At 60.1% G+C, this 57,671-nt stretch carries 51 protein-coding genes and 2 pseudogenes (2 of these 53 running past the window's edge); 27 read left to right on the forward strand and 26 right to left on the reverse strand.

Features of this window, described 5'->3' with window-relative positions:
* Positions 1-26, forward strand: the 3' end of a protein-coding gene (locus tag ACM6IT_RS14425; protein WP_007975526.1) for a class 1 fructose-bisphosphatase. The gene continues 985 nt to the left of window position 1, outside the view; only the last 26 of its 1,011 coding nucleotides appear in the window; the start codon falls outside the window, past its left edge; it ends in the stop codon at positions 24-26.
* 3 nt (positions 27-29) lie between these two features.
* A complete protein-coding gene (locus tag ACM6IT_RS14430; protein WP_056725774.1) occupies positions 30-632 on the forward strand; it encodes a DUF924 family protein in 603 nt (200 codons plus the stop codon).
* A 63-nt stretch (positions 633-695) separates the two neighbouring features.
* Here the strand turns inward: ACM6IT_RS14430 and ACM6IT_RS14435 are convergent, their stop codons facing one another.
* Both ACM6IT_RS14435 and ACM6IT_RS14440 read right to left on the reverse strand, forming a co-directional pair.
* Complete coding sequence (locus tag ACM6IT_RS14435; protein ID WP_414914295.1) at positions 696-1,460, reverse strand: methyl-accepting chemotaxis protein; 765 nt, start codon at positions 1,458-1,460, stop codon at positions 696-698.
* 93 nt (positions 1,461-1,553) lie between these two features.
* Positions 1,554-2,588, reverse strand: a pseudogene (locus ACM6IT_RS14440) (cache domain-containing protein); the annotation flags it as partial.
* Positions 2,589-2,869: 281 nt separating this feature from the next.
* On the opposite strand from ACM6IT_RS14440, the gene ACM6IT_RS14445 reads away from it, so the two are divergent.
* Entirely contained in the window at positions 2,870-3,124 is a 255-nt protein-coding gene (locus ACM6IT_RS14445) for a hypothetical protein (protein WP_056725770.1), read from the forward strand.
* Positions 3,125-3,154: 30 nt separating this feature from the next.
* Positions 3,155-3,724, forward strand: coding sequence for a lipocalin family protein (locus ACM6IT_RS14450; protein WP_056725768.1), 570 nt, complete (start codon positions 3,155-3,157; stop codon positions 3,722-3,724).
* Between the two features lie 117 nt (positions 3,725-3,841).
* Here the strand turns inward: ACM6IT_RS14450 and ACM6IT_RS14455 are convergent, their stop codons facing one another.
* Positions 3,842-5,206 carry a formimidoylglutamate deiminase gene (locus ACM6IT_RS14455; RefSeq protein ID WP_414914158.1) on the reverse strand — a complete coding sequence of 455 codons (1,365 nt, stop codon included), beginning with the start codon at positions 5,204-5,206 and terminating at the stop codon, positions 3,842-3,844.
* 146 nt (positions 5,207-5,352) lie between these two features.
* Here ACM6IT_RS14455 and hutC point away from each other — a divergent pair, with 146 nt between their 5' ends.
* The 17 genes from hutC to mdoH all read left to right on the forward strand — a co-directional run bounded on the left by hutC (position 5,353) and on the right by mdoH (position 26,938).
* Positions 5,353-6,063: a histidine utilization repressor gene (gene hutC, locus ACM6IT_RS14460; RefSeq protein ID WP_162135916.1), complete on the forward strand. Its 711-nt coding sequence runs from the start codon at positions 5,353-5,355 to the stop codon at positions 6,061-6,063.
* Positions 6,060-6,629, forward strand: coding sequence for a HutD family protein (locus ACM6IT_RS14465; protein WP_414914159.1), 570 nt, complete (start codon positions 6,060-6,062; stop codon positions 6,627-6,629). The genes hutC and ACM6IT_RS14465 overlap by 4 nt, the downstream gene beginning before the upstream one ends.
* A gap of 442 nt (positions 6,630-7,071) precedes the next feature.
* Positions 7,072-8,754 carry a urocanate hydratase gene (gene hutU / locus ACM6IT_RS14470; protein ID WP_056725762.1) on the forward strand — a complete coding sequence of 561 codons (1,683 nt, stop codon included), beginning with the start codon at positions 7,072-7,074 and terminating at the stop codon, positions 8,752-8,754.
* A gap of 210 nt (positions 8,755-8,964) precedes the next feature.
* Positions 8,965-9,933, forward strand: a complete 969-nt coding sequence (locus ACM6IT_RS14475) for an ABC transporter substrate-binding protein (RefSeq protein ID WP_056725760.1) — start codon at positions 8,965-8,967, stop codon at positions 9,931-9,933.
* Between the two features lie 70 nt (positions 9,934-10,003).
* Entirely contained in the window at positions 10,004-10,855 is an 852-nt protein-coding gene (locus ACM6IT_RS14480; protein ID WP_046039591.1) for an ABC transporter permease, read from the forward strand.
* On the forward strand, positions 10,852-11,682 hold the full coding sequence (locus tag ACM6IT_RS14485; RefSeq protein WP_007975542.1) for a quaternary amine ABC transporter ATP-binding protein: 831 nt from the start codon (positions 10,852-10,854) through the stop codon (positions 11,680-11,682). Before ACM6IT_RS14480 ends, ACM6IT_RS14485 begins: the two co-directional genes overlap by 4 nt.
* A gap of 108 nt (positions 11,683-11,790) precedes the next feature.
* The gene (gene hutH, locus ACM6IT_RS14490; RefSeq protein ID WP_414914160.1) at positions 11,791-13,314 is read left to right on the forward strand and encodes a histidine ammonia-lyase; all 1,524 of its coding nucleotides are present in this window, start codon (positions 11,791-11,793) and stop codon (positions 13,312-13,314) included.
* 113 nt (positions 13,315-13,427) lie between these two features.
* The gene (gene hutH, locus ACM6IT_RS14495) at positions 13,428-14,960 is read left to right on the forward strand and encodes a histidine ammonia-lyase (RefSeq protein ID WP_409078526.1); all 1,533 of its coding nucleotides are present in this window, start codon (positions 13,428-13,430) and stop codon (positions 14,958-14,960) included.
* Positions 14,961-15,084: 124 nt separating this feature from the next.
* Entirely contained in the window at positions 15,085-16,491 is a 1,407-nt protein-coding gene (locus tag ACM6IT_RS14500) for an amino acid permease (protein WP_414918228.1), read from the forward strand.
* A 17-nt stretch (positions 16,492-16,508) separates the two neighbouring features.
* On the forward strand, positions 16,509-17,714 hold the full coding sequence (gene hutI, locus ACM6IT_RS14505; RefSeq protein WP_414918229.1) for an imidazolonepropionase: 1,206 nt from the start codon (positions 16,509-16,511) through the stop codon (positions 17,712-17,714).
* Positions 17,715-17,724: 10 nt separating this feature from the next.
* Complete coding sequence (gene hutG / locus ACM6IT_RS14510; RefSeq protein WP_056725750.1) at positions 17,725-18,528, forward strand: N-formylglutamate deformylase; 804 nt, start codon at positions 17,725-17,727, stop codon at positions 18,526-18,528.
* Positions 18,529-18,808: 280 nt separating this feature from the next.
* Complete coding sequence (locus ACM6IT_RS14515) at positions 18,809-19,765, forward strand: choline ABC transporter substrate-binding protein (protein WP_056725749.1); 957 nt, start codon at positions 18,809-18,811, stop codon at positions 19,763-19,765.
* 58 nt (positions 19,766-19,823) lie between these two features.
* Positions 19,824-20,729 (forward strand): alpha/beta hydrolase, encoded by a 906-nt coding sequence (locus ACM6IT_RS14520; protein WP_414918230.1) that lies wholly within the window; start codon positions 19,824-19,826, stop codon positions 20,727-20,729.
* Between the two features lie 104 nt (positions 20,730-20,833).
* A complete protein-coding gene (gene pip / locus ACM6IT_RS14525; protein WP_056725745.1) occupies positions 20,834-21,805 on the forward strand; it encodes a prolyl aminopeptidase in 972 nt (323 codons plus the stop codon).
* Complete coding sequence (gene dtd, locus ACM6IT_RS14530; RefSeq protein ID WP_414914162.1) at positions 21,802-22,239, forward strand: D-aminoacyl-tRNA deacylase; 438 nt, start codon at positions 21,802-21,804, stop codon at positions 22,237-22,239. Before pip ends, dtd begins: the two co-directional genes overlap by 4 nt.
* 321 nt (positions 22,240-22,560) lie before the next feature.
* The gene (locus tag ACM6IT_RS14535) at positions 22,561-24,375 is read left to right on the forward strand and encodes a glucan biosynthesis protein (RefSeq protein ID WP_056725743.1); all 1,815 of its coding nucleotides are present in this window, start codon (positions 22,561-22,563) and stop codon (positions 24,373-24,375) included.
* Positions 24,368-26,938, forward strand: coding sequence for a glucans biosynthesis glucosyltransferase MdoH (gene mdoH, locus ACM6IT_RS14540; protein WP_414914163.1), 2,571 nt, complete (start codon positions 24,368-24,370; stop codon positions 26,936-26,938). Before ACM6IT_RS14535 ends, mdoH begins: the two co-directional genes overlap by 8 nt.
* A 101-nt stretch (positions 26,939-27,039) precedes the next feature.
* Here mdoH and ACM6IT_RS14545 read toward each other — a convergent pair whose 3' ends face one another.
* The 12 genes and pseudogenes from ACM6IT_RS14545 to ubiE form a co-directional block, all read right to left on the reverse strand.
* Positions 27,040-30,447 (reverse strand): fibronectin type III domain-containing protein, encoded by a 3,408-nt coding sequence (locus ACM6IT_RS14545; RefSeq protein ID WP_414918231.1) that lies wholly within the window; start codon positions 30,445-30,447, stop codon positions 27,040-27,042.
* A 233-nt stretch (positions 30,448-30,680) separates the two neighbouring features.
* On the reverse strand, positions 30,681-31,553 hold the full coding sequence (locus ACM6IT_RS14550) for a methyl-accepting chemotaxis protein (RefSeq protein WP_414914296.1): 873 nt from the start codon (positions 31,551-31,553) through the stop codon (positions 30,681-30,683).
* Positions 31,536-32,597 (reverse strand): annotated as a pseudogene (locus ACM6IT_RS14555) (methyl-accepting chemotaxis protein); the annotation flags it as partial. The pseudogene ACM6IT_RS14555 and the gene ACM6IT_RS14550, both read right to left, overlap by 18 nt.
* Positions 32,598-32,715: 118 nt before the next feature.
* Positions 32,716-33,423 carry a 16S rRNA (uracil(1498)-N(3))-methyltransferase gene (locus tag ACM6IT_RS14560; protein WP_414914165.1) on the reverse strand — a complete coding sequence of 236 codons (708 nt, stop codon included), beginning with the start codon at positions 33,421-33,423 and terminating at the stop codon, positions 32,716-32,718.
* Positions 33,420-34,214: a twin-arginine translocase subunit TatC gene (gene tatC, locus ACM6IT_RS14565; RefSeq protein WP_414918232.1), complete on the reverse strand. Its 795-nt coding sequence runs from the start codon at positions 34,212-34,214 to the stop codon at positions 33,420-33,422. Before tatC ends, ACM6IT_RS14560 begins: the two co-directional genes overlap by 4 nt.
* Positions 34,211-34,663 carry a Sec-independent protein translocase protein TatB gene (tatB, locus tag ACM6IT_RS14570; RefSeq protein ID WP_082562979.1) on the reverse strand — a complete coding sequence of 151 codons (453 nt, stop codon included), beginning with the start codon at positions 34,661-34,663 and terminating at the stop codon, positions 34,211-34,213. The genes tatC and tatB overlap by 4 nt, the downstream gene beginning before the upstream one ends.
* Positions 34,664-34,673: 10 nt before the next feature.
* A complete protein-coding gene (locus tag ACM6IT_RS14575; protein ID WP_007989280.1) occupies positions 34,674-34,946 on the reverse strand; it encodes a twin-arginine translocase TatA/TatE family subunit in 273 nt (90 codons plus the stop codon).
* Positions 34,947-34,971: 25 nt separating this feature from the next.
* Positions 34,972-35,304: a phosphoribosyl-ATP diphosphatase gene (locus tag ACM6IT_RS14580; RefSeq protein WP_056725734.1), complete on the reverse strand. Its 333-nt coding sequence runs from the start codon at positions 35,302-35,304 to the stop codon at positions 34,972-34,974.
* Positions 35,297-35,698: a phosphoribosyl-AMP cyclohydrolase gene (gene hisI, locus ACM6IT_RS14585; protein WP_007975565.1), complete on the reverse strand. Its 402-nt coding sequence runs from the start codon at positions 35,696-35,698 to the stop codon at positions 35,297-35,299. Before hisI ends, ACM6IT_RS14580 begins: the two co-directional genes overlap by 8 nt.
* An 81-nt stretch (positions 35,699-35,779) precedes the next feature.
* Complete coding sequence (ubiB, locus tag ACM6IT_RS14590; RefSeq protein ID WP_056725732.1) at positions 35,780-37,384, reverse strand: ubiquinone biosynthesis regulatory protein kinase UbiB; 1,605 nt, start codon at positions 37,382-37,384, stop codon at positions 35,780-35,782.
* On the reverse strand, positions 37,381-38,004 hold the full coding sequence (locus tag ACM6IT_RS14595; protein ID WP_150717341.1) for an SCP2 domain-containing protein: 624 nt from the start codon (positions 38,002-38,004) through the stop codon (positions 37,381-37,383). Before ACM6IT_RS14595 ends, ubiB begins: the two co-directional genes overlap by 4 nt.
* Positions 38,004-38,774 (reverse strand): bifunctional demethylmenaquinone methyltransferase/2-methoxy-6-polyprenyl-1,4-benzoquinol methylase UbiE, encoded by a 771-nt coding sequence (gene ubiE, locus ACM6IT_RS14600; protein WP_007989286.1) that lies wholly within the window; start codon positions 38,772-38,774, stop codon positions 38,004-38,006. The genes ACM6IT_RS14595 and ubiE overlap by 1 nt, the downstream gene beginning before the upstream one ends.
* A gap of 155 nt (positions 38,775-38,929) precedes the next feature.
* Between ubiE and ACM6IT_RS14605 the strand changes: the two genes are divergently transcribed.
* The 3 genes from ACM6IT_RS14605 to ACM6IT_RS14615 all read left to right on the forward strand — a co-directional run bounded on the left by ACM6IT_RS14605 (position 38,930) and on the right by ACM6IT_RS14615 (position 40,705).
* Positions 38,930-39,205 (forward strand): polyhydroxyalkanoic acid system family protein, encoded by a 276-nt coding sequence (locus tag ACM6IT_RS14605; protein WP_150811973.1) that lies wholly within the window; start codon positions 38,930-38,932, stop codon positions 39,203-39,205.
* A gap of 206 nt (positions 39,206-39,411) precedes the next feature.
* The gene (locus ACM6IT_RS14610; RefSeq protein ID WP_056725728.1) at positions 39,412-39,834 is read left to right on the forward strand and encodes a phasin family protein; all 423 of its coding nucleotides are present in this window, start codon (positions 39,412-39,414) and stop codon (positions 39,832-39,834) included.
* 10 nt (positions 39,835-39,844) lie between these two features.
* Positions 39,845-40,705, forward strand: a complete 861-nt coding sequence (locus ACM6IT_RS14615; protein WP_056725726.1) for a phasin family protein — start codon at positions 39,845-39,847, stop codon at positions 40,703-40,705.
* Between the two features lie 132 nt (positions 40,706-40,837).
* Here ACM6IT_RS14615 and ACM6IT_RS14620 read toward each other — a convergent pair whose 3' ends face one another.
* The 10 genes from ACM6IT_RS14620 to ACM6IT_RS14665 all read right to left on the reverse strand — a co-directional run bounded on the left by ACM6IT_RS14620 (position 40,838) and on the right by ACM6IT_RS14665 (position 53,839).
* Positions 40,838-41,455, reverse strand: coding sequence for a TetR/AcrR family transcriptional regulator (locus ACM6IT_RS14620; RefSeq protein ID WP_223541769.1), 618 nt, complete (start codon positions 41,453-41,455; stop codon positions 40,838-40,840).
* A 59-nt stretch (positions 41,456-41,514) separates the two neighbouring features.
* On the reverse strand, positions 41,515-43,197 hold the full coding sequence (gene phaC / locus ACM6IT_RS14625) for a class II poly(R)-hydroxyalkanoic acid synthase (protein ID WP_414918233.1): 1,683 nt from the start codon (positions 43,195-43,197) through the stop codon (positions 41,515-41,517).
* A gap of 116 nt (positions 43,198-43,313) precedes the next feature.
* Positions 43,314-44,168, reverse strand: coding sequence for a poly(3-hydroxyalkanoate) depolymerase (gene phaZ, locus ACM6IT_RS14630; protein ID WP_056725721.1), 855 nt, complete (start codon positions 44,166-44,168; stop codon positions 43,314-43,316).
* A gap of 155 nt (positions 44,169-44,323) precedes the next feature.
* Positions 44,324-46,003 (reverse strand): class II poly(R)-hydroxyalkanoic acid synthase, encoded by a 1,680-nt coding sequence (phaC, locus tag ACM6IT_RS14635; RefSeq protein ID WP_056725720.1) that lies wholly within the window; start codon positions 46,001-46,003, stop codon positions 44,324-44,326.
* A gap of 259 nt (positions 46,004-46,262) precedes the next feature.
* Positions 46,263-46,640: a gamma-butyrobetaine hydroxylase-like domain-containing protein gene (locus ACM6IT_RS14640; protein ID WP_414914167.1), complete on the reverse strand. Its 378-nt coding sequence runs from the start codon at positions 46,638-46,640 to the stop codon at positions 46,263-46,265.
* Positions 46,641-46,783: 143 nt separating this feature from the next.
* Positions 46,784-48,121 (reverse strand): HslU--HslV peptidase ATPase subunit, encoded by a 1,338-nt coding sequence (hslU, locus tag ACM6IT_RS14645; RefSeq protein ID WP_056725716.1) that lies wholly within the window; start codon positions 48,119-48,121, stop codon positions 46,784-46,786.
* Between the two features lie 54 nt (positions 48,122-48,175).
* Entirely contained in the window at positions 48,176-48,706 is a 531-nt protein-coding gene (gene hslV / locus ACM6IT_RS14650; RefSeq protein WP_007975582.1) for an ATP-dependent protease subunit HslV, read from the reverse strand.
* Positions 48,707-48,958: 252 nt separating this feature from the next.
* Positions 48,959-49,672, reverse strand: a complete 714-nt coding sequence (locus ACM6IT_RS14655) for an SPOR domain-containing protein (RefSeq protein WP_007975583.1) — start codon at positions 49,670-49,672, stop codon at positions 48,959-48,961.
* Between the two features lies 1 nt (position 49,673).
* Positions 49,674-51,410, reverse strand: a complete 1,737-nt coding sequence (gene argS / locus ACM6IT_RS14660; protein ID WP_056725713.1) for an arginine--tRNA ligase — start codon at positions 51,408-51,410, stop codon at positions 49,674-49,676.
* Positions 51,411-51,619: 209 nt separating this feature from the next.
* A complete protein-coding gene (locus ACM6IT_RS14665; protein WP_414914168.1) occupies positions 51,620-53,839 on the reverse strand; it encodes a primosomal protein N' in 2,220 nt (739 codons plus the stop codon).
* Positions 53,840-54,134: 295 nt separating this feature from the next.
* Between ACM6IT_RS14665 and rpmE the strand changes: the two genes are divergently transcribed.
* The 3 genes from rpmE to ACM6IT_RS14680 all read left to right on the forward strand — a co-directional run bounded on the left by rpmE (position 54,135) and on the right by ACM6IT_RS14680 (position 56,628).
* Positions 54,135-54,353 carry a 50S ribosomal protein L31 gene (gene rpmE, locus ACM6IT_RS14670; RefSeq protein WP_008047849.1) on the forward strand — a complete coding sequence of 73 codons (219 nt, stop codon included), beginning with the start codon at positions 54,135-54,137 and terminating at the stop codon, positions 54,351-54,353.
* A gap of 35 nt (positions 54,354-54,388) precedes the next feature.
* Positions 54,389-55,177: a thermonuclease family protein gene (locus tag ACM6IT_RS14675; protein ID WP_414914169.1), complete on the forward strand. Its 789-nt coding sequence runs from the start codon at positions 54,389-54,391 to the stop codon at positions 55,175-55,177.
* A gap of 182 nt (positions 55,178-55,359) precedes the next feature.
* On the forward strand, positions 55,360-56,628 hold the full coding sequence (locus tag ACM6IT_RS14680; protein ID WP_056725708.1) for a malic enzyme-like NAD(P)-binding protein: 1,269 nt from the start codon (positions 55,360-55,362) through the stop codon (positions 56,626-56,628).
* A gap of 279 nt (positions 56,629-56,907) precedes the next feature.
* Here ACM6IT_RS14680 and ACM6IT_RS14685 read toward each other — a convergent pair whose 3' ends face one another.
* Positions 56,908-57,671, reverse strand: the final stretch of a protein-coding gene (locus ACM6IT_RS14685; protein ID WP_409078612.1) for a penicillin-binding protein 1A. 1,678 nt of this gene lie beyond the right edge of the window; 764 of the gene's 2,442 nt are visible here — the last part of the coding sequence; its start codon lies beyond the right edge, outside the window; the stop codon is at positions 56,908-56,910.

Consider the following 57,671-nt stretch of genomic DNA (forward strand, 5'->3'; position numbering starts at 1 on the left):
GCGTCACGGCTTACCACAAGGAGTAAACCATGACCGCGCCCTGGCAGCCGTTGCTTGATTGGTGGTTCGGAAACTCCGGGTCAGCGAGGGAAGTGGCGGCGCAGAAGGGCAGGTTGTGGTTTGGCAAGCGCGACAGCCAGGACCTCGAAGCGCGCGAGCGTTTCGGGGACTTGGCCGAGCAGGCACTGGCCGGCGGATTGACCGAGTGGATGCAACGTCCCGAAGGTTGGCTGGCCCTGGTGCTGTTGCTCGATCAAATCCCGCGAATGATCTTTCGCGACACCCCCAAAGCGTTTTCCGGCGATTCCCGGGCACAGAAACTCGTGGCCCAAGGCATTGCGGCGGATTTCGATCGGCAGTTGCAGCCGATTCAGCGGGTGTTCATCTACCTGGTGTTCGAGCACAGCGAAAACCTCGCGGTGCAGAACGAAGGTGTCTCGCGTTACATCGAATTGGTGGCGCAGCAGCCGGAGGTCGATCGGGCGTTGTTCGCCGATTATCTGGACTTTGCCGAGCGGCATCAGAGGGTGATTGCGCAGTTTGGGCGGTTTCCGCATCGCAATGCGGTGTTGGGAAGGGAATCGACGGCTGAGGAAATTGAGTTTCTTTCGGGGCCCGGGTCTCGGTTCTAATTTTTTCGTCGCTGCTGATGCCGTCTTCGCGAGCAAGCCCGCGAAGGGGCCGGTGAGCGCGCCTTAGATCCTGAAACTTCCGACTAGCTGCTTCAAACGCGCCGCTTGCTGCTCTAGATCGGCACACGCACGCAAGGTCGACTGCAGGTTCTCCACACCTTCCTGGTTCAGTGTGTTGATCTCGGTGATGTCGACGTTGATCGACTCCACCACGGCCGTCTGTTCTTCAGTGGCGGTGGCGACCGACTGGTTCATGCCATCGATCTCCCCGATGCGCAGGGTCACGCTCCCCAGTCGCTCGCCCGCCTGGTTGGCGATGCCGACGCTGCTTTCGCTCTGGCGCTGGCTGTCGGTCATGATGCCCACCGCTGCCCGGGCGCCGACTTGCAGCTCTTCGATCATCGTCTGCACTTGTTGCGCCGAGTCCTGGGTGCGGTGAGCGAGGTTGCGCACCTCGTCGGCAACCACCGCGAAACCACGGCCGGCCTCACCGGCTCGCGCCGCTTCAATCGCCGCGTTCAGTGCCAGCAGGTTGGTCTGCTGGGAGATGCTGGTAATCACTTCCAGGATCTGCCCGATGTTGACCGTGTTGCTGTTGAGGGTCTCGATGTTGCCGCACGAATCGCTGATCTTGGCCGACAGTTGCTGCATCGCAGCGATGGTTTTATCCACTACCTGTTGGCCGTCTTCGGCCAGGCTGCGGGCATCGCTGGAATGTTGCGAGGCGAGGGCGGCGTTTTGGGCGATTTCCTGGGCGGCGGCACCGAGCTGGTTGATCGCCGCGGCCACGCTGTTGGTGCGCGAGGCTTGCTGGTCTGAGTTGAGCATCGACGAGTTCGACGCGGCCACCACCCGCAGCGCCACTTCGTTGACCTGGCCGGTGGCTGAGGACACTTCGATGATCGAGGTGTGAATGCGTTCGACGAATCGGTTGAACGACAGCCCCAGCGCGCCGAACTCGTCGTGGCCGTGAATGACCAGGCGCTTGGTCAGGTCACCTTCGCCTTCGGCGATGTCGTGCATGGCGCGACCCATGGTCAGCAGCGGCTGCATCAACAGGTTGATCAGCATGCCCAGCAGCACAATGATGATCACCACGGCAATCACCATGGCAATAATCGCCGAGGTGCGGAACTCGCTGAGCATCGAGAACGCGGTGTCCTGGTCGAGCACCAGAGCCACGTACCAGTCCGCCGACGGTACGCCGTTGACGTGGGTGAAGGAGATGAACTGGCGCTTGCCGTCGATCTCGACCTCTTTCATGCCCGGGCTGACTTTCGGCGCACCGTTGGGGTAGGCCTCGGTCAGGTTCTTGAGTACCAGCTTGCTGTCCGGGTGAATCAGGATCTTGCCGTCGGCACCGACGATGAACGCATGGCCGTGACCGCCGAAGTTCAGCGAATTGATGATTGCACTGACGCTGGACAGGTCGATGTCGGCGCCGGCGACACCAATCATCTGGCCCTGATGCTGCACCGGAGTGGCGACGGTGATTACCAGCTTGCCGGAGGAGGCGGCGATGTAGGGTTCGGTGACGATGGTCTGTTGCGCGCTGTTGGCCGCCTTGTACCAGCCACGGACGCGCGGGTCATAGTCCGCCGCGCGGTTGCCCGCCGGGACCGAGAACATCACGCCGTCGGTGCCACCGAAGTAACTCAGCTGGAAGTTGCCGGTGTAGGCGGGCAGGTCGATGATCCGTTTCAGGCCAGCGGGAGCATTGCCGTCGGCGTTGATCTGTTGGGCCATCGACTGCAGCAATTGCATGCGGCTTTCCAGCCAGGTCTGGATGTTGCTGGTGGTCAGGCTGCCGAGTTCCTGCATCGAGGCCTCGGTACTGTTGCGCAAGGTTTCGCGCTGGCGATAGTCGTTGAACAGGATGAAACAAGCGAATGCGACGGCCACCACGAGGGCGGCAGCCAGCAATATCTTGTGGCTGAACTTCATGTTTCGGGTCATGGATGAGCTACCGCAGAGGGGCTGTTCGACAAAATGGGAGAGCAAGCGCCAGCGACGTGGCTTTGCGTTGCATTTATGTCGACTGAACGGCGCCAAAGATTAGGCGGATTTTCTGAAAAACGATGAAATGCCCGGTAAACAGGCAAAGTGGCTGATTTTCGGCAAAAGGTAGACGAGTGGCCCGATAAATAGCCTGCCGGGCAGGGAACCAGACAGGGGTTTTCTCTTCTAAGCTTCAGCTTGGCAGCCATGCCAATCCCCTACGCCCCCGGAGTTTCACCATGTCGTTGCGTTCCATCGCCCTGCTTTCGTTCTGCGTATTGCTCGCTGCCTGCAGCAAGGTCAATCAGGAAAACTACTCGAAGCTCTCCGCCGGCATGGCCAAGGCCGAAGTGGAGACCCTGTTGGGCAAACCCGCCGATTGTTCAGGCGCGCTCGGCATGTCCAGCTGCACCTGGGGCGACAAGAACAGCTTTATCAGCGTGCAGTTCGCCGGTGACAAAGTGCTGATGTTTTCCGGCCAAGGCCTGAAGTAAACCGGGGCGATCGCCCACGGGAGAAAAATAATGAAGCGGTTATTGATCATCCTTTTTGCCGGCCTGGTGTTGGCCGGCTGTGCCACGTCTGGCCCGGACCCGTTGGCCCCCAAGACAGTCAATAGCGTTAACCTCAAGCGCTACCAGGGCACCTGGTACGAGCTGGCTCGCATGCCGATGTACTTCCAGCGCGACTGCGCGCAGTCCGAAGCCCATTACACGCTCAAGCCCGACGGCAACGTCGCGGTGTTGAACCGCTGCCTGACGGCGCAGTGGCAATGGGAAGAGGTCAAGGGCACGGCTTATCCACAGACGCCCGGCAAGAACGACAAGCTGTGGGTCGAGTTCGATACCTGGTTTTCCAGGTTGATCCCGGGTACGGCGAAGGGCGAATACTGGGTGCTGTATGTCAGCGATGACTACAAGACCGCCATCGTCGGTGATCCGAGCCGCAAGTATCTGTGGCTGTTGTCGCGCACGCCGACCGTGAACGGTGTGGTGCGTGAGGAGCTGCTGAGCAAGGCGCGTCAGCAGGGTTACGACACCACGCGGCTGATCTGGCGGGCATCGGAACAGCAGATGGCGAAGACATCTAACTAGCGGTGCGACTGAAAAAGATCGCAGCCTGCGGCAGCTCCTACATCGATCCGGTTGGTCGCAATCATGCGGATAACCACGGAACCTGTAGGAGCTGCCGCAGGCTGCGATCTTTTGCTTTTAACCGAGCAAGTCGCGCAGGACCTGGGTGAAGGCGCGGCTGCTTTCCTCTTCGTCCGCATGCCGACCGTCACGCACGACCCATTGGCCATTGACCAGCACATCACGCACCTGGCGATCGCCGCCGGCAAACAACCAACGGTTGAGAATCCCGTCGCCACTGGCCGTTGCCAGGTACGGATCGTTGCCGTCGAGCACCAGCCAGTCGGCGCGCTTGCCGACTTCCAGGGCGCCAATCGGCTGGCCCAGTGCCTGGGCGCCGCCATCCAGCGCCGCATCAAACAGCGTACGACCGACCATTGGCTGATCTGCGCCATACAAACGATTTCGACGCTGGTCGCGCAGACGTTGGCCGTATTCCAGCCAGCGTAATTCTTCCACCACGCTCAACGACACATGGCTGTCGGAACCGATGCCCATGCGACCGCCCTGAGCGAGGAAATCCACCGCCGGGAAAATCCCGTCGCCCAGGTTGGCTTCGGTGGTCAGGCACAGGCCAGCGATGGCGCGGCTCCTGGCCATCGACGTGACTTCTTCCGGGTTGGCGTGGGTCGCGTGGACCAGGCACCAGCGCTGATCGACATCGACGTTTTCATACAGCCATTGCAGCGGACGACGACCGCTCCAGGTCAGGCAGTCGTCGACTTCTTTCTGCTGCTCGGCAATGTGGATGTGCACCGGGCATTGCTTGTCGCTGGCCGCCAGCACTTCGCTGATCTGCTGCGGTGTTACCGCGCGCAGCGAGTGGAAACACAGGCCCAGTGCTTGCGCCGGTTGCTGCGCCAGCACCGGTTGCAGGCGCGATTGCAGCTTGAGGTAGTTTTCGGTGCTGTTGATGAAACGGCGCTGGCCTTCGTTCGGAGCCTGGCCGCCAAAACCGGAATGGCTGTAGAGCACCGGCAGCAGGGTCAGGCCGATACCGGCGGAACCCGCAGCCTGGCTGATACGCAGGGCCAGTTCGGCCGGGTCCGCGTAAGGCTGGCCATTGATGTCATGGTGTACGTAATGAAATTCCGCCACCGACGTGTAACCGGCCTTGAGCATTTCGATGTACAGCTGACGGGCGATGACGCCGAGTTGCTCCGGGCTGATTTTTCCGACGAGGCGATACATCAGGTCGCGCCAGGTCCAGAAACTGTCGTTCGGATTGCCCGCCACTTCCGCCAGCCCGGCCATGGCCCGCTGGAAAGCGTGGGAGTGCAGGTTCGGCATGCCAGGCAACAGCGGACCGCTTAACCGTTCGGCGCCATCTGCGTTGGAATCGGCCTGGATATGGGTCAATACGCCGTCGGCGCTGACCTCAAGACGTACATTGTTGGCCCATCCACTAGGCAGCAGCGCGCGTTCGGCAAAGAAGGCGGACATGGTTCAGCACCCCATCGTGTGTTATTTGTATATACATATACAGACGTTTGCCTGCCCGGTAAACTCCGGCAAGCTAGCGACATCAATCAAATGACCAAGGATTAACCGTGCCGACTCCGCCTCCAGTCTCTCCGTTGGCCGCGAACATGGGCGACAGTCCGGCGCCCTTGTACGCCCGCGTCAAACAAATGATCACCCAGCAAATCGACAGTGGAAACTGGCCGCCGCACTACCGCGTTCCGTCGGAAAGCGAGCTGGTCAGCCAGTTGGGCTTCAGCCGCATGACCATCAACCGCGCCCTGCGCGAGATGACCGCCGATGGCCTGCTGGTGCGCATGCAGGGCGTCGGCACGTTCGTCGCCGAGCCGAAAAGCCAGTCTGCGCTGTTTGAAGTGCACAACATCGCCGACGAAATCGCCTCTCGCGGCCATCGCCACACCTGCAAGGTCATCACGCTCGAAGAAGAAGCCGCCGGCTCCGAGCGCGCCCTGGCCCTGGACATGCGCGAAGGGCAGAAGGTGTTCCATTCGCTGATCGTGCATTTCGAAAACGATATTCCGGTGCAAATCGAAGACCGTTTCGTCAATGCGCTGGTGGCGCCGGACTACCTTAAACAGGACTTCACCCTGCAAACGCCCTACGCCTACCTGAATCAGGTCGCGCCGCTGACCGAAGGCGAGCACGTGGTTGAGGCGATCCTGGCCGAGCCGTCCGAATGCAAATTGCTACAGATTGAAAAAGGCGAGCCGTGCCTGCTGATCCGTCGCCGCACCTGGTCCGGTCGTCAGCCAGTGACCGCCGCTCGCTTGATCCACCCCGGTTCCCGTCATCGTCTGGAAGGTCGGTTTCATAAATGAATCAGTTGAAGGTTTTACGCGCCAAAGATTACCCGCGCATGCCGTGGAAAAACGGCGGCGGCAGCACCGAAGAGATCACCCGCGATGCCGGCACCGGCCTGGATGGCTTTGGCTGGCGCCTGTCGATTGCCGACATTGGCGAATCGGGCGGCTTTTCCACCTTCGCCGGTTACGAGCGAGTGATCACCGTTTTGCAGGGCGACGGCATGAGCCTGACGGTGGATGGCCAGGACACTCGGCCACTGTTACCGCTGGACCCGTTTGCCTTCAGTGGTGAAAGCAAGGTTGCCTGCACATTGCTGGGCGGGTCGATTCGTGATTTCAATCTGATTTACGCGCCGCAGCGTTATGCCGCGCGGTTGCAGTGGTTGAGCGGTGAGCAGCGGTTCTTCAGTTCAGCGGGCACGGTGTTGGTGTTCAGCATCAGCGATGCGCTGGAAGTTGTGGTCGGTAACAGCGCTTCGAAGCTCGGTCGTCATGACTGCCTGCAACTCGACGGTAACGCCGGGCTGCTGGAAGTCTCCGTCAATGGTCCATGCTGTGTGATTGAGCTGGCCGCACGCTGATTCTGAATTTTCAAAGGATCGCAGCCTTCGGCAGCTCCTACAGGATGCACACCATCCCATGTAGGAGCTGCCGAAGGCTGCGATTTTTTGCATTTCAGCGTTCCCGAAAGCGCACCACTTTGTTACCGAATGCCCCAGCGTGGCGCAATATCACGCTCAAGTAACAAAATCCCCTCGCCACAAAAATCCCCCCGAAAATTTTTCATCTACGCCAGAACCCTTGTTCCAGGCGCTCTCCAGCCATTTCCGAGTTTTTCTTGAATGCTCATCCAACAAGTTGGCCGCTTGATTGCATATGCTTGTATGTACAAGTAAAGACGTATGTGTATGAGTCACGAGGACTCAACCATCGTCCACTGATTCGCTGGTGTGCACTGATGCCCATTGGCTTGCTCGCCCACTGCCTGGGTTGGTTTGGATTGATTGCTGAGGAGTCTTTTTCGTGACTGACATTAAACCTACTAAGTTTCGTGACGTTGAAATCCGTGCCGCACGCGGTAACAAGCTGACCGCCAAGAGCTGGCTGACCGAAGCGCCGCTGCGCATGCTGATGAACAACCTCGACCCGGAAGTCGCCGAGAACCCTAAAGAACTGGTGGTTTACGGTGGTATCGGTCGCGCTGCACGTAACTGGGAATGCTACGACAAGATCGTCGAAAGCCTGACCAACCTGAACGACGACGAGACCCTGCTGGTGCAATCCGGCAAGCCGGTCGGCGTGTTCAAGACCCACAGCAACGCCCCGCGCGTACTGATTGCCAACTCCAACCTGGTTCCACACTGGGCGAGCTGGGAACACTTCAACGAACTGGACGCCAAAGGCCTGGCCATGTACGGTCAGATGACCGCCGGCAGCTGGATCTACATCGGCAGCCAGGGCATCGTCCAGGGCACCTACGAAACCTTCGTAGAAGCCGGTCGCCAACACTACAACGATGACCTGAAAGGTCGTTGGGTCCTGACTGCCGGCCTTGGTGGCATGGGCGGCGCCCAGCCCCTGGCTGCAACCCTGGCCGGCGCTTGCTCGCTGAACATCGAATGCCAGCAGGTCAGCATCGATTTCCGTCTGAAAAGCCGCTACGTCGATGAGCAGGCTACCGACCTCGACGACGCTCTGGCCCGCATCGCCAAATACACCAAGGAAGGCAAGGCGATTTCCATCGCGCTGCTGGGCAACGCCGCTGAAATCCTGCCGGAGCTGGTCAAGCGTGGCGTGCGCCCGGACATGGTCACCGACCAGACCAGCGCCCACGACCCGCTCAACGGTTACCTGCCTGCCGGCTGGACCTGGGACCAGTACCGCGCTCGCGCCAAGACTGAACCTGCCGCTGTGATCAAGGCCGCCAAGCAATCGATGGCCGTGCACGTCAAGGCGATGCTCGAGTTCCAGAAAATGGGCGTACCGACCTTCGACTACGGCAACAACATCCGTCAGATGGCGCAGGAAGAAGGCGTGGAAAACGCATTCGACTTCCCAGGCTTCGTACCGGCCTACATCCGTCCGCTGTTCTGCCGTGGCATCGGTCCGTTCCGTTGGGCTGCGCTGTCGGGCAACGCTGAAGACATCTACAAGACCGACGCCAAGGTCAAGGAACTGATCCCGGACGACGCCCACCTGCACAACTGGCTGGACATGGCCCGCGAGCGCATCAGCTTCCAGGGCCTGCCAGCACGTATCTGCTGGGTTGGTCTGGGCCTGCGCGCCAAGCTGGGCCTGGCGTTCAACGAAATGGTGCGCAGCGGCGAGTTGTCTGCGCCAATCGTGATCGGCCGCGACCACCTGGACTCCGGTTCGGTATCGAGCCCTAACCGCGAAACCGAATCGATGCAGGACGGTTCCGACGCCGTTTCCGACTGGCCACTGCTCAACGCTCTGCTCAACACCGCAAGCGGCGCGACCTGGGTTTCCCTGCACCACGGCGGCGGCGTCGGCATGGGCTTCTCCCAGCACTCGGGCATGGTGATCGTCTGCGACGGTACTGACGAAGCGGCCGAGCGCATCGCTCGCGTGCTGCACAACGACCCGGCCACCGGCGTCATGCGTCACGCCGATGCCGGTTACCAGATCGCCATCGACTGCGCCAAGGAACAAGGGCTGAACCTGCCGATGATTACCGGCAAGTAATGCTTGCTCTGTAGGAGCTGCCGCAGGCTGCGATTTTTTGATCTTGATCTTTTAATCGCAGCCTGCGGCAGCTCCTACAGAGATCACGACGTTGCAGACCTAACAACAAGCGAAGTCGGTCGCGCTGCGGCGCAGGCCTGATTGGACGTGGACAGGGCTGGATGCCTCTTGACTGCCGTAAGCCAATTCATGATTAGGAGCGTCACAACAATGAAATCGAACAAGACCCTGCTGACCACATTGCTTTCCATGGGCCTGCTGGCCAGCGCTGGCGCCACTCAGGCGGCGGGTTGGTGCGAGTCGGGCAAACCGGTGAAGTTCGCCGGTTTGAACTGGGAAAGCGCCATGCTGCTGACCGACGTGATGCAAGTCGTGCTGGAGAAAGGCTACGACTGCAAGACCGACAGCCTGCCAGGCAACTCCATCACCATGGAAAACGCCCTGAGCAGCAACGATATTCAAGTGTTTGCCGAAGAATGGGTCGGCCGCAGTGAAGTCTGGAACAAGGCCGAGAAGGCCGGCAAGGTCGTCGGTGTCGGCGCACCGGTGGTTGGCGCGATCGAAGGCTGGTACGTGCCGCGCTACGTGATCGAAGGCGACGCCAAGCGCAAGCTGGAAGCCAAGGCTCCGGACCTGAAAAACATTGCTGACCTGGGCAAATACTCGGCGATCTTCAAGGACGCCGAAGAGCCGTCCAAGGGGCGTTTCTACAACTGCCCGGCCGGTTGGACCTGTGAGCTGGACAATAGCGAAATGCTCAAGAGCTACGGCCTGGAAAGCACCTACACCAACTTCCGCCCAGGCACCGGCCCGGCGCTGGATGCCGCGGTGCTGTCGAGCTACAAGCGTGGCGAGCCGATCCTGTTCTACTACTGGTCGCCAACGCCGCTGATGGGCCAGATCGACGCGGTGAAACTCGAAGAGAAACCAGGCGTGAACAAGACCGTGGATATCAAGGTCGGCCTGTCCAAGACTTTCCACGACGAAGCCCCGGAGCTGGTGGCCGTGCTGGAAAAGGTCAACGTGCCGATCGACCTGCTGAACCAGAACCTTGGGCGCATGACCAAAGAGCGGATCGAATCACCAAAACTGGCCAAGATCTTCCTGAAGGAACATCCTGAAGTCTGGCACGCATGGGTGAGCGAAGACGCAGCCAAGAAAATCGACGCGGCCTTGTAGGTCGAGCTTCTCCGGCTGTCGGCAACGGCAGTCGGATGCTTGATCGCAACCCCTTGATTGAGAGTCTCTTATGTTTCCCGAAAGCTTTACCTTTTCCATCGCCGACTGGGTCAACGGTTGGGTCGATTCGCTGGTCACCAACTACGGCGACGTGTTCCGGCACATCTCCGACACCCTGTTGTGGGCCATCGTCAATCTTGAAGGCCTGCTGCGTGCCGCACCCTGGTGGCTGATGCTGGCGATCGTGGCCGGTGTGGCCTGGCATGCGACCCGCAAGGTCGTGACCACTGCCGTCATCGTTGGTTTGCTGTTCCTGGTGGGAGCGGTCGGCCTCTGGGACAAACTGATGCAGACCCTGGCGCTGATGATGGTGGCGACGATCATTTCGGTGTTGATCGGCATTCCGCTGGGCATTCTCTCGGCGCGCAGCAATCGCCTGCGTTCGATACTGATGCCGTTGCTGGACATCATGCAGACCATGCCGAGCTTCGTGTACCTGATCCCGGTGCTGATGCTGTTTGGCCTGGGCAAGGTCCCGGCGATTTTCGCCACGGTGATCTACGCCGCGCCGCCGCTGATCCGCTTGACCGATCTGGGCATTCGCCAGGTCGACGGCGAAGTGATGGAAGCGATCAACGCCTTCGGTGCCAACCGCTGGCAGCAACTGTTCGGCGTGCAACTGCCGCTGGCCCTGCCGAGCATCATGGCCGGGATCAACCAGACCACCATGATGGCCCTTTCGATGGTGGTGATCGCCTCGATGATCGGTGCCCGTGGCCTGGGTGAAGACGTGCTGGTGGGGATTCAGACCCTCAACGTCGGACGTGGCCTTGAAGCCGGTCTGGCGATCGTGATTCTGGCTGTGGTGATCGACCGCATTACACAGGCGTACGGTCGCGCACGGCATGAGGTGAGCAAATGAACAACGCAACCGTGAGCAAGATCGAAGTCAAGAACGTCTTCAAGATTTTCGGCAACCGTGCCAAGGACGCCCTGGCCATGGTCGGCCAGGGCAAGACCAAGGACCAGGTGCTGGCCGAAACCGGCTGCGTGGTCGGCGTAAACGACCTGTCGCTGAGCATCGGCAGCGGCGAGATCTTCGTGATCATGGGCCTGTCGGGTTCCGGCAAGTCGACCCTGGTCCGCCACTTCAACCGCCTGATCGACCCGACCAGCGGTGCGATCCTGGTGGACGGCGTGGACATCCTGCAATACGACATGGAAGCCCTGCGCGAATTTCGTCGGCGCAAGATCAGCATGGTGTTCCAGAGCTTCGGCCTGTTGCCGCACAAGAGCGTGCTGGACAACGTCGCCTACGGCCTGAAAATCCGTGGCGAAAGCAAAGCCATGTGTGCCGAGCGTGCGCTGCACTGGATCAACACCGTGGGCCTCAAGGGCTACGAAAACAAATACCCGCACCAGCTTTCCGGCGGCATGCGTCAGCGTGTGGGCCTGGCCCGCGCCCTGGCGGCGGACACCGACATCATCCTGATGGACGAAGCGTTCAGCGCCCTCGACCCGCTGATCCGCGCCGAGATGCAGGACCAGTTGCTGGAGCTGCAAAAGACCCTGCACAAGACCATCGTCTTCATCACCCACGACCTCGACGAGGCCGTGCGCATCGGCAACCGCATCGCGATCCTCAAGGATGGCCGCCTGATTCAGGTCGGCACGCCACGAGAGATCCTGCATTCGCCGGCGGATGAGTATGTAGACCGCTTTGTGCAGCGTCGGGCGGCGGTGGTTTAAGGCTCTAAAAGATCGCAGCCTGCGGCAGCTCCTACAGAAGTGAGCCGTACTCGGTGTAGGAGCTGCCGAAGGCTGCGATCTTTTGATTTTATTTAGATGAGGTTGAAGATGTCCCAGGCTGAAAAAATCGTTATCACCGAGGCGCAGGTCAGTTGGCAGGACGTGGTCGCCGTTGCTCGTCATGGCGCACAGCTTGAACTGTCGGCACCGATCTGGGCGCGCATCGAAAACGCGCAGGCCATCGTCCAGCGCATCGTTACCAGTGGCGAACGTGCCTACGGCATCAACACCGGCCTGGGCGCGCTGTGCAACGTCTCGCTGCAGGACGAACAACTCAGCCAGTTGTCGCGCAACACCTTGCTCAGCCACGCCTGTGGCGTTGGCGCGCCACTGACCAACGAGCAGACCCGCTCGATCATGTGCGCCGCCGTCGTCAACTACAGCCACGGTAAATCCGGCCTGCACCGTCAGGTCGTCGAAGCCCTGCTGGCCCTGCTCAACCGTGGCATCACGCCGCAAGTGCCGTCCCAGGGTTCCGTGGGCTACCTGACCCACATGGCGCACATCGGCATCGCGCTGTTGGGCGTTGGCAATGTCAGCTATCGCGGCCAGGTCGTTTCCGCGCAGCAAGCGCTGGCCGAAGAAGGCTTGCAACCGGTCAAGCTCGGTGCCAAGGACGGTTTGTGCCTGGTCAACGGTACGCCGTGCATGACCGGCTTGAGCTGCCTGGCGATTGCCGATGCCACGCGCCTGCTGGAATGGGCCGACGTGATCGGTGCCATGAGCTTCGAGGCCCAGCGCGGGCAGATCGACGCCTTCGATGCCGAGATCATCGCGCTCAAGCCGCACCCTGGCATGCAACAGGTCGGGATCAACCTGCGGGCCTTGCTCGACGGCAGCGAAGTAATTGCCCAGAGCAAAGGCATCCGTACCCAGGACGCCCTGAGCATCCGCTCGATCCCGCAGGTGCACGGCGCCGCTCGCGACCAATTGGTACACGCGAGCAAACAGATCGAAACCGAACTCAACGGCACCACCGATAACCCGCTGGTACTGGGTACTGCGGACAGCTATCGCGTGGTGTCCCAAGCCAACCCCCACGGCCAGTCCGTGGCAATGGCGGCGGACCTGCTGGCGATTGCCATGGCGGAAATCGGCTCCATCGCCGAGCGTCGCCTGGACCGTTTGATCAACCCGCACGTCAGTGGCCTGCCGGCCTTCCTGGTGGCCAACCCGGGGGTGAACTCCGGGATGATGATCGTGCAATACGTCGCCGCTTCGCTGTGTGCGGAAAACCGTCAACTGGCGCAACCGGCGGTGCTGGATAACTTCGTGACGTCGGGCCTGCAGGAAGATCACCTGAGCCTGGGCACCAACGCCGCGCTGAAGCTGCACCGCGCGCTCGAAAACTGCACGCAGATCCTCGCCATCGAGTATTTGCTGGCAGCCCAGGCGTTTGAATTTTTGAAAGAACAACGCTTCGGCGCCGGCACCGATGCGGCCTGGCGTCTGCTGCGCGAGCATGTTGCCCCCTACGACCAGGATCGCTGGTTGGCACCGGACATCGCCGCCGCTGCCGCTGTATTGAAAGACCCGACTTTGCTGCACAACACTTTTCCCAACCTGAACTGATTTCAACAACACCAGCGTGCCAAGGCGCGGCTCCCCAAAAGGCAGACGCGACGGACAACGGACATCTCCGGAGCGTCTGGTGAGTTAACAACAACTCTCAAAAGGAGCACAAAATGACTGCGCTAAACCTGATTCCCGGCCAACTGAGCCTCGCCCAACTGCGTGACGTCTATCAGCAGCCGGTGAAACTGACCCTCGACCACAGCGCCTCGGCCCAGATCGAAGCCAGCGTTGCCTGCGTGGAACAGATCCTCGCCGAAAATCGCACCGCCTACGGCATCAACACCGGTTTCGGCCTGCTGGCCTCGACCCGCATCGCCAGCGAAGACCTGGAAAACCTGCAACGCTCGCTGGTGCTGTCCCACGCCGCCGGTGTCGGCCAGCCGATCAGCGATGAGCTGGTGCGACTGATCATGGTGCTCAAGGTCAACAGCCTGAGCCGTGGGTTCTCTGGCATCCGCCGCGTGGTGATCGACGCGCTGATCGCCCTGATCAACGCCGAGGTGTACCCGCACATTCCATTGAAAGGTTCGGTCGGTGCTTCCGGTGACTTGGCGCCTCTGGCCCATATGTCCCTGGTGCTGCTGGGCGAAGGCAAGGCACGCTACAAAGGCGAGTGGATGGAAGCCACCGAAGCGCTGAAAGTTGCAGGTCTGACCCCGCTGACCCTGGCCGCGAAAGAAGGCCTGGCGCTGCTCAACGGCACTCAGGTGTCCACCGCTTTCGCCTTGCGTGGCCTGTTTGAAGGAGAAGACCTGTTCGCCGGTGCCTTGGCCCTGGGCGGCCTGACCGTTGAAGCGGTCCTGGGTTCGCGTTCGCCGTTCGACGCCCGCATCCACGCTGCCCGTGGCCAGAAAGGCCAGATCGACGCCGCCGCCGCTTACCGCGACCTGCTGGGCGAGCGCAGCGAAGTGTCCGACTCCCACGAAAACTGCGAAAAGGTACAAGACCCGTACTCCCTGCGCTGCCAGCCACAAGTCATGGGCGCCTGCCTGACCCAGTTCCGTCAAGCGGCCGAAGTACTGGCGATCGAAGCTAACGCCGTTTCCGACAACCCGTTGGTGTTCGCCGCTGAAGGTGACGTGATCTCCGGTGGCAACTTCCACGCAGAACCAGTGGCCATGGCCGCTGACAACATGGCGCTGGCCATCGCCGAAATCGGCTCCCTGAGCGAGCGCCGTATCTCGCTGATGATGGACAAGCACATGTCGCAACTGCCGCCGTTCCTGGTGGCCAACGGTGGCGTGAACTCCGGCTTCATGATCGCCCAGGTGACCGCTGCGGCACTGGCCAGCGAGAACAAGGCATTGTCCCATCCGCATTCGGTGGACAGCCTGCCGACTTCCGCCAACCAGGAAGACCACGTTTCCATGGCTCCAGCGGCTGGCAAGCGTCTGTGGGAAATGGCCGAGAACACCCGCGGGATTCTCGCGGTGGAATGGCTGGCGGCAGTGCAGGGCCTGGACCTGCGCAACGGCCTTAAGACTTCGCCAAAGCTGGAAAAGGCCCGTGCCATCCTGCGTGCCGACGTGCCTTTCTATGAGAAGGACCGGTTCTTTGCGCCGGACATCAATGCGGCGTCTGAATTGTTGGCCTCGCGTTGCCTGAACGAACTGGTAACGGCGAAGTTGCTGCCTAGCCTGTAATTGCCCCTTCGCGAGCAAGTCGAATCGTCGCACCGCCGCTCCCACATGGATCGCGTTGAACCTGTAGGAGCTGGCTTGCCAGCGATTCGATTTAGCGTCGAATAACAATAATTAGGGACGAGAAATGCAACAGCCAGAAAAAGGTTTGAAACGCGGGCTCTCTGCCCGACATATTCGCTTCATGGCGCTGGGGTCGGCAATCGGCACCGGGCTGTTTTATGGATCTGCCTCGGCCATTCAAATGGCCGGGCCTGCGGTACTGCTCGCTTACCTGATCGGCGGCGCGGCGGTGTTCATGGTCATGCGCGCCCTCGGTGAGATGGCGGTGCACAACCCGGTGGCCGGCTCTTTCGGCCAGTACGCCAGCACCTACCTGGGGCCGATGGCAGGCTTCATCCTCGGTTGGACTTACGCATTCGAAATGGTCATCGTCGGCATGGCCGACGTCACTGCATTCGGTATTTACATGGGCTTCTGGTTCCCGGAGGTTTCCCGCTGGATCTGGGTGCTGGGTGTCGTTTCCATCGTTGGCGGCCTGAACTTGTGCAACGTCAAAGTCTTCGGTGAAATGGAGTTCTGGCTGTCGCTGCTCAAGGTCGCGGCCATCGTCGCGATGATCCTGGGCGGTTTCGGCATCATGTGGTTCGGCATCAGCTCGGCCCCAGGCCAGGCGACCGACATCAGCAACCTCTGGAACCACGGCGGCTTCATGCCCAATGGCATGGCCGGTCTGATCGCTTCGTTCGCGGTGGTGATGTTTGCGTTTGGCGGTATTGAAATCATCGGCGTAACGGCAGGTGAAGCCAAGGATCCGCAGCACGTGCTGCCACGGGCGATCAATGCCGTACCGTTGCGGATCCTGCTGTTCTACGTGCTGACGATGCTGGTGCTGATGTCGATCTTTCCATGGCAGCAGATCGGCAGCCAGGGCAGCCCGTTCGTGCAGATTTTCGACAAGCTGGGGATCAGTTCGGCGGCCACCATCCTCAATATCGTGGTGATCACGGCGGCGATTTCGGCGATCAACAGTGACATCTTCGGCGCTGGCCGCATGATGTTCGGCCTGGCCCAGCAAGGGCATGCACCCAAGGGCTTCGCCCGCCTGTCGCGCAATGGCGTGCCATGGATGACGGTGGTGGTGATGAGTGCCGCGCTGTTGCTGGGTGTGTTGCTGAATTACCTGATCCCGGAAAACGTGTTCCTGTTGATCGCTTCCATCGCGACCTTTGCCACGGTGTGGGTCTGGCTGATGATTCTGGTGACCCAGGTGGCCATGCGCCGGTCCATGAGCGCCGAGCAGGTGGCACAACTGAAATTCCCGGTACCGCTGTGGCCTTATGCGCCAGCGGCGGCGATTGTCTTCATGCTGTTCATCTTCGGCGTGCTGGGCTATTTCCCGGACACCCAGGCAGCGCTGATCGTCGGCGTGGTCTGGATCGTGTTGCTGGTGCTGGCCTACCTGACGTGGGTGAAACCGGCGGCGGGCCAGGCAGCCCTGGTGACACAGGACCCTGTTTTTTCTCATCGATAACCTAATGGAGGCCACGGATGAAAACTCTCTGGCAACACTGTCACGTCGCAACCATGGCACAAGGCGTCTACTCGATCATCGAGGACGCGGCCATCGTGACGTCAGGAGCGCACATTGAGTGGATCGGCCCACGCGGTGAATTGCCGGCGGGCGAGTACCCGGCCGTCAATGATTTGAGTGGGGCCTGGGTCACGCCGGGCCTGATCGATTGCCACACTCACACGGTGTTCGGCGGTAACCGCAGCGGTGAATTCGAACAGCGCCTGCAAGGCGTCAGCTACGCGGAAATTGCCGCCAGCGGTGGCGGTATTGCCAGCACCGTGCGCGCCACCCGCGCAGCCAGCGAAGATGAACTGTTCGCCAGTGCCGCCAAGCGCCTGAAAAGCCTGATGCGTGATGGTGTCACCAGCATCGAAATCAAGTCCGGCTACGGCCTGGACCTGGCCAACGAACGCAAGATGCTGCGCGTGGCCCGTCGCCTCGGCGCCGAACTGCCGGTCAGCGTGCGCAGCACCTGCCTGGCGGCTCACGCCTTGCCGCCGGAGTACAAGGATCGCGCTGACGACTATATCGATCACATCTGCGCCGACATGCTCCCGGCCCTGGCCGCCGAAGGTCTGGTCGATGCGGTGGACGCGTTCTGCGAGTACCTGGCGTTCTCCCCGGCACAAGTCGAGCGGGTGTTCATCACCGCCCAGAAACTGGGCCTGCCAGTGAAGCTGCATGCCGAGCAGTTGTCGTCGCTGCATGGTTCAAGCCTGGCGGCGCGTTATCACGCATTGTCCGCCGATCACCTGGAGTTCATGACCGAGGACGACGCCATTGCCATGGCCAAGTCCGGGACGGTCGCGGTGCTGTTGCCCGGCGCCTTTTACTTCCTGCGCGAAACCCAATTGCCGCCGATGGAGGCCCTGCGCAAGCACGGCGTGAAAATCGCCATCGCCAGCGACCTCAACCCGGGCACCTCGCCGGGGCTGTCGTTGCGCCTGATGCTGAACATGGCTTGCACCTGCTTCCGCATGACCCCGGAAGAGGCCTTGGCCGGCGCGACGATTCATGCCGCCACCGCACTGGGCATGGCTGACACCCATGGTTCGCTGGAGGTCGGCAAGGTCGCGGATTTTGTCGCCTGGCAAATCGATCGTCCGGCCGACCTGTGTTACTGGCTGGGCGGCGACCTGGAAAAACGCGTCGTGCGCCACGGCGTCGAATCAAGTCTGTAGGAGATCTGTTGTGGATAAGGTTCTGAACTTCAAACAAGGCCGCGTACCGCTGCTGATCAGCATGCCCCACGCTGGCGTGCGCCTGACACCTGCGGTCGAAGCCGGGTTGATCCCTGACGCGAAAAGCCTGCCGGATACCGACTGGCATATCCCGCAGCTTTACGACTTCGCCGCGCAACTGGGTGCAAGCACCCTGGCCGCCGAGTACTCGCGGTTCGTCATCGACCTGAACCGGCCATCCGACGACAAGCCGCTGTACGTGGGCGCGACCACAGGCCTGTACCCGGCCACGCTGTTCGACGGCGTGCCGTTGTTCCGTGAAGGGCTGGAGCCGTCGAAAGAAGAACGTGCGACTTATCTGGAGCAGATCTGGACGCCGTACCACAGCACCTTGCAGCAGGAGCTGGCGCGGCTGAAAGCCGAGTTCGGCTATGCGCTGCTGTTCGATGCGCACTCGATCCGCTCGATCATCCCGCACCTGTTCGACGGCAAGCTGCCAGACTTCAACCTCGGCACCTTCAACGGTGCCAGTTGCGATCCACAGCTTGCGACCCGTCTGGAAGCGATCTGCGCGCTTCACGACAACTACACCCACGTACTCAACGGGCGCTTCAAGGGCGGGCACATCACCCGTCATTACGGTAACCCGGCAGAAAACATTCATGCGGTGCAGCTGGAGTTGGGGCAGTGCACCTACATGGATGAGTTCGTGCCGTTCCGTTATCGCCCGGACCTGGCGGAGCCGACGCGGGTGGTGTTGAAGGAGTTGCTGCAAGGGTTGCTGGCCTGGGGCGAGAAGCACTACAACCGTTAATACTGTCGCAAAACCCTGTGGGAGCGAGCTTGCTCGCGATGGCGTACTGTCAGGCGACATTAATGTCGGATGTTATGGCCTCATCGTCGGAACGCCGCCCGGAGCAAGCTCGCTCCCACAGGTTTTCATATGCCTCAACATCTGCACATGACAGTCGCCACCGTGCAAAACACGGTCGCCACAGTTCGCTTTCACCACTCGTCCGCTGCGTAATGTTCTGGCCACGGTGCACAAAGACACCGCCCCGACAATAATCCGCTGCCGCACGAGAATGCTCACTATGACAAGCCCCAAAGGTCTGTTCACCCGCTGTCTCTCAATCTTCTGCGGCACCGCTCTGTTGGGCGCCGGCGCCATGGCCGCGGACGACGCCTCCTGCAAAACCGTGCGTATGGGCGTGGTCAACTGGACCGACGTGATCGCTACCAGCGGCATGGCCGATGTGCTGCTCAACGGTCTGGGCTACGAAAGCAAGCAAACCAGCGCCGTACAGCAAATCATCTTCGCCGGTATCCGCGACAAGCGCCTGGACATCTTCCTTGGCTACTGGAAGCCGGCGATGGATAAAAACATCGCGCCCTTCGTGGCTGCCAATCAGGTCAAGGTCATGGACAAGCCAAGCCTGGCCGATGCCCAGGCCACCCTCGCGGTCCCGGATTATGTGGCAGCGGCGGGCCTGAAAACCTTTGCCGACATCGCGAAGTTCAAGGATCAGCTCGGCGGCAAGATCTACGGCATCGAGCCGGGCAGCGGCGCCAACACCACGATCAAGACCATGATCGAAACCAATCACTTTGGCCTCAAGGACTTCAAACTGATCGAGTCCGGTGAAGCCGGCATGCTCGCTGCCGTTCAGCGGGCGGTGAATCGCAAGGAGTTCGTGGTGTTCGTCGGCTGGACCCCGCACCCGATGAACATCAACATGAAGATCGACTATCTGACCGGCAGCGAAGACGTCTACGGACCGAATGAAGGCGCCGCGACGGTCTCCACCGTGACTGCACCGGATTACGCCCAGCGCTGCCCGAACGTCAATCGGTTGCTGGAAAACCTGACGTTCACCGCCGCCCAGGAAAGCCAGTTGATGGTGCCGATCATGGAGCGCCAGACGGCTCAGGATGTCGCGAAAAAATGGCTGCGTGACCATCCCGAGGACTTGCAGCGCTGGCTGGCGGGTGTCAGCAGTTTCGATGGCAAGGACGGCGTGGCCACGGTTCAGGCCAGCCTGAAGAACTGATCCCTGTCTGATCAAGTCCTGTGGGTCCCACACATTTCCCTGAACGAGCACCAGGCTCATGGCTCCATACCCGCTTTCCAAACAGATGACGGCTTTCGTCGACAAAACCCTGAGTTTCAACAGTACCGACAGCAGTATCACCGGGTTGCGCCAGGCCTACAGCGAGATGTGCCGGGCATTTACCCCGGCACGTCCCGCCGGGTTGCAGGTGGTCGATTTCGAGTTGGACGGTGTTGCGGTTCGTTCCTATCAGCCACCGGCCAGCGGTGCGTCGTGCATCGTTTATTTGCATGGCGGTGGCTGGGTGGTGGGGGACCTCGATTCCCACGACTTCATCTGCGCCGAATGGGCATCGACACTCGGTGTACGGGTGATCGCCGTCAATTACCGTCGGGCACCGGAACATCCGTTTCCCGCCGCGTTCGATGATTGCCTGACGGTGTGGCGAGCACTGCGCGCCGGGCCGTTTAAACTCGACCCCGAGCGCACGCTGGTGGCCGGCGACAGTGCCGGTGGCAACCTGGCGGCGGCGTTGTGCCTGGCGCTACGCGATGCCGGTGAGCCGCTGCCGTGCGCGCAGGTGCTGATCTATCCGGGGTTGGGTGGCGATCACCGGCTGCCGTCGCGCAGTGAGTGCATCGACGCGCCGTTACTCAGCAGCAGTGACGTCGATTACTATCACGCGCTTTACCTGCAAGGCACCCGCCATCCGAGCGCCTGCGCCATGCCATTGCTCGCCACGGATTTCAGTGGACTGCCACCGGCATTGATCGCGGTGGCGCAATTCGACCCGTTGCGTGATGACGGCGTGCTGTATGCCGAGCGACTGAATGCCGCGGGCGTGATTGCCACTCTGTATGTCGGCGAGGGTTTGGTCCATGGCTGTTTGCGGGCCCGCGGGCAGGTAACCGAGGTCGATGCGCTGTACGAAACCCTGTTTGGTTATCTTGCGCAAAGACTCTGACTTCGCGCGGGCATGCTCATTGACGTAATTCGGGTTTATGATGCCGGACGGCAGAATAATAGAAGTCCCCCCAGGGATGACCTCGACCCCTTACGGAGTGCGCAATGCAGACTTTGTACCCGCAGATCAAACCCCACGCCCGGCACGATCTGGCCGTCGACGAAACCCACACCCTGTACGTCGACGAAAGCGGTTCACCGGAAGGTTTGCCGGTGGTGTTCATCCACGGTGGCCCCGGCGCCGGATGTGATGCCCAAAGTCGTTGTTTCTTCGATCCAAACCTCTATCGCATTGTCACCTTCGATCAGCGCGGTTGCGGTCGATCCACCCCCCACGCCAGCCTGGAAAACAACACCACCTGGGACCTGGTCGCCGACCTCGAGCGGATTCGCCAGCACCTGGGCATCGATAAGTGGGTGCTGTTTGGCGGTTCCTGGGGTTCGACCCTGGCGCTGGCCTACGCACAAACCCATCCTGAGCGGGTACACGGCCTGATCCTGCGCGGGATCTTTCTCTGCCGCCCGCAGGAAATCGAATGGTTCTACCAGGCCGGCGCCAGCCGCCTGTTCCCCGATTACTGGCAGGACTACATCGCGCCGATCCCGCTGGACGAGCGCGACGACTTGCTCACCGCGTTCCACAAGCGCCTGGTCGGCAACGACCAGATCGCCCAGATGCACGCGGCCAAGGCCTGGTCCACCTGGGAGGGCCGTACCGCGACCCTGCGTCCCAATCCGCTGGTGGTCGATCGCTTCTCCGAACCACAACGTGCGTTGTCGATTGCCCGCATCGAATGCCACTACTTCACCAACAATGCCTTCCTGGAGCAGAACCAGTTGATTCGCGACATGGGCAAGATCGCCCATTTGCCTGGCGTGATCATCCATGGTCGCTATGACGTTATCTGCCCGCTGGATAACGCCTGGGAATTGCATCAAGCGTGGCCGAACAGCGAACTGCAGGTCATCCGCGATGCCGGTCATGCCGCTTCCGAGCCGGGCATCACCGACGCGCTGGTACGCGCCGCCGATCAGATGGCCCGGCGTCTGCTCGACCTGCCGCCTGAAGAAGCATGAAGGGTCTGCTACAGCGTGTGCGCGGCGCGCGGGTCGAGGTCGCGGGCGAGATCGTGGGTGCCGTCGATCAGGGATTGCTGGTCCTGGTAGCCGTCGAGCCCGACGATACGCGGGCCAACGCCGACAAACTCCTTAATAAACTGCTTAACTATCGGGTATTCAGTGACGCCGAGGGCAAGATGAATCTGTCCCTGGCGGATGTGGGCGGCGGGCTGCTGCTGGTCTCTCAGTTCACCCTGGCTGCCGATACCAAAAGCGGGCTGCGTCCGGGGTTCTCGACCGCGGCCCCTCCGGCGCTGGGCGAGGAGTTGTTCGACTATCTATTAAGCAAAGCGAAACAGGTGCATGGCACTGTGGCATCAGGTAGATTCGGCGCGGATATGCAGGTGCACCTGGTCAATGATGGCCCGGTAACCTTCCTGTTACAGACCTGAAAGCGTTTGAAACAAGTTTTTACGCTCATTTCGACTGAAAACAGGGCTTTTTCGCGATAAATACTTTGTTACCCCTGATGCGTTGTAACGCGGCCTACTAGATAATCCCGCGCTACGGGGATCAGCGTTCGTTGGTCCATTTTGACTTAGGTAGAGACTTGTCCGGATCCGATTGGGGAATCATTTCGCCTCAGCGGAGTCGGAACAATGCTCGCCAACTTGGCAAGAGTGGTTTGCAAGGGCGGTTTTTTCAGACCGTACACCGTGCAGGCCCTTTAACTGGCCGTTGGTTTTTTGATCTGTTTTCGGCGAGGGTTGCTCGTGATTGTTAGTCCCTGTAACGCACCAAAATTGTCTGCCAAACGGTTACGCAGCGCCCTGGTAGCGGGCTCTGCACTGCTCTGCCTGCTCAGCGCCGGTCAGCTTTGGGCATTCAGTCTGGATGATGTATCGGTCAAGGCAAAAGAGCTGGCCGCGCAGAAATACGAAGCGCCGCGCAGTAACCTGCCGAACGAGTTCCGCGACATGAAATTCGCGGACTATCAGAAAATTCGTTTTCTGACGGAAAAGGCCGAGTGGGCTGATCAGAAGACGCCGTTCAAGCTGTCCTTCTATCACCAGGGCATGCATTTCGATACACCGGTGAAAATCAACGAAATCACCGCCAACACCGTCGAAGAGATCAAATACGATCCGAGTCGTTTCGACTTCGGCGACTTGCAGTTCGATCCAAAGGCCACTGAACAACTGGGTTATGCCGGTTTCCGTGTGCTGTACCCGATCAACAAGGCCGACAAGCAAGACGAAATCATGACCATGCTTGGCGCGAGTTACTTCCGCGTCGTCGGCAAGGGTCACGTCTATGGTTTGTCCGCTCGCGGCATGGCGCTGGATACCGCATTGCCGTCCGGCGAAGAATTCCCGCGTTTCCGCGAGTTCTGGATTCAGCAGCCCAAGCCAGGCGACAAGCACCTGGTGATCTTCGCCCTGCTGGATTCGCCGCGTGCCACCGGCGCCTATCGCCTGACCCTGCGTCCGGGCAGCGACACCATCGTCGACGTCAAGGCGCAGATGTTCCTGCGTGACAAGGTCGGCAAACTGGGCATTGCCCCGTTGACCAGCATGTTCCTGTTCGGCGCCAACCAGCCGTCGAAAGTACTGAACTACCGTCGCGAGCTGCACGACTCCAGCGGTCTGGCGATCCATGCCGGCAACGGCGAGTGGATCTGGCGCCCGCTGAACAATCCGAAACACCTGGCCGTGAGCAACTTCAGCGTGGAAAACCCGCGCGGCTTCGGTCTGCTGCAGCGTGGCCGCGACTTCAGCCATTACGAAGACCTCGACGACCGTTACGACAAGCGTCCAAGCGCCTGGATCGAGCCGAAGGGTGACTGGGGCAAAGGCACAGTCGACCTGGTCGAGATTCCGACCGCCGACGAAACCAACGACAACATCGTTGCCTTCTGGAATCCGGAAAAACTGCCGGAACCTGGCCAGCCGCTCGATGTCGCTTATCGTATGCACTGGACCATGGATGAAGCCTCGATTCACGCGCCGGACAGCGCCTGGGTCAAACAGACCCTGCGGTCCACGGGTGACGTCAAGCAGTCCAACCTGATTCGTCAGCCGGACGGCAGCGTTGCCTACCTGGTGGACTTCGAAGGCCCGTCCCTGGCGGCATTGCCGGCCGATACGGAAGTTCGCAGCCAGGTCAGCGTCGGCGACAACGCCGAGCTGGTGGAAAACAGCGTGCGCTACAACCCTGAAACCAAGGGCTGGCGCCTGACCCTGCGGATGAAGATCAAGGATCCGGGCAAGTCCACCGAGATGCGTGCCGCGCTGGTGCAGAACATCGTGCCGGCGGACCTGGCCAAGACTTCGATTCCAGCGTCGAACTCGTCGGTTGCCAAGGCCGACAAGGTTGCCGCCAAGCAACAAGAGAAAGCGGACAAGGAAGCCAGGCAAGCGGAGGCCAAGCAGGCCGAAGCCAAGCCTGTTGCAGATGCCAAGGACCAGGCCAATAAAGACGCCAAGCAGCCTGTTGCTGCCGACGCGGCCCCAGCCACACCGGAATCGGCACCGACTGAAGAAGTCCTGACCGAAACCTGGAGCTATCAGTTGCCTGCCGATGAGTAACTCTCAAGTACGGCCAGAAACTCTTTCCGAGTATCTGGCGCATCTGCCGATGACCGACCAGCAGCGCGCGGAACTCGCGGGCTGCCAGTCTTTCAGCGAATTGCACGAACGCCTGTCATCGTCGACGTTCGACGCCCCGACCGAAGCCGCCCAGGCTTCGGTGGGCAAACGCCTGACCCTGAGCACTGCCGAAGAGCTGCAGGACGCGGAAATGCTGGTGCTCGACGCCAACGGCCGGGTCTGCCTCAAGGCGACCCCGCCGATCCGGCGGACCAAGGTCGTGCCGGAGCCGTGGCGCACCAACATTCTGGTGCGTGGCTGGCGCCGGATGACCGGTCGTACCAACCCGCCGAAGCCGCCGAAGGACGAGCGTGTCCTGCCGGCCGCACGCTGGCGCACCGTGGGTTCGATCCGTCGCTACATTCTGTTGCTGCTGATGCTCGGCCAGACCATCGTCGCCGGCTGGTACATGAAAGGCATCATGCCGTACCAGGGCTGGTCGTTCGTCGACCTCGAAGAAGTCCTGCACCAACCGCTGCTGCAAACCGCCACGCAAGTGCTGCCGTATGCCTTGCAGACCAGCATCCTGATCCTGTTCGGGATTCTGTTCTGCTGGGTGTCGGCCGGTTTCTGGACCGCGCTGATGGGCTTCCTCGAATTGCTGACCGGTCACGATAAATACCGTATCTCCGGTAAAAGTGCCGGCAACGAGCCAATTCCGAAGGATGCACGCACCGCTTTGGTGATGCCGATCTGCAACGAAGACGTGCCTCGTGTATTCGCCGGCCTGCGCGCGACCTTCGAGTCGGTGGCGGCCACGGGTGACCTGGACCGCTTCGACTTCTTCGTGCTCAGCGACAGTAACGACGCTGACATCTGCGTTGCCGAGCAGCAGGCCTGGCTGGACGTCTGCCGTGAAGCCGGGGGCTTCGGCAAGATCTTCTATCGCCGTCGCCGTCGTCGCGTAAAACGCAAAAGCGGCAACCTCGACGACTTCTGCCGTCGCTGGGGCGGTGACTACAAGTACATGGTCGTACTCGACGCCGACTCCGTGATGAGCGGCGAGTGCCTGACCAGTCTGGTGCGCCTGATGGAAGCCACGCCGGACGCCGGGATCATCCAGACCGCGCCACGGGCGTCGGGCATGGATACCCTGTATGCGCGCATGCAGCAGTTCGCCACTCGCGTGTATGGCCCGCTGTTCACCGCCGGCCTGCACTTCTGGCAGCTGGGCGAGTCGCACTACTGGGGCCACAACGCGATCATCCGCATGAAGCCGTTCATCGACCACTGCGCCCTGGCGCCGTTGCCGGGTAAAGGCGCGTTCTCCGGCTCGATCCTGTCTCACGACTTCGTAGAAGCCGCGTTGATGCGCCGTGCTGGCTGGGGCGTGTGGATTGCCTACGACTTGCCGGGCAGCTATGAAGAACTGCCGCCGAACCTGCTGGACGAACTCAAGCGTGACCGTCGCTGGTGCCACGGCAACCTGATGAACTTCCGCCTGTTCCTGGTCAAGGGCATGCACCCGGTGCACCGCGCGGTGTTCCTGACCGGCGTGATGTCCTACCTGTCGGCGCCGTTGTGGTTCTTCTTCCTGGTGCTGTCGACCGCGCTGCTGGCGGTCAACACGCTGATGGAGCCGCAGTACTTCCTCGAACCGCGCCAACTCTATCCGCTGTGGCCTCAATGGCACCCGGACAAGGCGATTGCGCTGTTCTCGACCACCATCGTGCTGCTGTTCCTGCCGAAGCTGCTGAGCATTATCCTGATCTGGGCCAAGGGTGCGAAAGAGTTCGGCGGCAAGTTCAAGGTGACCCTGTCGATGCTGCTGGAGATGCTGTTCTCCATGCTGCTGGCGCCGGTGCGGATGATCTTCCACACCCGTTTCGTCCTCGCCGCGTTCCTCGGCTGGGCCGCGACCTGGAACTCGCCGCAACGTGACGACGACTCCACGCCATGGAGCGAGGCGGTCAAGCGCCACGGGCCGCAAACCCTGCTGGGCTTCTTCTGGGCCATGCTGGTGATCTGGCTGAACCCGAGCTTCCTGTGGTGGCTGGTGCCGATCGTCGGTTCGTTGATGCTGTCGATCCCGGTATCGGTGATCTCCAGCCGTGTCGGCCTGGGCCTGAAGTCACGTGACGAGAGCCTGTTCCTGATCCCTGAGGAATACAATCCGCCGCAGGCCCTGCTGGCGACCGACCAGTACACCCACGAAAACCGCTGGCATGCGCTGAACGACGGCTTTGTCCGTTCGGTGGTCGACCCACAACAGAACGCCCTGGCGTGCTCGTTGGCGACTTCCCGGCACAATCAGGCCGAGCCGATTGAATGGCTGCGGATCGAGCGGGTTCGCCACGCGATGAAGGTTGGCCCGCAAGGGTTGACCAACAACGAGAAGGTGCAACTGCTGAGCGACCCGGTGGCCTTGGCTCGCTTGCATGAGCAGGTCTGGGGCGAAGGACATGCCGAGTGGTTGGATGCGTGGCGGGCATCGGTGAAAGCCGATCCCCATGCGCCGCTGTTGCCGCTTCGACCTGTCAGCTTGCAGGCTCAACCGGCCTGATGAAAAAACCCCGCGAAAGCGGGGTTTTTTTTGTTTGCTTGGGGTGATCGTTCTTGCGACTGGTTTTGCAGATGCGGTGATTAGCCTTGGGTCGCCACTTATTACTTTGTGGTGAACTCAGAGATTAACGGTCGAGATGGTCCCTCATTATTGATAGCGACGACTCTCACTTCGTAACGCGTGCGTGAAGGCAGGCGCTCCCTCATGGTTGTTGCGCTCGGACGGTAGTTGAACTCCCTCCCCTCCGGATTGACCAGCGTGACTTGGTAGCCGGTTACAGGTTCACTTGGTGCATCCCATTCAAGAATTGTTTCATCTGTTGGTTGGGTATAGCGGAAATTCTGAGGTGCACTTGGTGCATTGCCTTGTATGTATAAATCGATCGAAGTTGGCTCGGATAATTCGCCGGATTCAATTTGCGTTTTCACGGTAACGGTGTAATTGCCTGCGCGCGTCAGTCCAGAAAAAACATGTTGAGTTTCCGCGACAAAAAACGGCGGCGCATCGTCAAGGGTAAGCTGATAACCCGTTATCCCCACTGCGCCAAGTGGTGCATCCCAGACCAACCTGAATGATGTTTTTGTCACATCTCTCAAGTGCAGTACATGAGGGGGGGCAAAACCTATTCGAATAGCGACAGGCTCGGAAAACTGATCGGCCATACTGCGCGCACGTACCTCATAAAGATAAGCTTCGCCGCTTGCAGGCATCGCAATCAGGCATTGAGGGGTCGGTGACGCAGGGGTAGCAGCCCATTGGCGATCGTCCTTGGTCACGATGTATTGAATCGCTGCACCGGTTTCAGGTGGATGCCAAAGCAGGGTTGGAGTGCCAGTGGTATTCAGTCGTAGGTTTCCAACGGGCCCCGGCGGTGTAGAGGCCTCAGGTGTCGTGACTTGCAGGTGGGCAGGTTCGGAGAAGTACCCTTCATTGTCTTTGGTTCGTACTTCGAAAAGGTAGGTTCTGCCTGGGGACAGCCAATAAGTGTCGTAAGTGGTGATATCAACCATGCGAAGCGATGTGCCATCGCGAAAAACCTGATAACCAGCCACCCATCCATCGTCACTGCCAGCCAGCCATGACAACTTGACACTAGCAGAAGTTAGGTTGCTGTAGCTAAGCTCTCTTGGCGAAGTGGGCCTTGCCTTGGTCCTGAAGGATACGCTGGCAGACGGCGATAAGTTTCCGGCGCCGTCAAAGGCTTTTATTTCAACTGTATATTGGTTTGCTTCTTCTAGCTCGGTAAGTGTGTATTGCGTGCTTGTAGTAGAAATGGCTAGCTTATTGTTTATGGTGATTGTGTAACCGGTTACCGCGATGTTGTCGCTGGATGGTGTCCAACTGATTGTTGCAGATGTTTGTGTGATGTTTGTAATAACCGGGGTTCCCGGTTTTGTTGGGGAGATGTTGTCAACAGATTCAATTGTGATTGCGTCGATAGTGGAAGGGACATTTTTGTCGTTGATAGCCCAGACTTCGATGAGAAAGGACTTGTCCAGTGGTAATTCCTTGAACGTATAGCTGTTTTCTGTGCTTGGAATTAATAGAGGGGCTTCCTCGTTTATCGAAACTGCATAATTTATTACATTGGCGCTGCTTGAGCGGGCCCAGGAAATAGACGTGCCTGCTTCGGTGCGAGATGTGACGGTTAGGTTCCATGGCTTCACTGGAGATGTTGCATCAAAAACAAAATCGTGTTGGATAAAGTCGCTTACTGGGTAACGCTCATACCAGGTCATGCAGCGGTGAGATATGCGCTCGCCTTGACTGGCTTGAAAGCTGAACGTCGGCAATTTACCGGGTTCGGGGCGGGAGAAATCCCAATGGTTTTGTGTCTCGCCTTGGTAGTATACGTCTGGATATAATGAGTATGCATCGGTTTCCCATAGAATGCAGGCATCATATTTTTCGGTTGCTTCGTCATATCCGGTGATGAAATATTTAGCATTGATAACAGTTGGGCGGGGATAAAGCGTGATTGTCGAAAACTCAGAGTAGAGACCATTATTGTCTTTCGCGCGGATTTTAACATCGTATTGCTGAGTATGTATCAATCCGTAAATATCAGTGAATCCCCTGTTGGTTGGTGAGTAGGGTACCGTTTTTAAGAAGGTATCATCTAGATAAACTTCATAACCTTCTAATCCGGCAAGGTCGATTGAGTGGTCCCACGTTAGACTCACGGAGGTTCCATTGAGTCCTTGTTCCAGGGTAAGGTTGACAGGGGTTGTTGGAGGAACGGTGTCTAAGATTAAAACAAATTCGTCAGAAAATTCCGACTTGTTCTCCGTGTTATCGATCGCTCTGATTTTGAATGAATAGTTTCTAAGCGCAAAGTTTCTGTGCATATATGGGTTATCGGCAGTAGTTGCGATGAGGTCACCATTTTGGTATATTTCATATTTTTTCACGCCAAGGTTGTCAGATGCTGGATTCCAGCTAAATACCAAAGTGTTTTGAAATGATCCATCGATTATGGTTTCATCTTTTGCTGTTACGGTCAGGTTGGCTGATGTGAATATTGGGGCAATATTGTCCTTTGCTCTTAATTTATTTAATTCTATGCATTTGTCGACAACGCTGACTCTCGAAGATTCAGAGTTGATAAAATCAACCATAAGTATATTTACATTTTGGAAGCCTGGTTTGAAAGCCTCCGTTCTTACAGGGCTATCGGGATCCAGGTCATATGGACTTGAATGTTTTGAAACTGTAGCTGATAGTACCGAGTAGCCTTCCTGTGGTCTAAGCATTGCGCTGGTGACCAAATTTGTAATGCTTTCTTCAGATGTATCGGGTGTCCATATATGATCGATGGGATACCATATTTGTTCTCTGCGTACTGTTCCACTCGGCCATTTGTCTATGTTTCCACTGGCGGGTGTTGGATAGTTGTGGTTGAGACGTAGAATTATATTGCAGCCTGGATGGTTTTTACGTATTTCACCGATGCTTAAGTTTTCAGCTGAGGGAGGTATTAAGCGATCTTTTATTGAGCTGAATTTAGGCAGGCAGCGTTCGAGACTGTTGTGCGCATGGTTGCGTCCCCGATCGTATTTGCGGAAGTCAATTGTTACAATTTCACCTGGGTTGGCGTCTGAAAAGTTCCTGACTGCATCAACTAAATGATTCAGGTGTCGGCCTACGGAAACAAAGCCATGTGCAAATTCGAAAATTTCAATGAATTTGTATCTTGGAATTTTGCTTCCCCCGACATCCTTTTTGTAGCTGGCGTCAACAAGACGTAAATCCAGATATCGTGCTCCAGCAGTTAGTTGACGAGAGAAGCTGTATAATTGGCAAATTGCCCAATGCGAACCGATATTAAATTTACCATCCTTGTCGACACCGGAGTTGTGTGCGCCAGGAATGGCCAGTTGGTGTATTTTCAGGTGGGCGATGTCCGCTGCCATGTCGGTCATCCAACGGCTGTAATTGGCATTGGGTGCGATAGAGTCAGAGAGTTCTTTTTGTGAAGTGGCAGTGGAGTCGATTGGGCCGTTATACATGATATTGCTCCTGTGAAAAAAAGCAGGACCAATATCATGAGCAGTTTTAACGCACTGCGTAACTAACAGAACTGTTAGTAAAGACTGGTGGTTGTTCTGTTATTTTTAAGGGTTATGCGCAGACGATCTTTCGGATGTGAAGCTCAGGCTTGAGTAAAATCGCCGGCGTGTGGCTTGCACCGGCGATCAATATATTCGGGTACGTTGGGGTTGCAAGCAGTTGCCGAATCACATCAAACCTTGAACCGCCCCACCAACATCTGCAAATGGGTCCCCAACCGCGCCAATTCAACGCTGGACGCCGCGGTCTCTTCACTCGCCGCCGAGGTCTGATCCGACACATCCCGCACGTTCAGCACGCTCCGGTTGATCTCTTCGGCCACGGCGCTTTGCTGTTCGGCGGCTGCAGCAATCTGCTGGTTCATCGCCTGGATCGCCGACACCGTGCGGGTGATGCTTTCCAGTGAACCGCCGGCGCGGCGGGTCAGTTCAACGCTACTGTCGGTCAGGGTGCGGCTGTTGTCCATGATGGTCGCGACTTGCTGGGTGCCGTTTTGCAGGCCGACGATCAGCTCTTCGATCTCTTCGGTGGACTTCTGGGTGCGCTGGGCCAGGCTGCGGACTTCGTCGGCGACCACGGCAAAACCACGCCCGGCTTCACCGGCGCGAGCAGCTTCAATCGCGGCGTTGAGGGCCAGCAGGTTGGTTTGTTGGGCCACGGACTTGATGACGTCGAGCACGCTGCCGATCTTGTCGCTTTCGCGTTTGAGTTCACCCATGGCCTCGGTGGAGTGGCCGACTTCCTTGGCAAGGCGTTCGATCTGGGCGATGGCTTCAGCGACCACTTTGTCGCCCTCACGGGCCTGTTGGTCGGCGGCGACGGCGGCTTCGGAGGCCTCTTCGGCGTTGCGCGCGACTTCCTGTACGGTGGCGGCCATTTCGTTCATGGCGGTGGCGACCTGATCGGTCTCGACCTTCTGGCTGTTGACCCCCGCGCTGGTCTGCTCGGTGACGGCAGACAACTCTTCAGCGGCGCTGGCGATCTGCGTGACGCCATCGCTGATGCCGCCGATCAGTTCGCGCAAGCCCTGGGTCATGCTCTGCATGGCACGCTGCAGCTGGCCGAGTTCGTCGCGACGCTGGGACGTCAGGTTGTGGGTCAGGTCGCCACTGGCGACGCGCTGGGCCACGACCAGGGTCTGGTTCAACGGAATGATGATCTGTCGGGTGATCGCCCAGGCGGCCAGCAGGCCGAAGGCGATGGCCAGGACGGTGGCGAGGGTCAGCATGTTCTTGGCATGGGCGGCGTCGGTATCACGCACGACGGTTTGCGAGGCGGTGAGTTTCTGGCTCATGTCCAACAGGATTTCGCCTTGGGCAGACATGCGTGCCAGAGCCTTGGCGCTGGCCACCTGAGAGTCGCGGAACTGGCTGACGGCGGCGCGATAGGCCTTCAGTGAGTCAGTTGCCTGTTGCAGGTTGGCGATGTGTTCTTCAGGCAGTTTGGCCGGCAGGCTCTCGAGGTTCTTCAGGGCATTGTCGATTGCGTCTAGGGCTGGCTGTTCGGCTTCGCTCTTGCCGCTATAGGTGTAGCCACGCACCTGGAAGCGCGCCTGCTGGATCAGTTTGCTCTGGTCGATCACGCTGTTGAACGCCGCCACGCTGTCACCTTGCAGCATGGATTTTTCCACTTCGGCGACGCGGGCCACGGCGTTGTCGGCGGTGGCGCCGAGTTTGCTGCGGGCATCTTCACGGTGGGCGCCAGCCTGGGTCATGTCGTTGAAGGCACGACGGTATTCGGCGACCGCGGCCAGTTGTTGATCGACCATGGCCGTATCGGCCGGTTGCTCGATCAGGCCACGGGCGGTCTGCAGGCCGCTTTCGAGCTTGCCCAACAGATCGTTGACAGCACCGGGACCTTGTTCACCGCGACGCATCTCGTAATTCAGACGTGCGATGCGCAGATCCTTGGTCAGGTCGTTGAGACTGGCGATGAACCCCAGTTTGTCGCCACGGCTGGTCACGTCGCTCAGGCCGCTCCAGCCGGTGAAGGTGATCAGCAGGGTCAATAACAGCACCAGGCCGAAGCCGATCCCCAGCTTGCGTTTAACGCTGACGTTTCCCAGATTCTCGGCTAGCCATTGGTACATGCTGAAACTCCCTGGACCACAATTTGGTTTTATGGGGGGTGTATCGGCAGGAGGGCGCGGTTCTGTAGGTGTCGCCCGATGTATGGGCGGATGATGACCTGTGGGATTGTGTTCGGGATTAGAAAAGGCGTGCCAGCAACGCGGTTACGGCGGTTTCGACGCGCAGGATGCGTTCGCCCAGTTGCACCGGTTGCAGGCCGGACTTGCCCAGCAGGTCGATCTCGTAGGGAATCCAGCCACCCTCGGGGCCGATAGCCAGGGTCACCGGTTCGCTGAGGGCGCGAGGGCAAGGCGGGTAATTGCCCGGATGACCCACCAGGCCGAGGGTGCCTTCAGTGATCGCGGGCAGACGGTCTTCGACGAAGGGCTTGAAGCGCTTCTCGATCACGACTTGCGGCAGTACGCTGTCCCGGGCCTGTTCGAGGCCGAGGATCAGCTGCTCGCGAATCGCCTCGGGCTCCAGGAACGGGGTCTGCCAGAAGCTCTTCTCGACGCGATAGCTGTTGACCAGCACGATACGCGGCACACCCATGGCCGCCACGGTCTGAAACACCCTACGCAGCATCTTGGGTCGTGGCAGGGCCAATACCAGGGTCAATGGCAGCTTGGCCGGTGGGGGCTGGTCGAGGGTGACGCGCAATTGCGCTTCGTCGGCGCCCAGGCGCAGCACTTCAGCCGAGCCCATCAGCCCGCCGATCCGCCCGACGCGCATGCTGTCGCCCACTTCACAGCGGTGGACTTCCTGCATGTGGGTCAACCGGCGATCACGCAGGACCACGCGGTCGGCCGCAATGAAATCGGCCTCTTCGAGGAGCAGCAGGTTCACGCTTGAGTCGCTGGCGGCTGGTCGTTGTGATCGTCAACCGGCTGGTCGTCCGGATGCTCGCCACGCTTGCTGATCAGACTGCCAAACAGGATGCCGATCTCGAACAACAGCCACATCGGCACGGCCAGCAGGGTCTGCGAGAAGATGTCCGGTGGCGTCAGGATCATGCCGACCACGAAGCAGCCGATGATCACGTACGGGCGGATCTTCTTCAGGTACTTGACGTCGACCACGCCGATCCACACCAGCAGCACCACGGCCACCGGAATTTCGAACGCCACGCCAAAGGCGAAGAACAGCGTCATGACGAAATCGAGGTAGCTGGTGATGTCGGTCATCATTTCCACGCCGGCCGGGGTGGCGGAGGCGAAGAACTTGAAGATCAGCGGGAACACCAGGAAATAGGCGAACGCCATGCCGGCGTAGAACAGAAAGATGCTGGAGACCAGCAAGGGCACGGCGATGCGCTTTTCATGCTTGTACAGGCCTGGGGCGATGAAACCCCAGATCTGGTGCAGGATCACCGGGATGGCCAGGAACAGCGAGACCATCATTGTCAGCTTCAGTGGCGTCAGGAACGGCGACGACACGTCAGTGGCAATCATCGTCGCGCCAGCGGGCAGGTACGCGCGCAGCGGCGTGGAGACGAAGGTGTAGATCTGCTGGGTAAAGGCGAACAGCCCGGCAAAGATGATGAAGATCGCCGCTACGCAGCGCAGCAGACGGGTACGCAACTCGGTGAGGTGCGAAACCAGCGGCATGTGCTGGTCGTTTTCAGGAAGATCGCTCATGGGGCTCGCGGCGGCAGTGTTGGGTCATGAGGGGCCGGCGCAACGGGCGCAGCCGCAGGTGTAACGGGTTCAACCGCAGTGGCTGCAACAACAGGCGCAGGTTCGACAGGCGCGACAACGGGAGCGGGTGTCGGGTCGACGGCAGCGGCAGGCGCATGAATCGTCTGCGCGCCCACGTGCTCCACCGGCGTCGGCTCCTGCTGGGTCGGCGTGAAGATTTTCCGCGCCTCCTGCTCAAGCGACAGGATGTGCTCGTTGTGCAGTTGCCGACGGATTTCGTCGGCACCGATTTCACGTTCAACTTCCTGTTTGATTGCGTTGAAGCTGCGCTTCAGGCGCCCGACCCACAGGCCAGCGGTGCGCGCAGCGCCCGGCAAGCGCTCGGGACCCAGCACCAGCAGGGCGACGAGGCCGACGAGCAGCAGTTCAGAGAAGCTGATACCAAACATTAGTCAGTGCTCACACGTCTTTGCGGATCGGCTCTTCGACTTTCTGTGCCTGCACGTCGATGGTGTGCGGCTGATTTACAGAGGCCTGAGGCTGTACCGGTGGAACCGGTTGGGCCGGGGTCGCATTTGGATCGGCCGGTTTTTCGTCATCGTTCATGGCTTTCTTGAAGCCCTTGATCGACTCGCCGACGTCGGTGCCAAGGTTTTTCAGTTTCTTGGTGCCGAACACCAGTACCACGACCACCAGGATGACGATCCAGTGTTTCCAGTCAAAAATGCCCATGCTGCTGCTCCTCTCTAATAGTTATTCAGGCGGACGGGCGCGAGGCTTTCTCGGCGTGTCCGGAGAGACCGAAACGACGGTCCAGTTCATCGAGTACAGCCTGTGGATGCTGCCCCAGTTGGGCGAGCATGACCATACTGTGGAACCACAGATCGGCGGTTTCGTAGATCACATCGCTGCAGTCGCCGCTGACGGCGGCGTCCTTGGCGGCGATGATGGTTTCGACCGACTCTTCGCCGACTTTTTCCAGAATCTTGTTCAAGCCCTTGTGGTACAGGCTGGCGACGTATGAGCTGTCGGCAGCGGCGCCTTTGCGCTCTTCCAGTACCTCGGCCAGACGGTTCAGCGTGTCACTCATGTTTGTGCCCTGCGCAATAGATGGCGTGCGGATCTTTCAGGACCGGGTCGACGGTTGTCCAGTCGCCGTTCTCATAGACGCGGTAGAAGCAGCTCTGGCGGCCGGTATGGCAGGCGATGTCGCCGATCTGCTCGACCATCAGGATGATCACGTCGGCGTCGCAGTCCAGGCGCATCTCGTGCAGGGTTTGCACATGGCCGGACTCTTCGCCCTTGCGCCACAGCTTGCCACGCGAACGTGACCAGTAAATGGCGCGGTTCTCGGCAGCGGTCAGTTCCAGTGCTTCGCGGTTCATCCAGGCCATCATCAGGACGCGCCCGGTCTTGTGATCCTGGGCGATGGCCGGCACCAGGCCGTCAGCGTCCCACTTGATCTCGTCCAGCCAGTTTTTCATCTTCGACTCCGACAGCGGGCTCGACACTTCAATAGCCGAGCTCAGGCGTTCAAACAGTGTGCCAGTCGTTCACACAACTGGCTATCGGCGCACGACCAGATACAAACCGACCGCCATCATGATTCCCGCCGGCCAATAGGCCAACTGGTTCAGCGGACCGCCCGCGGCAAGGACGGCGCCACCGGCCAGGTGGGCCGTACCGAGCAGGCGCAGGAACCAGTCGTCTCGGCGTCGGTGCCACGAAGGCGGCGGGTTGAGGGCATGGGGTTGTGACATGCGTTCGAGCAGGTCGCGGGCCATGTTGGCCAGGTGCGGGATCTGTTCGAACTGGCTGTGCACATTGCCGAGCAGGGCTTTGGGGCTGACCCGCTCGCGCATCCAGCGTTCGAGGAACGGCTGCGCGGTGTTCCACAGATCGAGGTCCGGGTACAGCTGGCGGCCCAGGCCTTCGATGTTCAGCAGGGTTTTTTGCAGCAGGACCAATTGTGGCTGCACTTCCATGTTGAAGCGGCGCGCAGTCTGGAACAGGCGCATCAGCACCTGGCCGAAGGAAATATCTTTTAACGGTTTTTCGAAGATCGGCTCGCACACGGTACGGATCGCTGCTTCGAACTCGTTGAGTTTGGTTTCCGCCGGCACCCAGCCCGAATCAATGTGCAACTGCGCCACGCGACGGTAATCGCGCTTGAAGAAGGCGAACAGGTTGCGCGCCAGGTAATCCTGGTCTTCCGGGGTCAGGCTGCCGACGATGCCGCAGTCGATGGCAATATACTGCGGGCTCCACGGATTCACGGTGCTGACGAAAATGTTGCCAGGGTGCATGTCGGCGTGGAAGAAGCTGTCGCGGAACACCTGGGTGAAGAAAATCTCCACGCCACGTTCGGCGAGCATTTTCATGTCGGTGCGCTGGTCGGCAAGAGTCGCCAGATCGGTGACCTGAATGCCGTAGATGCGTTCCATCACCAGCACTTTCGGCCGGCACCAGTCCCAATAGACTTGCGGCACGTACAGCAGCGGCGAGCCTTCGAAATTGCGCTTCAACTGGCTGGCATTGGCCGCCTCGCGCAATAGGTCGAGTTCGTCGTAGATGGTTTTTTCGTAGTCGCTGACCACGTCCACCGGGTGCAGCAGGCGCGCATCGGCCGAGAGTTTTTCGGCGGCGCGGGCGAGGATGAACAGCCACGCCAGGTCCTGGGCGATCACCGGCTTGAGGCCTGGGCGGATCACCTTGACCACGACTTCTTCACCGGTTTTCAGTTGCGCGGCATGCACCTGCGCCACCGAGGCCGAGGCCAGCGGTTCGACGTCGAAACGGCTGAACACTTCGCTGATTTTCTTGCCCAGCTGTTCTTCGATCAGCTTGACCGACACTTGCGAGTCGAACGGCGGCACCCGGTCCTGCAACTTCATCAGCTCATCGGCGATGTCTTCGGGCAGCAGGTCGCGGCGGGTGGACAGGATCTGTCCGAACTTGATGAAGATCGGCCCCAGGTCCTGTAATGCCAGGCGCAAGCGCGCGCCACGGCTCAGGTCCAGGGTCTTGCGTGGGAACCAGCGCCACGGCAAGGCATAACGCAGTGCCCGCAAGAACCAGGGCAGTGGCAGGGCGAACAGCAGGTCATCGAGGCGGTAACGGATCACGACGCGCTGGATGCGCAACAAACGGCGGACGGCAAGCAGCTTCATGCGTTATCGCTTGGGTCGAGGGATCGGGAAAGGCGCTCGAAACGCGCCTCGAGACGTTCCAGATCGAGCTTGATCTGGTCCAGTTCACTGAATCGGGCTTCGGCCTCGCGCTGACCGACGAGGGTGCGCGATTCTTCGGCCAGGTATTCGCCCAGGTTCTGGCCCAGGCTGGCAAAGCCTTGTTGATACCAGCGGGCGCGGCTGCGCAGGTGACCGCCGACCAGCTGCGTGGCTACCGGGCCGAGCCAGCGCGACAGCTCGTACTCCCAGTCCAGCTCCAGGTCCTGAAGGATCGCCGCCAGCTCCAGCAGCACGCCGCTGTCGCCGTCGAGTTCGACTTCAGGGGCGTGCAGAACGGAAGTCTTGTCCTTGCTCATGGCCAGTTTCAACAGGCTCGAGGCCGGTGCACGCAAGGTGCAATCGGCGCCGGTTTCCCACTGGGAGGCGAGCATCAGGCCTTCGTCGCTGGGCAGGATGAACAGTTGCAGCGCCGGGCTGCGGCAATCGACGGCAATCACTTTGCCGGTCAAGTGCGCCAGCCGCGGCAGCGCCGTGCTGTCGAGACGCAGCACCCGGTTCAGGCCGAGTTCAACGCTGGCGAGCAGGCCGGCGAGCAGCATCAGGGCTTGATGCCGCGGTGCAGGGCAACGATGCCTGCGGTCATGTTGTGATAGGTCACGCGATCGAAACCGGCCTCGACCATCATCGACTTCAGGGTTTCCTGGTTCGGGTGCATGCGGATCGATTCGGCCAGGTAGCGATAGCTTTCCGAATCGTTGGTGATCAGCTTGCCCATCAGCGGCATGAAGGCGAACGAGTAGGCGTCGTAGGCCTTGGACATCAGCGCGTTGGTCGGCTTGGAGAACTCCAGAACCAGCAAACGGCCGCCGGGCTTGAGCACGCGCAGCATCGAGCGCAGGGCATCTTCCTTGTGGGTCACGTTACGCAGGCCGAAGGCGATGGTCACGCAGTCGAAATGGTTGTCCGGGAACGGCAGTTTTTCCGCGTCGGCCTGGACGAATTCGACGTTGCCGGCCACACCGAGGTCCAGCAGGCGGTCACGACCGACCTTGAGCATGGATTCGTTGATGTCGGCCAACACGACCTGGCCGGTCGGGCCTACCAGGTGCGAGAACTTGCGGGTCAGATCGCCGGTACCGCCGGCGATGTCCAGCACGCGGTTACCGGTGCGCACGCCCGACAATTCGATCGCAAAACGCTTCCACAGGCGGTGCATGCCACCCGACAGAAGGTCGTTCATCAGGTCGTACTTGGCGGCTACCGAGTGGAAAACCTCAGCGACTTTTTCCGCTTTCTGGCTTTCCGGAACGTTTTTGAAGCCGAAGTGAGTGGTGGGTTCGGCATCGCTGCCTTTGCGCTGATCAGTCATATCGCTGTCACCAAAAGAGAATGCGCGACATTCTAATCCCCAAGGCATGCTTTGTCTTGGCAAGGCTGAAGGTAAGATGGGCAACCATCGGGACGTTTTGACGCAGCAGAGGTCAAGATGCCTCGGGAAAGCATCCATAAAGCAGGAGTCATTCGATGGCCCGTATTAGTGTTGAACGTGCCCATGGCCTGGGTAAGGAAGCGGCTCGCGAAAAGGCCGACAAGCTGGCGCAGAAACTTTCCGACCAGTATGGCCTGGAGCCGCAGTGGTCCGGCGACACCCTGAACCTCAAGCGCTCGGGTGTGAAGGGCGCGGTGCATGTCAGTGAAGACTCGATCAAGGTCGACGTGGAACTGGGCCTGATGATGTCGGCCATGAGCGGCATGATCAAAGCGGAAATCGAAAAGGCGCTGGATAAAGCGTTGGCGTAACACGAAAAAGATCGCAGCCTTCGGCAGCTCCTACATTGGTACGGCATAAGTCTGTAGGAGCTGCCGAAGGCTGCGATCTTTTCCTGAAGGCACCACCGATTTATGTCAGTTGTTAGGGTGCCGTTTCTAATTTTTCTCCCTACTTTGTGCCCAAGCCCGACAATTTCGCGGGCAGTTCCTCAAACCTTCTGCGCGTGAGGTGCACCATGGCCAAAGTTATTTTGAAGAAAAAAATCGACCCGTCGACTGGCACGCTGGGCGACGTCAAATCCTATGCCCGCAAGATCTGGCTGGCAGGCCTGGGTGCCTACGCCAAGGTCGGCCAAGAGGGCAGCGAGTACTTTCAAGAGCTGATCAAGGCTGGTCAGGTTGTTGAAAAGAAAGGCAAAAAGGTAGTTGCCGAGAAACTTGAAGCGGCCAATGCCGAGATCGATGAAGCCAAGAGTGAAGTCAGCACTTTCAAAGGCCGTGTCGAAGTTCAACTCGACAAGGTCGAGAAGGCGTTCGACACGCGTGTCGCAAGTGCCTTGAATCGTATCGGTATTCCGTCTAAACATGACGTTGAGACACTCTCTGCTAAGCTCGATGAGCTGACGGCATTGCTCGAACGTGTCGCGCGTAAATCTTAAGGAGAACGGGATGGCTGTTAAAAAGAAAACCGAAAAAGAAGGCAGCTCGTGGATCGGGAAGGTTGAAGATTACTCCCGAAAAATCTGGCTGGCTGGTTTAGGCGTGTACTCGAAGATCGACACTGACGGCAGCAAACTCTTCGATGCATTGGTTAAAGACGGCGAGAAAGCCGAGAAGCTCACCAAGAGCGCTGTTGGCAAGACTGTCGACGCCGCCAAGGACTCCGCTTCTTCGGCCAAATCGCGTATCAGCGGCGTGAAAGATCGCGCACTGGGCAAGTGGGATGAGCTGGAAGGTGCTTTCGACAAGCGTCTGAACAGCGCCATTTCGCGTCTGGGCGTACCGAGCCGCAACGAAGTCAAGGCACTGCACAGCAAGGTCGAAACACTGACCAAGCAAATCGAAAAACTGACCGGTGCCAAGGTTGCGCCTGTTGCGGCGAAAACCGCGGCAGCCAAGCCTGCTGCCAAACCGGCCGCCAAAACCGCAGCCAAGCCACTGGCAAAAGCAGCGGCCAAACCTGCTGCCAAGCCTGCGGCTAAAACTGCAGCCGCCAAACCGGCCGCAGCCAAACCAGCGGCCAAGCCGGTTGCCGCAAAAGCCGCCGCTAAACCTGCGGCTAAACCGGCCGCCAAGCCTGCAGCGAAAACTGCAGCGGCCAAGCCAGCAGCCAAACCCGCTGCAGCGAAAAAACCAGCGGTGAAAAAGCCGGCAGCTCCAAAAGCCGCCGCGCCAAAACCAGCAGTGGCAGCTGCCAAACCGGCAACGCCGGCAGCTCCGGTCAGCGCATCGAACTCCGCGACCGCACCGACCCCTGCTGTCACCCCGACTGTCGCGCCAGCTCCAACGACGCCAACCAGTCAGTCCTGATTTTCAGGGCTCAAGAAAACGCCCGACCTGTGAAGGCCGGGCGTTTTTGTTTGCGTATAGAAAAAGATCGCAGCCTTCGGCAGCTCCTACAGGGCAATCGTAGGAGCTGCCGAAGGCTGCGATCTTTTGATCTTAATGGTCTTCCAGATACTCCATCGCCATCTGTTCGGTTGCAGCCTTCATCGACGGCAGCAGGTGCGGCGCCACCAGCATCATGATCTGGTAAACCACCAATCGCACCTCGCCCTGACGATCCAGGATCCGCTGGTAATCCAGTGAGAACAGCAGCGTCATGGTGATCTGTTCCACCAGTTGCCCCAGTGCCTGGGTATCGCTGACCAGCAGTCCTTGCGCCTGCAACCGCGCCAGCAGCGACGCCAGTGTGCGCTTGAGTGCATTGAGCAGATTGCGAATGCCCTTGGCCAGTTTCGGCAGGCGCCCGGCGAGGTTCGACAGGTCCTGGAACAGGAACCGGTAGTGGGACAGGCGCTCGACGATCAGGTGCAGGAACAGCCAGTATTCTTCGGGTGCCAGTTCGGCATCGGCCGGTGGATCGAGCAAGGGCGCCAGTTCTCCCTGGAAGCGCTCGAACAGCCCGAGAATCAGCGGTTCCTTACCGTGGAAGTGGTAGTAGAGGTTGCCCGGGCTGATGCCCATTTCATTGGCAACTTCCATGGTGGAGACATTCGGTTCGCCCTTTTGATTGAACAACTGCAGAGCACATTCGAGAATCCGGTCGCGGGTTTTCATCCAGTCTTCTTAATGATCGGGTCTTGCCACGGCCGACAGCGGCCGTGGCTCGTTGAACGTCAGCGCACGCGCACGTAAGTACCGGGTGCCGCCTCCATCGGTGGATAGTTCTGGTTGCCGAGGGCCATGTGGGTTTCCTTCTGCGCGCCGGAGCGTTCCTGAATCCAGCTCAGCCACAGGGCCCACCAACTGCCGTCGACACGCTTGGCGTCGTAGTACCAGGCACGGGGGTCGCTGCTCAGTTTGCCGTTCTCGACGTAGTTGGCTTTCGGGTTGCTCGGCGGGTTGAGGATGCTCTGCACATGACCACTGTTGGACAGCACGAAGCGGCGCTCGCCACCGAGCAACAGCGTCGAGCGATACACCGCGTCCCACGGCGTGATGTGATCGTTGATGCCGGCGACGCTGAAGCTGTCGACGGTGACCTTCTGCAAGTCGATCGGTGTGCCACACACTTCCAGGCCACCCGGGTGAGTCAGCGGGTTGTGCTTGAAGAAGTCCAGCAGGTCGCCATGCAGGGCGGCCGGTAGACGCGTGTTGTCGTTGTTCCAGTAGAGGATGTCGAACGCCGGTGGCTCCTTGCCCAACAGGTAGTTGTTGACGAAGTAGCTCCAGATCAAATCGTTGGGGCGCATCCAGGCGAAGACCTTGGCCATGTCGCGGCCGTCCAGCACACCTTTCTGATAGGAACGGCGCTTGGCCGCTTCCAGGGTCTGTTCGTCGGCGAACAGCGTCGCGGGGCTATCCATCTGACTGTCGAGCAGGCTCACCAGGTAAGTCGCGCTGGACACCCTGCGCAGCTGCCGCTTGGCCTGCAAGTGACCCTGCAATGCGGCAATGGTCAGCCCGCCGGCGCAGGCGCCCATCAGGTTGACCTCCCGTGCGCCGGTGATCGCCCGGCAGACATTCATGGCTTCTTCCACGGCTTCCACGTAGGTCGAGAGCCCCCATTCGCGATGGCGCACATCCGGGTTGCGCCAGCTGATCATGAAGGTTTGCAGGCCGTTTTTCAGGGCGAACTGGACGAAGCTGTTGTGGGGGCTCAGGTCGAAAATGTAGTACTTGTTGATTTGCGGCGGCACCACCAGCAGGGGCTTGGAGTACTGCTTTTCGCTCATCGGCTTGTACTGGATCAACTCCAGCAGCTCGTTGCGAAACACCACGGCACCGGTGGTGGTGGCGACCGTCTTGCCAACCTCGAACGCTTGCTTGGTGACTTGCCGGGGCAGGCCATCGTTGTGCAGTAGATCGTCTACCAAATGGCTGATGCCGCGCACCAGGCTGTTGCCGCCGGAATTGAACAGCTCCTTGACCGCCAGTGGATTGAGCAGAGTGTTGGAGGGCGATACGGCGTCGTTGAGCAAGGCGAAAGCGAAGTGGGCGCGGGCACGGTCGTCCGGGCTCATGTCGCTCTCGTCGATCCAGCTCTTGACCTGTTTCTGCCAGCTCAGATAGGCCTGCAGGCTACGCCGATAAAACGGGTTGAGGCTCCACGCCGGATCGGTGAAGCGGGCGTCCTGCGGATTGGTCGGATGCAGGGTTTCGCCCAGCAGCACACGGCCAAGCTGACCGCCGAGTTTGAGGGCATGTCGGGCGCTGTGCACCGGATTGCGCAAGCCATGGGCGGCCACACTGCGCAGGGTCGACAGCAGATCCCGACCGCGCAGACCGGTAATCGCACTCTGTGCATTGATGAACGCGGCGGGAGTCGGTAAAGAATCCCTCGCTGGTTTCTCGCGCATGAGTCAACACTCCTTCGTCTTCAGGCCAAAAACAAACACACCGAACCAAAACACCATAGACGCTGTAACGGGTTGTTGCGCGGCGTGGCGTCCTGCCGACCGCTGATGCAGCGGTTTTAGCCGCCTAATGGCGCCGGACGCGGATGCATCACCGCGCGCTGGCGCTCCTCTTCCAGGAATTTCATGATGATCGGGGCCACCGCTTCAGCCCGGGTAATCAGGAACAGATGCCCGTCATCGATGATGTGCAACTGGGCGTTGGGAATCCGCCAGGCCAGCACGCGCATGTTGATCAGCGGGATCAGAGGGTCATCGTCGCCGGCCAGTACCAGGGTCGGCTGGCGGATCTTGTGCAGCCAGTGGATGCTGGTCCAGCCGAGGCCGGCAAACAGCTGCCAGTAGTAACCGAGCTTGCCCGCCGAACGCACCTTGGCCGCATGGCTCGCGGCCAGCGTCGGGTCGCGACGGAACGCACCACCGTAGATCATCGGTGCAATGCGGATCACGTGGGACGGCTGGATGTAGCGTCGCGGGCTGGCCATCATCCACAGCACTTTCGGTTTGCCCGGCACCATCACCGCACCCGCCGCCGTCGCGGCCAGCACGAGTTTCTTGCAGCGTTCCGGATAGTCGAAGGCGAACTGCTGGGCCAGTGCGCCCCCCCAGGACACGCCGATGACGTTGACTTGCCCATAGTCGAGATAGTCGAGCATGCGCGCCGTGAGTTTCGCCAGGCTCGGAAAACGATAAGGCCGGTTCGGTGTTGACGAACCGCCAACGCCGGGTACGTCGAAGGCGATGACTTCCAGGTCCGGGTCCAGTGCCGCGATGAACGGGAACACCAGCTCCAGGTTGGCGCCGATGCCGTTGAAAATCAGCAGGGGCGTCAAGTGAGGCTTGCCGGGGCGTACTGCCGTGCGGAGCGTCTGGCCATCCAGATCGACGGTACGGAATATGAAGGGTTGCGGCATGCTTCTGGCCCTGTGGGTCGCTTTTTCCAATTCATCCTCGCCCCCTGTGGGAGCGAGCTTGCTCGCGATAGCGGAGTGTCAGTCAGCGCATATGCCAAACCTGCCACCGTCATCGCGAGCAAGCTCGCTCCCACAGGGAAGTTGAGGTGTGTCAGTTACCGCTCGTGTACATAGGTGCCCGGTGCGGCTTCACCCGCTGGATAGGCCTTGTTGCCCAGTTTCAGCGGAGCTTTTTTCAGGTTGCCCGAACGCTGTGCTTGCCACGCCTGCCAGTGCAGCCACCAGGAGTCGGCGTGCTTGGTCGACTCTTCCTGCCAGTCATCAGCATTGGCGGGCATTTCGGTGCTGGTCATGTAGCGCGATTTCGGATTGCCCGGCGGGTTCAGAATGCTCTGGATGTGCCCGCTGCTGGACAGCACGAATTCAACGTTGCCGCCGAACAGTTGCGCCGACTTGTAGCAGGAACGCCACGGGGTAATGTGGTCGCTGGTGCCGGCCAGGGAGAAGATGTCGGCGGTGACCTTCTTCAGGTCGATCGGCGTTCCGCACACTTCCAGTGCATCGGCACGGGTCAACGGGTTACTTTTGAACATCTCGATCAGGTCGCCATGGAACGCGGCGGGCAACCGGGTGGTGTCGTTGTTCCAGAACAGGATGTCGAATACCGGCGGCTCGTTGCCCAGCAGGTAGTTGTTGACCCAGTAGTTCCAGATCAGGTCGTTGGGGCGCATCCAGGCGAAGACTTTCGCCATGTCGCGGCCTTCCAGCACACCGGCCTGGTACGACTGGCGCTTGGCGGCCTCGAGGGTTTGCTCGTCGACGAACAGGGCCACGTCGCTGTCCAGGGTGGTGTCGAGCACACTGACCAGCAGGGTCAGGGCGTTGACCTTGTTCTCGCCGATTGCCGCATAGTGGCCCAGTAGCGCGGTGCAGGTGATGCCACCGGAGCAGGCACCGAGCATGTTCACGTCTTTGCTGCCGGTGATGGCGGTGACCACATCAACCGCTTCCTTGAGCGCTTCGATGTAGGTCGACAGGCCCCACTCGCGCTGCTCCTTGGTCGGGTTGCGCCAGCTGACGATGAAGGTCTGCATGTTGTTGCGCAGGCAGAACCGCGCCAGGCTCTTTTCCGGGCTCAGGTCGAAAACGTAGAACTTGTTGATCTGTGGCGGTACCACCAGCAGTGGGCGTTCATGCACCTGCTCGGTGATCGGCTTGTACTGGATCAGCTCCAGCACGTCGTTGCGAAAGACCACCGCACCCTCGGTCACGCCAAGGGTCTTGCCGACCTCGAATGCGCCCATGTTGACCTGGCTCGGCATGCCGCCGTTATGCACCAGGTCCTTGGCCAGGTGCGAGAGGCCATCGAGCAGGCTCTTGCCACCGGTTTCGAAGAAGCGCTTGACCGCCGCCGGGTTGGCCGCCGTGTTGGTCGGGGCGAAGGCCTCGGTCATGAGGTTGATCACGAAGTGCCCGCGGCTGACGTCCTTGGCCGGCAGGTTACTGTCGTCGATCCAGTCGTGGAGTTCCTTGCGCCACGCCAGGTAGGTTTGCAGATAGCGTTTGTAGAGCGGGTTCTGGCTCCAGGCCGGATCCGCGAAACGACGGTCATCGCTGGTCGGTAGCAGCTCGGATTTACCGAGCAGCACGTTCTTGAGTTCAAGGCCGAAATGAGCGACATGCTTGGCGCTGTGAATCGGTTGCTTGATGGCCTGCCTGAGCACCATTCGAGCAGAAGCCAGTAGATCCTTTCCACGCAGTCCAACGACAGGATTCAGCCCCAAGGTGTTTTCCGAGGCTTGACTCTTCAAGTCATCGTTATTCTTGTTACTCATCTACGACGCTCCATTGTCCTGAGACGAGTACCGGGTCCTGCTGTGTAGTCACACAGCCAATGCCAGGTACTACTGCTCGGGGTGACCGTTAATACTGCATCGCTGCTTTTTTAATGCAGAGAGCACTGCAGGGAACTTGCCAGTTCCATTGGTTACCCGAGTTTAATTTTTTTCGCAAGCAGGCCAATCGGCGGCCCTGGAGCGGAGCATTCAAACAGATGAAATTAGAAAATGCCCTCTAAAGAGCAAGAGGCTCGGATTAGAGCATCAGCCTGACGACGGATTCGTTCGGATCGCGGGTTTTTCCGGCGGCTTTGAGCTCGGCCAGATAATCTTCCCAGAGTGCGTCATAACGTCGCCCCAACTCGTACAGATATTCCCAGGTGAACAAGCCGCTGTCGTGGCCGTCGTCGAAGGTCAGTTTCAGTGCGTACTGGCCGGCCGGTTCCAGCTTGGTCAGTCCTACGTTGATCTTGCCAAATTGCAGGATGGGTTTGCCATGGCCCTGGACCTCGGCGGAAGGAGAGTGCACGCGCAGGAACTCGGCGGGCAGGGTGTATTCCTCGCCGGACGCGTATTTGAGCGTCAGGGTTTTCGAGGCTTTGTGCAGCTTGATGTCGGTGGGGAGTTGGGTCATGGCTGGTCGTCCGTCTATGTGGAACGATCTGTAGGAGCTGCCGCAGGCTGCGATCATTTGGTCTTGCTTCAAAAACCAGATCAAAAGATCGCAGCCTGCGGCAGCTCCTACAAGTGTTTCGTTCTCACAGGAGAATAGGTGACCTACAGGATATAACGGGACAGGTCTTCGTTCTGCGCCAATTCGCCCAAGTGGCTGTTGACGTAGTCGGCGTCGATCTGGATCACCTTGCCGTCATGGACGCTGGCCAGGTCACCGGCGCTGAACGACACCTCTTCGAGCAGGCGCTCGAGCAGGGTGTGCAGGCGACGGGCACCGATGTTTTCGGTTTTCTCGTTGACCTGCCAGGCGATTTCCGCGATGCGCTTGATACCGCTCGGCTGGAACTCGATGCCCAGGCCTTCGGTTTTCAGCAGTGCGCAGTATTGCTCGGTGAGCGAGGCGTGAGGCTCGCTGAGGATGCGTTCGAAGTCCTCGGGGCTCAGGGCCTTGAGTTCGACACGGATCGGCAGGCGGCCTTGCAACTCGGGCACCAGGTCGCTCGGCTTGCTCAGGTGGAACGCACCGGAGGCAATGAACAGGATGTGGTCGGTCTTGACCATGCCCAGCTTGGTGTTGACGGTGCAGCCTTCGATCAGCGGCAGCAGGTCGCGCTGCACGCCTTCGCGGGACACATCGACGCCACCGGAATTGCCACGCTTGGCCACTTTGTCGATTTCGTCGATGAACACGATGCCGTGCTGTTCGACCGCTTCCAGGGCCTTGGCCTTCAATTCTTCATCGTTGACCAGGCGGCTGGCTTCTTCGTCGCGCACCAGCTTCAGCGCTTCCTTGACCTTGAGTTTGCGGGCTTTCTTCTTGCCCTTGCCCATGTTGGCAAACAGGCTTTGCAACTGGTTGGTCATTTCTTCCATGCCCGGTGGCGCGGAGATATCGACGCCGGCCATTTCGGCGACCTCGATTTCGATCTCCTTGTCATCCAGCTGACCTTCGCGCAGGCGTTTGCGGAACAGCTGGCGGGTATTGGAGTCGGCCGTCGGGGCGTCGTCGCTGCTGAAGCCCATGCGTGCCGGTGGCAGCAGGGCGTCGAGGATGCGCTCTTCGGCGGCGTCTTCGGCGCGGTGGCGAACCTTGACGATTTCCTGTTCGCGCAGCAGCTTGATCGCGGCATCGGCCAGGTCACGGATGATCGATTCGACGTCGCGGCCGACATAGCCGACTTCGGTGAACTTGGTTGCTTCGACCTTGATGAACGGCGCGTTGGCCAGTTTTGCCAGGCGACGGGCGATCTCGGTTTTACCGACACCGGTCGGGCCGATCATCAGGATGTTCTTTGGCGTTACTTCAACACGCAGCTCTTCAGGCAGCTGCATGCGGCGCCAGCGGTTGCGCAGGGCAATGGCGACGGCGCGCTTGGCATCGTCCTGGCCGATGATGTGGCGGTTGAGTTCGTGGACGATTTCACGGGGAGTCATGGACATAGTATTTAAAGGACCTCAAGCAAGAATGAGCCGTGGCGCGGGGCCGAAACAGGCTTACTCGGCGCAGTCCTGCTCCTCAATGGTCTGGGTGTGGTTGGTGAATACACAGATGTCGCCGGCGATACCGAGGGCGGTTTCGACGATCTCACGGGCCGACAGATCAGTCTTTTTCAGCAGCGCGCTGGCCGCGGCCTGGGCGTAGGCGCCACCGGAACCCATGGCAATCAGGCCGTCTTCGGGTTCAACCACATCGCCGTTGCCGGTAATGATCAGGGAGGCGTCCTTGTTGGCGACCGCGAGCATGGCTTCAAGGCGGCTCAGGGAGCGGTCGGTGCGCCATTCTTTGGCGAGTTCGACGGCGGCGCGCACCAGGTGGCCCTGGTGTTTTTCAAGCTGGCCTTCGAAACGTTCGAAGAGGGTAAAGGCGTCGGCGGTGGCACCGGCAAAACCGGCAATGACCTGACCGTGGTACAGGCGGCGAACTTTTTTCGCGTTGCCTTTCATCACGGTATTACCAAGGGAAACCTGGCCGTCGCCGCCCATGACGACTTTGCCGTGGCGGCGAACTGAAACGATGGTGGTCAAGGGAAGAGTCTCCACGCAGCGGGGCGAAAATGCCTTATGCCCATTCATATGGGGGTGGTGGAGAGGATTTCAACTGTAGGACGGGAGAGGGGACGAGTGGTGCGAGGCGCGTAGGAGCTGCCGAAGGCTGCGATCTTTTGATCTCGCTCTTTATACCGGGAAGACGAATGCCGCGCGAGCCTTGAAAAGATCGCAGCCTGCGGCAGCTCCTACAGGGGTAGATACCTCTGTAGGAGCTGCTGTGGCAGTCGGTCAGCGGCTCTGGCGTTGTTGTAACAACAAATTGCTGAAACCTGCACCGGCCAATTGTTTCTGCGCGGTGGTCAGTTGTTCGCGGTTGCTGAACGGACCGACCAGCACCCGATACCAGGTTTCGTCCTTCACCGTGCCGGACTCAACCGCCACGGCCTGGCCCAGCAGGATGATCTGTGCCCGAACCTTGTCCGCATCGGTCTCTTTGCGGAACGAGCCAGCCTGCAGGAAGAACTTGGTCACCGGCGCAGCCTTCACCGGCGGCGCAGGAGGCGGCGTAATCCCGGCCAAGGCAGCCTGGGCGCGAGCCGTGTCGATCTTCGCCGCTTCGGCCGGGGTGACCGGCGTGGTCGGGATAGCCGGCACTTGCGGTGTCGGCAGGGTTTTCTCCGGCACGGCATCCGGCGGCACGATGACTTCCGATTCCGGCAGCAAGGTGTAGAAGTCGTACTTCGGCTTCACCGGTTGCGTCGGGCTCGGCGGGGTCTTGTTGGCCTCGGCGATCTTGCTGGCTTTCTGCTGTTGCTGTTGCTCGACTTTCTCACGCTTGACCGTGTCGCTGCCCTTGCCCGGTTCCAGCTTCATCAGGAATACGATGAAGGCGCCGACCGTCAGGCCGATCGCCATCCACAACCAACCCGGGATCGGTTGCTTTGCAGGAGCTTGGTAACGGCTGGCGCCACGCTTGGGTGCAGGTTTTTTCTTGGCAGCCAACTTACATGCGCTCCAGAGTTTCCAGGCCCAAGAGTTCCAGGCCTTGCTTGAGGGTGCGTCCGGTCAGCGCGGCGAGGCGCAAGCGGCTCTGCATTTGTGCCGGGGTATCGGCGGCGAGGATCGGGCAGTTCTCGTAGAAGCTGGAGAACAGGCCGGCGACGTCGTACAGGTAGGTGCAGAGGATGTGCGGGGTGCCTTTTTCGGACACGTTGTTCAGGATCTCGCCGAACTGCGCGAGCTTCGCCGCCAGTTCGTGTTCGTGGGCCGCTTCGAGGACGATCTGGCCGTCGACTTCGCTGAAGTCCTTGCCGAGTTTGCGGAACACACCGGCCACGCGGGTGTAGGCGTACAGCAGGTACGGTGCGGTGTTGCCTTCGAAGTTGAGCATCAGGTCGAAGTTGAAGCTGTAGTCGCTGGTGCGGTGCTTGGACAGGTCGGCGTATTTCACTGCGCCGATGCCCACCACCTTGGCGATGTTGCGCAACTCGGCTTCGGCAAGTTCCGGGTTCTTGTCCTTGACCAGGGTGTAGGCGCGCTCCTGGGCTTCGGTCAGCAGGTCGATCAGCTTCACGGTGCCGCCATCACGGGTCTTGAACGGACGACCGTCCGCGCCGTTCATGGTGCCGAAGCCCATGTGTTCCATTTCCATTGGATGGGTCACGAAACCGGCCTTGCGCGCCACGGCAAACACTTGCTGGAAGTGCAGGGCCTGACGCTGGTCGACGAAGTACAGCGCGCGATCGGCCTTGAGCTTGCCGCTGCGGTAGCGCACGGCTGCCAGGTCGGTGGTGGCGTAGAGATAGCCGCCGTCAGCCTTGACGATGATCACCGGCAGCGGGTCGCCGTCGGCATTCTTGAACTCGTCGAGGAACACGCACTGGGCGCCGTTGCTCTCGACCAGCATGCCTGCGGCCTTCAAGTCGTTGACCACGTTGATCAGGTCATCGTTGTAGGCGCTTTCGCCCATCACGTCAGCCATGGTCAGTTTGACGTTGAGCAGTTCGTAGATCTTCTGGCAGTGGGACAGCGAGATGTCCTTGAACTTGGTCCAAAGTGCCAGGCAGTCGGCGTCGCCGGCCTGCAACTTGACCACCAGGCCACGGGCGCGGTCGGCGAATTCTGCGGATTCGTCGAAGCGTTGCTTGGCGGCGCGGTAGAAGTTCTCCAGGTCTGACAGCTCGTCGCTGGTGATCGGGTTTTCCTGCAGGTAAGCCATCAGCATGCCGAACTGGGTGCCCCAGTCGCCGACGTGGTTCTGACGGATCACGGTGTCGCCGAGGAATTCCAGCACACGGGCCACGCCGTCGCCGATGATGGTCGAGCGCAAGTGGCCGACGTGCATCTCTTTGGCCAGGTTCGGCGCCGACAGGTCGACCACGGTGCGCTGCACCGGGCCAGCCTTGCGCACGCCGATGTGGGCGTCGGCCAGGGCAGCGTCCAGGCGCGAGGCCAGGGCGTCGGTGTTCTGGAAGAAATTCAGGAAGCCGGGGCCGGCGATCTCGGTCTTGGCGACATTTTCGTCAGTCGGCAGCGCGGCGATGATTTTTTCCGCCAGGTCGCGGGGCTTCATGCCGGCGGGCTTGGCCAGCATCATGGCGATGTTGCTGGCGAAATCGCCATTCTTCTTGTCGCGGGAGTTTTCCACCTGGATCGCCGGCGACAGGCCTTCAGGCAACACACCTTCGTTGACGAGTTGGGTGATGGCTTGTTGGATCAGCTGGCGGATGGTGTCTTTCATGGTCTTCTCTTTCGACCGCAGGCGCGGCGGCGCATCATGCGCTGGTGGAAAAACTGGGCATTATCCGTTGCGAAGACGGGCTTGCCAACCATAGCAGGCAGGATATGGATGTGTGGTGACAAAAGAGGCAAAGATCGCAGCCTTCGGCAGCTCCTACACGGATTGCGCGTTTCTGTAGGAGCTGCCGAAGGCTGCGATCTTTTGACCTTTCAATACAAATCGACCGGATCAACATCCAAAGACCAGCGCACCGCCCGTCCACTCGGCATCTGCTCCAGCACCAGCAACCAACTGGCCAGCAATCGATGCAAGGGTGCCCGCGCCGTAGCCTGTACCAACAGCTGCGCACGATAACGCCCGGCCCGGCGCTCCATCGGTGCCGGGACCGGTCCAAGTAGCTCGATTCCCGTCAGATTCTGCTCGGCCAGCAAACGCTCCGCCTCGCTGCAAGCCTCATCGAGGAAGCCTTCGGCCTGGCCCGGTTTATGCGCCTCGGCCCGCAGTAGCGCCAAGTGCGCAAATGGCGGCAGGCCGGCAGCGCGTCGCTCGCTCAAGGCTTGCTCGGCAAAGGCGAAGTAGCCCTGCTCGGTCAGCTGGATCAGCAGCGGATGGTCGGCCAGGTGTGTCTGGATAATCACCTTGCCCGGCTCTTCGGCGCGACCGGCGCGGCCGGCGACCTGGACGATCAGTTGAGCCATGCGCTCGCTGGCGCGGAAGTCACCGGAGAACAGGCCGCCGTCAGCGTCAAGGATCGACACCAGCGTCACCCGTGGGAAGTGGTGACCCTTGGCAAGCATCTGCGTGCCGATCAGGATGCACGGCTGGCCTTTTTGAATGGTCGCGAACAACTGGTTCATCGCATCCTTGCGCGATGTGCTGTCGCGGTCGACCCGCAGCACCGGATAGTCCGGGAACAGAATCGCCAGGCGCTCCTCGGCCCGCTCGGTGCCGGCGCCAACGGGGCGCAGATCGACCTTGCTGCACTTCGGGCACTGGCGCGGCACGCGTTCGACGTAGCCGCAATGGTGGCAGCGCAGCTCGCCGTAACGCTGATGCACGGTCATCCGCGCATCACAGCGCTGGCACTCGGACATCCAGCCACAGTCATGGCACAGCAGGGTCGGAGCAAAGCCGCGGCGGTTGAGGAACACCAGGACCTGTTGCCCGGCGGCCAGGGTCTGGCCGATGGCTTGTTGCATCGGCCCGGAAATGCCGCTGTCCAGCGGGCGGCTTTTGACATCCAGACGCAGGAAACGCGGCTGTTTGGCGCCGCCGGCACGCTCGTTCAAGCGCAGCAACCCATAGCGACCGGTGTAGGCGTTGTGCAGGCTTTCCAGCGAAGGGGTGGCGGAGCCGAGGACAATCGGGATGTTTTCCTGTCGCGCCCGCACCAATGCCAGATCACGGGCGTGATAGCGCAAACCTTCCTGCTGTTTATAGGAGCCGTCGTGCTCTTCGTCGATGATGATCAGGCCTGGGTTCTTCATCGGTGTGAACAGGGCCGAGCGGGTGCCGATAATGATGTCGGCCTCACCGTCCCGGGCGGCCAGCCAGGCCTCGAGGCGTTCGCGGTCATTGACCGCCGAATGGATCAGCGCGATCCGGGCATTGAAACGCTGTTCGAAGCGCGCCAGGGTCTGCGGGCCGAGGTTGATTTCCGGGATCAGCACCAACGCCTGCTTGCCGGCCTCAAGGGTTTCGCGGATCAATTGCAGATAAACTTCGGTCTTGCCGCTGCCGGTGACGCCGGCCAGCAGGAACGCGTGATAACTGTCGAAGCCGGCGCGAATCGCCTCATAGGCAGCGCGCTGCTCCGGGTTCAGCGGGAGTTCCGGTTGCGCCAGCCAGTGTTCGTGGCGTGCACCCGGGGCGTGCCGGCGGATCTCGACCTGCACCAGGTCCTTGGCCAGCAGCAAATCCAGGCTGTCCTTGCTCAGCATCAGTTTGCTCAGCAATTGATGGGCGACGCCGTGGGGGTGCTGGGCCAGCGTGGCCAGGGCTTCACGCTGGCGCGGGGCGCGGGCGATGCGCGGATCATCGAGGCTTGCCCCCGGCACGGCAGACCAGAAACGCTCCTGGCGCGCTTCAGCCAGCTCACCCTGGCGCAGCAAAACCGGCAGCGCCCAGCTCAAGGTGTCGCCAAGGCTGTGCTGGTAATACTGGGACGTCCACAGACACAACTTGAACAGCGCGGGTGGCAGCGGTGGCGTAGCGTCAAGCAGGGCCAGGGCCGGCTTGAGCTTCTCGACTGGCACTTCGCTGGTGTCGGTGACTTCCACCAGAATGCCGATCATCTCGCGCCGGCCAAACGGTACCCGCAGGCGCATGCCGGGGTGCAACTGGGCGCGCAGTACGCCAGCCGGAGCGCGGTAGTCGAACAGGCGGCGCAGCGGCGAAGGCAGGGCGAGGCGCAAAATGGCGTCGGGCACGCGGGGGGATCTCGGTTAGCAGGCAACATAAAGAAGGGGTGGACGCAGATCAATTGTGGGAGCGGGCTTGCTCGCGAAGAAGGAGTGTCAGTCAACGCATTTATCGCCTGACACACCGCTTTCGCGAGCAAGCCCGCTCCCACATGGGAATGCGCTTGAGGCCGGGAGCCTAGCAGACGGTCGGTCTCAGGGACAGCTTGCGTGATCAGGATTGTCTGGTAGAATCCGCGGCCTAATTACGTGCGGTATTCAACAATAGTGTTGGGTGGCGGCACGCTAGCCTGAGGAAGACACCATGAAAGCTGATATCCATCCAGAATACCCGGCAGTTGCTGTTACCTGCAGCTGCGGCAACAAGTTCGAAACCCGTTCGACCTTCGGCAAAGCCCTGGCGATCGACGTTTGCAACGAATGCCACCCGTTCTACACCGGTAAGCAGAAGACTCTGGACACTGGCGGCCGCGTACAGCGCTTCGCCGACCGTTTCGGTGCTTTCGGCGCGAAAAAGGCCTAAGGCCAATCAACTTGGGAAGCCGTTCCGGTTTTTCCATGCTGATGAAAAAGGCGTCCCTCGCGGGCGCCTTTTTTATGTCCGCGATTTGGCTATCCGGCGCCCAGGCGTTTTGCCCGGCACCCGGCGGCCTGACGCCCGTCGCGGTGCAGCGGGTGGTGGACGGCGACACCCTGCGCCTGAGCGATGGCCGCAGCGTGCGCATGATCGGCTTGAACACGCCGGAGCTGGGCAAGAATGGCCGTTCCGACGAACCGTTCGCCGTGGTCGCGCGCAAGCGACTTGAAGCCCTGGTGGCGGCGAGTGACGGGCAGGTTGGTTTGCTGCCCGGCAAAGAAAGCAAAGACCATTACGGTCGCACCCTGGCTCATGTCTACGGTGCCGATGGCGCCAACCTCGAAGCGCAAATGCTCGCCGAAGGCCTGGGGTTTCAGGTGGCGGTGGCACCGAATGTCGATCTGGTCGCCTGTCAGCAAGCCGCAGAAAACAGCGCTCGGCAGGCCGGGCTCGGTGTGTGGCGCCAGTCGCCTGTACTGAAGGCGGAGCAGATCAGCACTTCCGGCTTTGCCGTGCTCAGCGGTCGTGTGAGCAAGGTTCAACGCAATCGCGGCGGGGTTTGGATCGAATTGCAGGATTCGGTTGTATTGAAGGTTGCGCCCAATCTGCTGGGACGGTTCGATGCAGCCTCGCTGGAACGGCTCGAAGGCAAGCAGATCGAGGCGCGCGGTTGGGTGCTGGATCGTTCGCGACGTGGCGGACTGAAAGAAGGTCAGGCGCGCTGGATGTTGCCCTTGACCGACCCGGCGATGTTTCAAGTGATGCAGTGATAAAAAATTGTAGACATTTTTTCTGTCGATTGTGAACAGTCTAGCCCTTGTGTGCTGTGGCTCTTGGCCCAAAGTCGTAGGGCCGGGCGCTTGACAGGGGTGACCGGTCAGTCTTGTGGGGATTTTGCGAGGCGCGTATCCTCGCTGACCAGTCTGTCCAACAGTAAAAGCGGAATGCCAAAATGTCTGATCTGAAAACTGCCGCTCTCGAATATCACGCCAATCCTCGTCCAGGGAAGCTGAGTGTCGAGCTCACCAAGGCCACCGCTACCGCCCGCGACCTGTCGCTGGCCTACAGCCCGGGCGTAGCCGAACCAGTACGCGAGATCGCCCGCGATCCTGAACTGGCCTACAAGTACACCGGCAAAGGCAACCTGGTTGCAGTCATTTCCGATGGCACCGCGATTCTCGGCCTGGGTAACCTCGGCCCATTGGCTTCCAAGCCAGTGATGGAAGGTAAAGGCGTGCTGTTCAAGCGCTTCGCCGGCATCGACGTTTTCGACATCGAAGTCGACTCCGAAAGCCCGCAAGCCTTCATCGACACCGTCAAGCGCATCTCCATCACCTTCGGTGGCATCAACCTGGAAGACATCAAGGCACCGGAGTGCTTTGAAATCGAACGCGCTCTGATCGAGCAGTGCGATATTCCGGTATTCCACGATGACCAGCACGGCACCGCTATCGTGACCGCCGCCGGCATGATCAACGCGCTGGAAATCGCTGGCAAAACCCTGCCGGAAGCCAAGATCGTCTGCCTGGGTGCCGGCGCTGCCGCTATCTCCTGCATGAAGTTGCTGGTGAGCATGGGCGCCAACATCGAAAACATCTACATGGTCGATCGTACGGGCGTGATCCACTCCGGCCGTGACGACCTGAACCAGTACAAGGCTGTGTTCGCTCACGCGACCGACAAGCGCACCCTGGCTGACGCCCTGCAAGGCGCTGACGTGTTCGTTGGCCTGTCCGGCCCGAACCTGCTGAGCGCTGAAGGCCTGCTGTCGATGGCGCCGAACCCGATCGTGTTCGCGTGCTCGAACCCTGATCCGGAAATCTCCCCGGAGCTGGCGCACGCGACCCGTAACGACGTGATCATGGCCACCGGTCGTTCCGACTACCCGAACCAGGTCAACAACGTACTGGGCTTCCCTTTCATCTTCCGTGGTGCCCTGGACGTTCGCGCCAAGCGCATCAACGAAGAAATGAAAGTGGCTGCGGCCAACGCCCTGCGTGAACTGGCCAAGCTGCCAGTACCTCAGGAAGTGTGCGACGCCTACGGCGGCATCAAGCTGGAATTCGGTCGTGAGTACATCATTCCGAAGCCAATGGATGCCCGTCTGATCACCCTGATCTCCGATGCCGTGGCCAAAGCTGCGATCGAGACCGGCGTGGCGACCCTGCCGTATCCGAAGAACTACCCGCTCAAGAGCGTGGATGACGTGTTCAACGGCTAAGCCGTTGTAGCGCTTCAATGAAAGCCCCGGCTTGTGAGAGTCGGGGCTTTTTTGTGCCTGACAGTTTTGCGCCGCCTATGAGGGCCTCTTCGCGAGCAAGCTCGCTCCCACTGTGGGCGATGGTGTTCATCGAATTTATATACGCCGCTGATTCCTGTGGGAGCGGCGGTGCGACGATTCGACTTGCCCGCGAAGAGGCTGGACCAGACAACATCAAAACCGGCAGGCAAAAAAACCCCGCACTTCTTTCGAAGGCGGGGCTTTTCAGTATTGCGGCAATCAGAACAAATCGATCGGCGCCGCTTCATCCGCTGGCAGCGGGCTGCCAGGTGCCAGGCCGTTGCCCAGTTCGCTCCCGGACGGTGGCGTATCTTCGACCTTGAACAGTTCGAAGTAGGCGCCTGGCGTGCCCGGGCTGGCCGCGCGGCCGCTGATTGGGTCGACTCGCAGACTGAGGATGCCTTCGGGCTCCGCTTGCGTATGCGGCGGTTTGCCTTTGAGCGCGGCGCCCATGTAGTTCATCCAGATCGGCAGTGCGACGGTGCCGCCGAATTCCTTGCGACCCAGGCTTTCCGGTTGATCGAAACCGGTCCACACGGTCGTCACGTAATCGGCGTTGTAACCGGAGAACCAGGCGTCCTTGGATTCGTTGGTCGTACCGGTCTTGCCGGCAATGTCAGGGCGGCCCAGGGCTAGCGCGCGACGACCGGTGCCGAGCTTGATCACGTCCTCAAGCATGCTGTTGAGGATGTACGTGGTGCGCCCGTCAACGATGCGTTCGGCCACGGCGGGTGCTTGTGGCATCGGCGTAGTGCCCGGGGCTTCGCCTGGCGTCGCGTTGACGGTGAAGGCTTGAGGGACGGCTGGCGCGGCAATGCCATCGCTGGCGGCGCCGCCCTGAGGCACGCTCGGCGGGTTGGCGACGAACAGCGTGTCGCCGTTGCGGCTTTCGATCCTGTCGATGATGAACGGGGTGATCTTGTAGCCGCCGTTGGCGAAGGTGCTCCAGCCGGTGGCGATTTCCATTGGCGTCAGGGTCGCGG

It is taken from the genome of Pseudomonas sp. IT-P4 (genome assembly GCF_949767755.1).
Lineage (GTDB): Bacteria > Pseudomonadota > Gammaproteobacteria > Pseudomonadales > Pseudomonadaceae > Aquipseudomonas > Aquipseudomonas monachiensis.

Coding starts and splice junctions, on each gene's coding strand:
- hutI (WP_414918229.1), top strand. CDS start 16,509: ATGAAAACTCTCTGGCAACACTGTCACGTCGCAACCATGGCACAAGGC.
- argS (WP_056725713.1), bottom strand. CDS start 51,410: ATGAAAGACACCATCCGCCAGCTGATCCAACAAGCCATCACCCAACTC.
- hutH (WP_414914160.1), top strand. CDS start 11,791: ATGTCCCAGGCTGAAAAAATCGTTATCACCGAGGCGCAGGTCAGTTGG.
- hutC (WP_162135916.1), top strand. CDS start 5,353: ATGGGCGACAGTCCGGCGCCCTTGTACGCCCGCGTCAAACAAATGATC.
- ubiE (WP_007989286.1), bottom strand. CDS start 38,774: ATGACTGATCAGCGCAAAGGCAGCGATGCCGAACCCACCACTCACTTC.
- ACM6IT_RS14435 (WP_414914295.1), bottom strand. CDS start 1,460: ATGCTCAACTCAGACCAGCAAGCCTCGCGCACCAACAGCGTGGCCGCG.
- tatC (WP_414918232.1), bottom strand. CDS start 34,214: ATGAGCGATCTTCCTGAAAACGACCAGCACATGCCGCTGGTTTCGCAC.
- mdoH (WP_414914163.1), top strand. CDS start 24,368: ATGAGTAACTCTCAAGTACGGCCAGAAACTCTTTCCGAGTATCTGGCG.
- ACM6IT_RS14675 (WP_414914169.1), top strand. CDS start 54,389: ATGCTGATGAAAAAGGCGTCCCTCGCGGGCGCCTTTTTTATGTCCGCG.
- ACM6IT_RS14680 (WP_056725708.1), top strand. CDS start 55,360: ATGTCTGATCTGAAAACTGCCGCTCTCGAATATCACGCCAATCCTCGT.
- ACM6IT_RS14550 (WP_414914296.1), bottom strand. CDS start 31,553: ATGCAGAGCATGACCCAGGGCTTGCGCGAACTGATCGGCGGCATCAGC.
- ACM6IT_RS14455 (WP_414914158.1), bottom strand. CDS start 5,206: ATGTCCGCCTTCTTTGCCGAACGCGCGCTGCTGCCTAGTGGATGGGCC.
- ACM6IT_RS14475 (WP_056725760.1), top strand. CDS start 8,965: ATGAAATCGAACAAGACCCTGCTGACCACATTGCTTTCCATGGGCCTG.
- phaZ (WP_056725721.1), bottom strand. CDS start 44,168: ATGCCGCAACCCTTCATATTCCGTACCGTCGATCTGGATGGCCAGACG.
- ACM6IT_RS14605 (WP_150811973.1), top strand. CDS start 38,930: ATGGCCCGTATTAGTGTTGAACGTGCCCATGGCCTGGGTAAGGAAGCG.
- ACM6IT_RS14445 (WP_056725770.1), top strand. CDS start 2,870: ATGTCGTTGCGTTCCATCGCCCTGCTTTCGTTCTGCGTATTGCTCGCT.
- rpmE (WP_008047849.1), top strand. CDS start 54,135: ATGAAAGCTGATATCCATCCAGAATACCCGGCAGTTGCTGTTACCTGC.
- ACM6IT_RS14485 (WP_007975542.1), top strand. CDS start 10,852: ATGAACAACGCAACCGTGAGCAAGATCGAAGTCAAGAACGTCTTCAAG.
- phaC (WP_414918233.1), bottom strand. CDS start 43,197: ATGCGCGAGAAACCAGCGAGGGATTCTTTACCGACTCCCGCCGCGTTC.
- pip (WP_056725745.1), top strand. CDS start 20,834: ATGCAGACTTTGTACCCGCAGATCAAACCCCACGCCCGGCACGATCTG.
- ACM6IT_RS14640 (WP_414914167.1), bottom strand. CDS start 46,640: ATGACCCAACTCCCCACCGACATCAAGCTGCACAAAGCCTCGAAAACC.
- hutH (WP_409078526.1), top strand. CDS start 13,428: ATGACTGCGCTAAACCTGATTCCCGGCCAACTGAGCCTCGCCCAACTG.
- phaC (WP_056725720.1), bottom strand. CDS start 46,003: ATGAGTAACAAGAATAACGATGACTTGAAGAGTCAAGCCTCGGAAAAC.
- ACM6IT_RS14615 (WP_056725726.1), top strand. CDS start 39,845: ATGGCTGTTAAAAAGAAAACCGAAAAAGAAGGCAGCTCGTGGATCGGG.
- ACM6IT_RS14465 (WP_414914159.1), top strand. CDS start 6,060: ATGAATCAGTTGAAGGTTTTACGCGCCAAAGATTACCCGCGCATGCCG.
- ACM6IT_RS14575 (WP_007989280.1), bottom strand. CDS start 34,946: ATGGGCATTTTTGACTGGAAACACTGGATCGTCATCCTGGTGGTCGTG.
- ACM6IT_RS14515 (WP_056725749.1), top strand. CDS start 18,809: ATGACAAGCCCCAAAGGTCTGTTCACCCGCTGTCTCTCAATCTTCTGC.
- hslU (WP_056725716.1), bottom strand. CDS start 48,121: ATGTCCATGACTCCCCGTGAAATCGTCCACGAACTCAACCGCCACATC.
- tatB (WP_082562979.1), bottom strand. CDS start 34,663: ATGTTTGGTATCAGCTTCTCTGAACTGCTGCTCGTCGGCCTCGTCGCC.
- hisI (WP_007975565.1), bottom strand. CDS start 35,698: ATGAAAAACTGGCTGGACGAGATCAAGTGGGACGCTGACGGCCTGGTG.
- ACM6IT_RS14545 (WP_414918231.1), bottom strand. CDS start 30,447: ATGTATAACGGCCCAATCGACTCCACTGCCACTTCACAAAAAGAACTC.
- ACM6IT_RS14520 (WP_414918230.1), top strand. CDS start 19,824: ATGGCTCCATACCCGCTTTCCAAACAGATGACGGCTTTCGTCGACAAA.
- ACM6IT_RS14480 (WP_046039591.1), top strand. CDS start 10,004: ATGTTTCCCGAAAGCTTTACCTTTTCCATCGCCGACTGGGTCAACGGT.
- ACM6IT_RS14450 (WP_056725768.1), top strand. CDS start 3,155: ATGAAGCGGTTATTGATCATCCTTTTTGCCGGCCTGGTGTTGGCCGGC.
- ACM6IT_RS14500 (WP_414918228.1), top strand. CDS start 15,085: ATGCAACAGCCAGAAAAAGGTTTGAAACGCGGGCTCTCTGCCCGACAT.
- ACM6IT_RS14580 (WP_056725734.1), bottom strand. CDS start 35,304: ATGAGTGACACGCTGAACCGTCTGGCCGAGGTACTGGAAGAGCGCAAA.
- ACM6IT_RS14620 (WP_223541769.1), bottom strand. CDS start 41,455: ATGAAAACCCGCGACCGGATTCTCGAATGTGCTCTGCAGTTGTTCAAT.
- ACM6IT_RS14430 (WP_056725774.1), top strand. CDS start 30: ATGACCGCGCCCTGGCAGCCGTTGCTTGATTGGTGGTTCGGAAACTCC.
- ACM6IT_RS14595 (WP_150717341.1), bottom strand. CDS start 38,004: ATGCTGCTCGCCGGCCTGCTCGCCAGCGTTGAACTCGGCCTGAACCGG.
- ACM6IT_RS14610 (WP_056725728.1), top strand. CDS start 39,412: ATGGCCAAAGTTATTTTGAAGAAAAAAATCGACCCGTCGACTGGCACG.
- dtd (WP_414914162.1), top strand. CDS start 21,802: ATGAAGGGTCTGCTACAGCGTGTGCGCGGCGCGCGGGTCGAGGTCGCG.
- ubiB (WP_056725732.1), bottom strand. CDS start 37,384: ATGAAGCTGCTTGCCGTCCGCCGTTTGTTGCGCATCCAGCGCGTCGTG.